The organism is Peloplasma aerotolerans (assembly GCF_030012175.1).
GTDB classification, from domain to species: domain Bacteria; phylum Bacillota_I; class Bacilli_A; order Acholeplasmatales; family Acholeplasmataceae; genus Peloplasma; species Peloplasma aerotolerans.
Genome location: NZ_JASCXW010000015.1, coordinates 1 through 46867 on the forward strand (window position 1 = coordinate 1; position 46867 = coordinate 46867).

Genomic DNA, 46867 nt, shown 5'->3' on the forward strand with positions numbered 1-46867 from the left:
CAAGTGTAAAGCGTGGCGTAAGTAACGAACAGGTTTGTGTATTAATTGGAATTGATGAAACCGATCAAATAATAACGAAGGTTATTGGTCAAGGTAATCCACTTGGAGAAGATATTTACCAAGCCTTACATTCCAAAATTATTACACAAAGTACACTCATTACGGATAGTAAATCCGCTTATAAAGAAGTCTCTACTATGTTAGACTGTGAACTACATCAGATACCTTCTGGAAAACATCGATTAGGTGATTATAATCTAGGAGTTATGAATCAATATCATAGCGAATTAAAATCATGGTTTAAACGGTTCAAAGGTGTTTCGACAAAACACCTTGAAGGGTATTTGATGTGGTTTCGATTCATGAAAAGTCTAAATTATATATTAGATTTTAATCAACAAGAAAGATTTATGCTTAGTTATGTCATATCAAGAGAGACATCGATTAGAAATAGAGACGTTTCTCAACTACCTTTTCCTGTGGATATCTTTAAACCATATCAACACTTATCTTGAACACAGCTTTTTAATAAAAAGATGATAATCAAAAAAGCAATTAAAAGACCAACAATAGTTAATAATATAGGTAACCATATCATAAAACCACACTCCTTTAATCATGATTATAGTCCTTTTGCTTTCATTGTCAAATTAAACGGTGTAAAATAGAATATAATCTAAATCTATAATGATTTTGATATATATCATATTTATACATGATATAATCATGATAAAGGTGAGTGATGATTTTGAAACAGATCAAGTATTCGCATCAATCAAAAGAAACTAGTTACTTAATAGAAAAAGATCCTACATTAAAAAGTCTCTTTGAGAGAAAAAAAGAAATCATTGTCACTATTGACGATGATTATTTTGTATCTTTAGTTGGCACAATTATCAGTCAACAATTATCATCAAAAGTAGCATCAGTAATTAATAAAAGAGTTTTAGATTACTTTGAAAATGATATGACTACACAAAAAATTATCGATACACCAGATGAAGTATTAAGACCTTTGGGATTGTCATTTCCTAAAATTAAATATTTAAAGTCGCTTGCTGAATGCATTACAAATCATACGGTTGACTTATCAAATCTAGAGAACCTATCGAATGAAGAAGTGATTGAAATGCTTACGAAAATCAAAGGTATAGGTGTTTGGAGTGCTCAAATGTTTTTAATCTTTTCGTTAGGCAGAGAAGATGTCTTTTCAGTTTTAGATTTAGGTTTAAGAAATGCAGTTAAAACATTATATGAAAATCCTGACTTAACAAACCAAGAGATTGAAATTATAAGTGAAAAATGGATACCTTATCGCTCGATTGTTTCACATTACTTGTGGCATGCATGGGATAATGAATCTTAATGAAAAAGGAGAATGAAAATGAAAATTAGATTAATTGGATTAGGGAAAATGGGAAGAAGTATTGCTTTAAACTTGAAAGATCACAACCATGAAGTGCTAGGCTATGACATCAAAGAGTCAGCGAGAGACAAATTTGCTGAACTTAAACTCGATGTTGTTCATGATTTACCAAGTTTACTCAAAAGGGATGAAAAAGAAAGAGCTGTTGTTTTACTGTTTGTCCCAAATGAAGCAGTTGACTCTGTCTTAGAAAAACTGATTCCTATACTTAATAAAGATGACATTGTCATTGATGGTGGTAATTCTAACTTCAATATTTCTATAAAAAGATATCATCTCCTTAAGGGAAAAGGTATTGATTTTGTTGATTTAGGTACAAGCGGTGGTATCAGTGGTGCGAGATATGGGGTTTGCTTAATGGCTGGTGGTAGTAAAGAAGTAGTAACTTATCTAGAACCTATGTTTAAAGATATATCTCAAGAAAATGGTTATGCTTATGTAGGTAAACCAGGTGCTGGTCATTTTGTAAAAATGGTACATATTGGTATCGAGTATGGTATGATGCAAGCAATTAGTGAAGGGTTCAGCTTACTCGAAGCTTCTCCATTTGAACTTGACTACGAAGAGATATCAAGAGCATGGAGCAATGGATCACTAATAGAATCAGCACTCATTAAACATGCACACAATGCTTTTGCTAAAGATAGTCATCTAAATGATCTAGAAGGTAAAATCGATGATACTGGTGAAGGTATGTGGATGATTGAAGAAGCATTAAAATACAAAGTATCATTACCAGTGATTACACAATCACTTTATGCAAGATATAAATCAAAAGATAATCGCTTATTTGGAGAAAAAGTGGTTGCAGCAATGAGAAAGGAATTCGGTGGTCATGCCGTCTATAGGAAAAAATGAAGAAACTGATTATAACAATTTTTGGTTCTACAGGTGACCTAACATCTAGAAAGTTATTACCTGCACTCTCAAAGCTTTTTGTTGAAAAGCAAATTCCTGAGGAAACATTAATTATAGCATTAGGCAGAAAAGAGTATGATACAGATAGCTATCTTAAGCAAATGAAGCATAATTCTGCATCAGATTTAGATTCAGACATCTTAAAGAAACTGGTTAAGTATCTAAAACTTGATATTACTGATTTAAAACAATACAAACCATTAGTAGATTTAATTCAAGAGCACAAAGATTCAAAAACAAGAGAATTATATTATTTAGCTATAGGACCTGAATTGTTTCCTATTGTTTCAACTAACATTAATGCATCGAGCTTAGTAGAAATGGGAAATAAAAACCAGTCTATTATATTTGAAAAACCTTTTGGACATGATCTGAAAAGTGCTAAAGAGATTAACGAAATGCTTTGGAGTTGTTTTGATGAAAAACAAATTTATCGTATTGATCACTATTTAGGAAAAGAAATGATTCAAAACATTATGATGGTACGATTTGCAAATCGGATATTTGAAGATATCTGGCATAATCGTACGATTAAAAATGTTAAGATTATTGCTAAAGAAACCGATGGTGTACTAGGTAGAGCAGGTTATTATGATACTTCAGGTGCATTAAAAGATATGGTCCAAAGCCATTTGCTGCAAATGCTGAGTTTGATTGCTATGGATGTGCCTTTATCTTATTTTAGTGAGGATGTAAAAAACGAAAAAGTTCAAGTCCTTAAACATTTAAGTTTTGATAAAGACTTGATGTTATGTGGACAATATGATGGCTATCTTGAAGAAGATAACATACCAAATGATTCAAAAACAGAGACATTTGTCTTTCTAAAAACATTTGTGAATACACCAAGATTTAAAGGTGTACCTTTTTACTTGATGACAGGTAAAAAATTAGATCAAAAAGAATCGGTTATTATTATCGAGTTTGAAGAGACAAATGAACAAAGGAAATGGGATTTACCACTTTCAACAAACAAACTTTATATTAAAATCGCTCCACTAGATGGTGTCGGTCTTATTTTAAATTCAAAAGTACCTGGGTTAAGAGATGATGTTGAAACAGTTGAATTAGAGTATTGTATCGCATGCAATGCAGTAGGCAACATGTCAGAAGCATATGAGAAACTACTTTTAGATATACACAACCACCACAAAACTTTATTTACAAGATGGGATGAAATTGAGTATGCATGGCATTTTATTGAACAAGTAGATAAAGATAAAAAAGATCCTATCAAATATAAGAATTTCGAAGCATTAGAAGAAGAAATACTTAACATGACAGGAGAGAAAATGAAATGAAAGTCTATGATGTTTCAATGACTATATCTAAAAACATACAAGTTTATAAAAATAAACCGGAGAAAAAACCTACATTTGAAGTTGTTTCTGACTTCGATTATGCTTCAAGTCATGAAACCAACATGACGTTTAATTTGCACACAGGAACGCATATGGATTTTCCACTACATATGATACCTTTCGGAGAAACATCTGATACTCTAGATTTAGCAAGATTGATTAGAGAAGTTAAAGTTTTTGATTTATCTCATTTAAAAGATTGCATCGATATCAAAGATGTTGAAAAACTTGACATTCAAAAAGATGATTTTGTACTGTTCAAAACCAAAAATAGTGAAGAAGAAAACTTTAATTTCAAATTTATATACTTAAATGACAAAGCAAGTAAATACCTAGCTGAAAGAAAAATTAAAGGTGTTGGAGTTGATGGTTTAGGTGTTGAAAGAGATCAACCCAATCATCCTACCCACAAAACATTATTTAAACATGATATTATCATCATAGAAGGATTAAGACTGAAAGAAGTTAATGAAGGTGTCTATATGATGTATGCACTTCCCATTAAAATTAAAGGTGTTGATGCATTACCATTAAGTGTTATATTAACCAAGGAGTAAAACATGATTAGATCAGCAACTTATAATGATTTAACACAAGTATGGCAGTTAAGATTAGAAACAGCTCAACTATTGAAAGATCGCAAGATTGATCAATGGCAATATGAAAACCCTTCATATGAAACCATAAAAAAAGATATCGAAAACAACGAATTCTTTGTTTATGAAGAACAAGGTGTTATTTTAGGTATGATATCTATTAAAAGTGGTATTGAACGCACCTATAATGTGATCTATGATGGAAAATGGGGTTATGATCTACCTTACTTAACTATTCATAGATTAGCAGTTAAAAGAAGTCTATTAGGCCAAACAGTTGCTAAAGAACTGATGCAATTTGCAGAAGAACTAGGCAAATCAAAAGGTATTTATTATATAAGAATTGATACACATGAAAAAAATAGATATGCTATTAGATTATTTGAATCCTTTGAATATATCAAAAGAGGATGGATTATGCTAGACGATAAAGAAGGTGACCTTAAAAGGTTAGCCTATGATAAGAAACTAAAGGAGGATATGCATGAAGATCTGGATAGATATGACAATGCTTAAAGATGAACATTTTGATTATTTCGTTGAAAAATATCCAAAAATAACTTTCGAAAGCAATATAGAAAATGCATACGATGCTGACGCAATCTTTTGTATGCCAGGAATTGCTATTAAAAATAAACTAGAATTATTTCCAAATTTGAAGTGGATTCAATTATTGACCGCAGGATATGATCCTGTAGATGTCGATTATATACACCAAAGAAACATAGTGTTAACCAATGCAAAGGATGTCTTTAGCATCCAAATTGCAGAGGATGTCATTTCCAAGATTTTGTATTTCAATAAAAACATAAAAGCTTATGCAAAACAAATGGAAAATGGACTTTGGAAACACCATAAAGTCGATTACGAAATCTCATTATCAACTATAGGGATTATTGGAACAGGCTCTATTGGTCTAGAAGTTGCTAAAAGATTAAAAGCATTTGAGACAAATGTTGTTGGTTATAAAAGAACAAGAGTAGACTTACCTTACTTTGATAAAATATATTATGGTAAAGAAGGACTACATCAAGTCTTAAAAGAAAGCGATTATGTAATCATCTCACTACCCCTTAATAAAAATACTTATCATCTCATCGGGAAAAAAGAACTAGAAATGATGAAACCAAGTGCATTACTAATCAATGTGGCAAGAGGTGATATCATTAATCAAGATGCTTTAGCAGAAGCACTAAGCAAAAAAACGATTAGAGGAGCTGGGTTAGATGTAACCTCTCCGGAACCCTTACCAAGTAATCATCTTCTATGGAAATTAGACAATGTCTTCATTACACCTCACAATTCTAGTTCGGGACCTTACATGATTCATAGATTAATTGATGAGGTCGATGATACTTTAAAGAGATATATAAACGAGCAAGAACTAGATAATACGATTTAGCACGTAGTGCCTATGATATATCATAGGCTTTTTAAATTATGTTAAAAAACCGTTTACATTTTAAAAATGTTGACATAATCTTAATATATGATAGAATAAATGCAGGTATATTCTTTGAATTTCAAATCATTTGAAATGCAAAGCGAAAGGGGTGCTGCTTCAAGCAATGGAATGGTAGTTTATTTCGTTGATTTAGAGGGGATTATTTTTTGAAACATACTCGATAAATAAACTGTCATTTGAGTTTTAAACATCTTAAATACTATCTAGTCTAATCAAGACGATTTGAACACACCTTACAGATAGATTTTCGGTGAAGAAATGATTTAAAAAAACAAATGAAAAGTGAAATGGTACATATATATGACAATTAAAGAAATACAAAACATCATCAAAGATTTCGAGAGTTCATCTTTGATGTCTCTTGAACTGGAAATGGATAATTTTAAATTAAGACTCTCGAAAAATAAGGACAACCATATTGTTGTCAATGGAGAATCAAAAGAAGAGGACAATGGAAAACAAACTAACAGTCAACAAGCTCAGTTAAAACAAAACAATCAAAACGTTATTCAATCACCACTCGTAGGAACCTTTTATGCATCTGCTACACCTAACGGAAAACCTTTCGTTGAAGTTGGTCAGCAAGTTAAAAAAGGTCAAGTCGTGTGTATTATAGAAGCGATGAAAATTATGAACGAAATAACATCCCCTTTTGACGGTGTCATTAAGGAAGTTTTTGTGCATAATGGTGAAGTCGTTGGATATAATCATACACTGATGCGTGTCGGTGACAAAAATGAAAAATAAAATATTAATCGCGAATCGTGGCGAAATTGCGGTTCGTGTGATTCGTGCAGCAAAAGAACTTGGAATTGAAACGGTTGCCGTGTATTCAACAGCCGATGAAACAAGTTTGCATGTTAAGTTAGCAGATGAAGCAATCTGTATCGGTGGAAATCAAAGTAAGCAAAGCTATTTAAATATGAATAGCGTGTTAAGTGCTGCAATTTCTACAGGGTGTAATGCAATTCATCCGGGATATGGATTTTTATCTGAAAACAGTGAGTTTGTTGAAATGGTTGAAAGATGTAATATTATATTTATTGGTCCTAAGTCAAAGACAATAGGTCTTATTGGTGATAAAGCATCAGCAAGAAAAATCGCTAAAGAAAATGGTGTGCCCATTGTAGAAGGTAGCGATGGAGTGGTTGAAGATGTCCATGAAGGACTAAAAATAGCTAAAAAAATAGGATACCCTGTTATGATCAAAGCTTCAAGTGGTGGCGGAGGTCGTGGCATTAGTATTGTGCGCTCAGACGAGGAGTTTATGGGTGCTTTTGAGCGTACCTCTATGGAAGCGGAGACAAGTTTTGGAGATAAAGCTTTATATATCGAGAAATTTATTGAATCTCCAAGACATATAGAAGTTCAAATCATGGCAGATACGAAAGGCAATGTTGTCCATTTATTTGAACGAGATTGTTCAATGCAACGCCGAAATCAAAAAATGATCGAAGAAGCACCATCTCCTGTTTTAAATGATATCTTAAGAAGAAAAATTGGTGCAGCATCAATCAAACTCGCAAAAGCAATTGATTATGTAAATGCAGGGACGATGGAGTATATCGTGGATTCTAAAGGGAATTTTTATTTTATTGAAATGAACACAAGAATTCAAGTAGAACATCCCGTCACTGAAGCGATAACTGGTATTGACTTAGTTAAAGAGCAAATCAAAGTTGCTTACGGAAAAGAGTTGTCATTTAAACAAAGAGACATTAAGATCAATGGCCATGCTATTGAATGTAGAATCAATGCGGAAAATGCCATGAAAGGATTTATTCCTACACCAGGTAAAATCAACAATATTTTATTTCCTGGTGGCTTAGGTATTCGTATTGATACCCATATTTATCCTGGGTATGAAGTACCTCCTTTTTATGATTCTATGATTGCAAAACTTATTGTCCATGCCCCAACGAGAAGAGAAGCGATTAAAAAAATGCGTGTTGCACTCGAACAATTTGTTGTAGAAGGAATCGCAACGAATATTGAATATCAATATTTAATTATGCACAATCCTGACTTTATCAAAGGTCAGTATGATACTGGGTTTATAGCTCGCTTCAATGTATTAGTGGAGGCAGAGAATCGTGAATGATTTTTTAAATGATCGTAAAACTAAATTAGAGGATTTTAAAAAAAATATCCGCAAGAAGCAAACAAATTATGAGCCAATCGATATTCCTGATGGCTTGTTTGTTAAATGCGAGCATTGTGGTGCAGCTATTTATGAAAAATCATTAGAGGCAAATCATTCGATTTGTCCTTATTGTGAATTTCATTTTAGAATGGGTGCATTTAAAAGACTTGATTTAACAGTTGATCAAGGAAGCTTTCAAGAAATTGATCAAATGATTATGTCTTCGAATCCCCTAGATATGCCTGATTATCCTGATAAGATAAAAAAAGGCAAGAAATTATCTAAAATGAATGAAGCATTTCTTAGTGGAACAGCAACCATCGTTGGTCTACCTTGTGCAATCGGTATATTGGATAGCAATTTCATGATGGGAAGTATGGGAAGTGCTGTTGGTGAAAAAGTAACTAGATTAATAGAGTATGCTATGAAACAAAAATTGCCACTCATCATTTTCTCAGCTTCAGGTGGAGCACGTATGCAAGAAGGTATTTTATCATTAATGCAAATGGCAAAAACAAGTGCTGCACTTCACTATTTTGATCAAAGAAAACTACTATATATCAGTGTTTTAACAAACCCAACAACTGGTGGTGTAGCTGCAAGTTTCGCTTCATTAGGCGATATCAATATTGCTGAAAAGTCATCACTTATTGGCTTTGCGGGAGCAAGAGTTATTAAACAAACGATTAGGCAAGATTTACCAGATGGTTTTCAAACTGATCAATTCCAACTTGACCGTGGTCAAGTCGATATGGTAGTTCACCGTAAAGATATGAGGAAAACCTTGTATAAATTACTACAACTTCATCTAGAAAGAGGTGAAAAGCATGAGTGAAACGAATACAGCTTGGCAGAAAGTCAAACTCGCTAGACACCCTAAACGACCTACCAGTCAATATTTAATTAAGGAATTATTTACTGATTTTATTGAATTACATGGTGATCGAGGATTTGGTGATGATTATGCAATTATTGGTGGTATTGGAACGATTAACAGTATTCCAGTAACAATTATTGCTGAAGAAAAAGGCGTTACGACTGAGGAAAAAATCAGGCATAATTTTGGAATGCCACACCCTGAAGGCTATCGCAAAGCGATACGTTTAATGAAACAAGCAGAAAAATTTAATCGACCGATTATTTGTATCATTGATACACCAGGTGCTTATCCAGGTATCGGTGCAGAAGAACGTGGTCAAGCACAAGCGATTGCTTATAACCTAAAAACGATGATGGGTCTAAAGACCCCAATTATTGTAGTTGTATTAAGTGAAGGTGGATCCGGTGGGGCACTAGCCATTGGTGTTGGTGATCAAGTTTTAATGTTTGAAAATAGTATTTACGCTATTTTATCACCAGAAGGATACGCATCCATTATTTATAAAGACAGTTCGAAAGCAGATCATGCTGCTAGTATTATGAAATTAACCGCACAAGACCTTTTAGGTTTTGGTGTTATTGATACCATTGTTCCTGAAAATGAGGGACTACATATTGATCCTGATTTTGGAATAAAAGCACTAAAAAAAGAATTAACAAAATCTATTACAAAACTATCCAAACTTTCTACATCTAAATTATTAGATCAAAGATATCAAAAATATAGAAAGATGGGTGTGTTTGTCGAACAAGGAGAAGACAATGAAAGCAAACCAACCAATGGTTAAAGTTATTTCAAGTGGAAAGTATGCACCTTCTACATTGATAACTAACGAAGACCTAGAAAGATTAGTTGATACATCAGATGAATGGATTGTTACCCGTACAGGAATAAAAACTAGACATCGTGCAGTAGACGAAACAACCAGTGATATGGCATACAAAGCTGCTATGGAAGCGATTAATCGTGTAAATTATGATAAAGATAAAATTGATTTGATTATTATGGCAACCATTACTGGTGACCAAATGACACCAGCAACAGCAAATTTCGTACAAGCTAAGTTAGGATTAAATCATGAAGTGATGAGTTTTGATATTAATGCTGCATGTACAGGTTTTGTTTATGCACTAGAAACTGCTGCATCCTTATTACAAACAGGAAGATTTAGAGCTGCATTAGTTATTGGCGGCGAACAGTTAACCAAAATTGTTGACTACACAGATCGTAACACATGTGTCTTATTTGGTGATGGTGCTGGAGCAATGATTTTAGAACCCTCAACGCATGAAAGAAATCAAGCATTTTTCTTTAATGCAGCAAGAGGAGATACAAATAATACTTTAACTGTAGTTAATCATATCAAAATGGATGGTAAGCGTGTCTATTTATTCGCTATTGATGCTATGGAGCAAGCAATACGTAAAGTTTTAGAATCCTCTGGTTTAGCGATTGAAGATATTGATGTGATTATTCCACATCAAGCAAACGAACGAATTATTCAATCTGTTTCTAAATCAATGGGTATTCCAATGGATAAATTTATGTTAAACTTAAGTGAATACGGTAATACTTCAGCCGCAAGTATTCCGATTACAATCGCTGAATATTATGATCAAAATGAAGTAAAAAATAAAAAAATATTGTTGGTTGCATTCGGTGGCGGATTTACATGGGGTAGTGCAATACTACAATTGTAAGGATTGAATCATGAAAAAATTAGCTTTAGTATTCGTAGGTCAAGGTAGTCAATATTTAAATATGGGTCTTGATTATGTTGATATGTTTCCAGAATTGAAAGAAAAAGAAGGGATTGCATCAAAACTTTTAGGTTATGATGTAAGAAACATGCTATCTTCTACTGATGGAAAAATCAATGATACAAGATATACTCAACCTTTAATGATGTTAGCAACCATTTTTGCTTATGAAGCTTTTTTAAAACTCAATGTAGAAGTTGATGCAGTTGCGGGGTTTAGCCTAGGCGAACATGGTGCATATTATGCTGCTCAAGTATTCAATTTTGAGCAAATCATGAAAATAGTTGATTATCGAGCTCAACATATGCAGACATGTGCCATAAATCATCCAGGTAAAATGGCTGCAATCATTGGATTAAATAAAGAATTAGTTGATCAAGCATGTCGCGAAGCAGCAGATCAAGGTATTGTTGTAAGTGCAAATTACAATTCACCTGTTCAAGTTGTTATTAGTGGCGAAGAAAAAGCAGTAATAAAGGCAATGGAAATTGCAAAATCATTAGGAGCTAAACGTGCTTTAGAACTTAATGTCAGTGGTGCTTTCCATTCACCATTAATGAAACAAGCAGCAGATCAAGTTTATGAATTTATTAAAAAAGAAAGTTATCAAGAACCCACTGTCCCACTTTATATGAACACAACAGCAAAACCTCTCGAATCATCAAAGCTTTTTGATGAGATGAGAAAGCAAATTCAATCACCTGTTTATTTTGAACAAATGATTAACCAGATGATTGAAGATGGTATAACCCATTTTGTAGAAATAGGACCAGGAACAGTTTTAAGTGGACTCATCAAAAAAATTAATATGAATGTAGAAGTAACTCATCTAGATCAGGCGAGTGAATTAGATTCATTGAAAGGATGGTTAAGCGACCATGAATTTAGAAAATAAAGTTGCAATCGTTACTGGAGGAGCTGCTGGAATCGGTAGATTCATTTCCTTAGAACTCGCTAGACGAGGCGCAAAAGTCGTTTTAAATTACAATAGAAGTGAACAAAAGGCAAACGAACTCGTTGAAGAAATCAAAGCATTCGGTGGACAAGCGTATGCTGTACAAGCAGACATCTCAAACTATGAAGATGCTGAAAGACTAGTCAAAGAAGCTATTAGCAAGTTTGGGACTTTAAACATTGTGATTAACAATGCAGGTATCACTGATGATGCATTAATCTTAAGAATGAGTGAAGATCAATTTGATCGAGTTATCAATACGAACCTAAAAGGTGTATGGAATGTATCAAAACATGCAGCAAAACCATTGCTCAAATCTGGTTATGGAAGAATCATTAACATATCAAGTGTTTCTGGTGTTTTAGGAAACGCTGGACAATCTAATTATAGTTCTGCGAAAGCAGGTGTCATTGGTTTAACCAAAGCACTAGCAAGAGAATTCGCATCTCGTGGTGTCACTGTCAACGCGGTTGCCCCAGGATTTATCGAAACAGAAATGACCAAAAAATTATCTCAAGAAATCTCAGATGCGTGGAGCAATCAAATTCCACTAAAACGTTTTGGTCAATCCGAGGAAGTTGCATATGCAGTATGTTTCCTAGCAAGTGAAGAAGCAAGTTATATAACTGGCCACACCTTAGAGGTTGATGGCGGATTAGTGATGTAGGTGAAAATATGAAAAAAAGAGTTGTTGTAACAGGAATGGGACTCGTAAGTCCTGTAGGAAACACGGTTGAAGAATCATTTAAAAATTTAGTTGAAGGAAAAAATGGTATTGACTTCATCACACTTTATGATGTTGAAACATGGAAAGTTAAAATTGCAGGAGAAGTCAAAAACTTAAATTTCGAAGATTTTCTTGATAAAAAAGAAATTAGAAGAAATGATCGTGTGATGAATCTTGCATTAGTCGCTACACATGAAGCTTTTGAACAATCAAAACTTGATATTAGTCAACTCAATCCCTTTAGAGTCGGGACTTTCATTGGTAGTGGTATTGGTGGACTAACGACGATTTTTGAAGAAACAAAAGTAAGCGTAACCCGTGGACAAGATCGAATATCTCCATTTTTCATACCTAACTCAATCATCAATCTTATTGGTGCGAAAATAGGTATCAAATATCAAGCAAAAGGACCTAATATGCCTCAAGTCACTGCTTGTTCAGCAGCAACCAACTCCATTGGTGAAGCATTTAGATACATTAGAGATGGTTATATAGATGTCGCAATCACTGGTGGTTCTGAAGCACCTATAAATGAACTTGGATTAGGTGGATTTTCAAGTTTAAAAGCTTTGAATTTCTCAAACGATCCAAATGCTGCATCAGTTCCATTTGACACCAGAAGAACAGGTTTCGTCATTGCAGAAGGCGCAGGCACATTAATCTTAGAAGAATATGAACATGCAAAGAAAAGAAATGCTCCTATTTTAGCTGAAATGGTTGGATATGGGACGACATCTGACGCATTCCATATGACAGCACCAGATGAAAATGCTGAAGGTATTGAAATGTGTTTAAGACTTGCTATGGAAGATGCTCATATAAAGCCTGAAGAACTTGGTTATATTAATGCGCATGGTACATCAACTGTTTTAAATGATAAATATGAAACATTAGGCTTTAAAAAAGCGATGGGTGATGCTGCTTATCAAGTGAGTATTAGCTCAACGAAGTCTATGACAGGACATGCTTTAGGTGCTGCAGGTGCGATTGAAACGATTGCTGCTATTATGGCACTTCGAACTAACACAATACCACCAACCATTAATTTAAACTCTCCAGATCCTGAGTGTGACCTAGATTACACACCACATAAAGCTGTCAATAGAGAATTAAATTATGTGATGAATGTCAACATAGGTTTTGGTGGACAAAATGCAGCTATTATTTTTAAGAAGGTGAACTCATGAAATTAAATCAAGAAGAAATCAAACAAATTATTCCACATCGTCATCCATTCTTGTTTTTAGATGAGATTATTGAACTTGAAAGTTTGAAATACGGTGTTGGTGTCAAATATGTCAAAGAAGATGATTACTTTTTTGAGGGGCATTTTCCAGGAAAACCAGTTATGCCTGGTGTTTTAATTATTGAATCTTTAGCACAAGTCGGTGCAGTTATCTTATTATCAAGTTCAGAATATAAAAATAAAATTGCCTATTTTACAGGCATTCAAAAAGCGAAATTTAGAAAAAGCGTCGTTCCAGGAGACAAATTAGTCTTAAAGTGTGAATTAACGAAAATTCGTAAATCATTTGGTTTTGGTTTAGCAAGAGCTTATGTCAATGACCAATTGGTGTGCGAAGCGGAAATATCTTTTGCCATAGGAGAGTTATGATATCTTATACATTGCTAGAATTTGATACATTAACATCCACGAGTGATTTTCTTAAGGAAAATTACTCTTATTTTCCACATATGACATTTATCAAAGCTAGTTATCAATCTCAAGGAAGAGGTCAATATGATAGAACTTGGGATTCCAATCCTAAAGAGAATCTACTATTTTCTATACTATTAAAAGATATTGGTGTTTCAAAAGCTTATGAAATTAAATTATGGATAATGGAAACACTCGTTCAACACATTCAAAACCATGGCATTAACGTCTATTTTAAAGAACCCAACGACTTATATGTAGGTGATCAAAAGATTTGTGGTATCTTAATTGAAACCAAATCTTCTGAAAATATATTTGATTATGTAGTTATTGGAATTGGTTTAAATATCAATCAAACTGAGTTTGAAAACTTTAGTGCAACTTCAATTAAAAATGAACTTCATAAATCAATTGACATTAAGAAACACTTTAATCAGTTATTAAGTTTACTGATTAGTCAATATGAAAAGTATATAAAATTGAAGTAAAAATATTAGAAAAAGAATGTTATAATACTTATAGAAAACATAAAAGCGAGGGATTCATATGTCGAAAAAATATCAGACGATGATTTGGATTTTCCTAATTTACATCGTTGCGTTTGCTATAGGGGGACTAACATTTTTTTATTTAATAGATCTCCTAAATCCAGCATCATATATACCTGTATTACTTATAGGTAATGTTGTTGCTACATTAGTTGTGTGGTTATTTACTTTACTGTTAAAAAATGCGAGTGTTTATGATCCATATTGGAGTGTGGCGCCTCCTGTTATCTTAGTCTTTGTCATTATTTATTTGAATATAACAATTAATTTAAGTAACTTTTTACTCATCGTTGGTATGATGATTTGGAGTGTTCGTCTTACCTATAATTGGGCAAGAAATTGGACTGGTTTTGGTGAACAAGACTGGCGTTATACAATGTTATATCAAAAATCACCAAAACTCTTTTTCTTTACCAACTTATTTGGGATTCAATTGATGCCGACAATGATTGTATTTATTCAATTAATCGGAGCTGTTTACTTTTTAATTCAAACACCTGCTATTAATCCAATCATTGCACTTGGTGCATTAATGATGGTTGCTGCAGCTTTAATACAGTATGTAGCAGACCAACAAATGAAAAACTTTAAAGAACGTCATCAAATCGAGAAAAGATGTATTGAAGAAGGGTTATGGAAATATTCAAGGCATCCTAATTATTTTGGAGAAGTTATGGTATGGTGGGGACTATACATCATGTATTTTGGAAGCACTTTGAAACTAGATTTAATCATACTTGCTCCTCTAGCGATGACAGCTCTGTTCTTATTTATTAGTATCCCTATGATGGAAAAGAAAATATTGAAAACACGTCCTGAATATGCATCATATCAAGAACGTGTTTCCATGCTTATTCCATTTTTAAGAAAAGAAAACGAAGAACAACCTGTACAAGAAAACTCTTGACAATCATTATTATATCTTTATAATATAACACAGGGAATGAACGTCTCCCTTAGCAATGCTAAAACCGCGCAAGCTAATGACTTCTACAACATTTTTGTTGTTGGAGTCTTTTATTTAAGGAGAAGGTCTATATGTTACTCAGTGCAGCATTAATTATTATGACAAGCTTATTATTAACTCAAATCTTTATCAAACTTAAATTACCTGGACTTATTGGAATGTTGGTTTCAGGTATTATTTTAGGACCATATGTATTGAACCTTATTGATCCTAGTATTTTAAGTCTATCAACAGATTTAAGACAAATTGCTTTAATTGTTATCTTAGTACGTGCAGGATTATCACTAGACCTAAAAGATTTAAATGAAGTTGGTAGACCAGCATTGCTACTATCTTTTATTCCTGCAACGATTGAAATGATTGCGATTATTATATTTGCACCGATATTTTTTCAGATTTCATATATTGAAGCAGCCATTTTAGGAGCAATCGTTGCTGCAGTATCACCTGCAATTGTTGTACCAAGAGTGCTAAAGTTAATGAAAACAGGATATGGTAAAGATAAGAAGATACCACAATTAATTTTAGCTAGTGCATCGATTGATGATGTTTATGTTATTATTCTATTTACATCTTTCATACATGCATATACAACTTCAACATTTAATTTATTGACCATCTTACTCATACCAATAGCAATTATTTTGGGTGTTTTATTAGGAATAATCATAGGAAGTATACTCGTATGGATCTTTAAAAAGTTCCATATTAGAGATACGCTTAAAGTGCTTATTATCTTTTCGGCAGCATTCTTACTCATTGTTTTAGAACATATATTATCAAATTATGTTCCTGTTTCAGGATTACTAGCAGTTATAGTGTTAGGTGGAACTATACTAAAACAATATGATTTACTCGCTCAAAGATTAGTGATTAAATTTGAAAAAATATGGGTTATTGCTGAAATTATGTTATTCGTTTTAGTTGGTGCTGCAGTTGATATTCGCGTCTTATCAAGTGTTGGGTTATTTGCTTTCATCCTCATTATGATTGCTATAATCTTTAGAATGCTTGGCGTCATCATTGCATTAATTAAATCGAATTTAAACAACAAGGAAAAATTATTTGTAGGATTTGCTTATTCACCAAAAGCTACAGTTCAAGCAGCAATCGGTGCGATTCCTTTAGCACTTGGTATACCAAGTGGTCATTTAATCTTAAGTATTGCTGTTTTAGCAATCTTAATCACTGCCCCATTTGGAGCGATTATGATGGATAGTTCCTACCTAAAATTACTTAAAAATAGCTAAATAACTATAAAAGAAGTATTAATAAGAGTAAAATATATGTATATATATCATAAGTTATTAGTGATTTATCTAAAAAAAATGTTAAAATGATATATGATTGAAAAATTAAATGTTTGATCTTCTATGTACTATGTACAAAACCAGCTCGAAGGAGATATCAAAATGAAGAGAAATAAATTTATTGTCATCGGTTCAGGTCGCTTAGGATCCAATATTGCAACCAAAATGTCTGAATTAGGTGAAGATGTTATCATCATTGATGCCACTGACGATTCCTTTAGAAAACTACAAGAATCTTTTTCAGGTTATCAAGTTGTCGGCGATGCAACTGATTTATCCGTTTTAGAGAATTCCTATATTAAACATGCAAAAACCGTCGTGATAACTACCGATAGTGATAATACAAATATCTATTTAGCTCATATTTGTTATTACGTCTACAATGTTCCTCATATTTTTGTACGTTTATCAGATACAGATAAAGGACGACTTCTAGAAGGCACATATATAAAAGCAATCTATCCTTTCACACTATCTTTAAACGAGTTTATCAACTTAAGTCATGAGGAGGATGAAAAATGAAAATCGTGATCACAGGCGGAAAACATGAAGCCGACTTTATTGTCAAGATGTTAAAAGAAGAACACCATCAACTCATTGTCATTAATCAAGATCGTGAGTTTGCTGAATATATTAGTTCTAACAATGATATCCCTGTGTTTCCAGGAGATCCAACAAAAGCATATTGTTTATCCGATGCTGAAGCAGATAATGCTGATGTGTTACTTGCTTTATCAGATAATGATACAGATAATTATATTACTTGTATTACTGCTAAAAGGTTATTTAATATTAAAAAAACAGTTTCTAAAGTTAGAAATCCTAAAAACGTTGAGTTATTCAAAAAACTGGGTATCGATAGTGTTATATCATCTACTTATTTACTAGCACAAACCATTTTAAATGAATCTTCAGTAGAAAACATTATTAAAACTTTATCCATAGAAGATGAAAAAATAGTTATGTTAGAACTAGGTGTAGAAGAAGATTTTGCACTCGTTAATAAGAGAGTTATGGATATTCAATTTCCTAGAAATATTAATATTGGATGTATTTTTAGAGACCCTCATGTCATTATTCCTAAAGGGGATACAGTTGTTAGGTCTGGAGATAAATTAATCATCATTTCAACACCATCTGAACAAGATGAAATTATCGAATTTATTCAAAAGAGAAGATAATCATATGGAAAAGAAAATCATCTCAGGATATCCATTAATCATTAATTATTTAGGTATATTTGCGATATTAGTAGGTATTATCAATATGATACCGCTTGTTTTGATTGCGTTTAGAACTAGTGAAATCGCCAATGCACACCTATTTCTAATACCAGGTATAGCTAGTATGCTAATTGGGTTTATCATTGTCCTTCTTTTTAAAGGTAGAGAAAAAGGCAAGTTGGAAAGACACCAAGATGCAATACTAGTTGTTTCAATATGGATTATGGCAATATTAATATCTTCTATCCCATTTCTACTGACAGGAAATTACACATTCACACAAAGTGTATTTGAAGCAACCAGTGGTTATTCAACAACTGGTTTAACCGTTACTGATGTTGAAAGTGCACCTGACTCGTTATTACTGTTTAGAAGTTTACTACAGTTTTTTGGTGGTATTGGGTTGGTCTTAGTCCTGACATCTGCAGTATCGGACAAATTTGGAATGAGATTATATAGTGCAGAAGGGCACAGCGATAAGCTAATGCCTAACTTAATACGCTCAGCACGCATGATTTTATCAATCTATATTGGATATATCATCATAGGATCAATCTTCTATATTATATTTGGTATGGAGCCTTTTGATGCAATTAACCATTCAATATCTGCTGTTGCTACTGGTGGTTTCTCGACAAAAGCATTAAGTATTGGTCATTATAATAGTCTCGCTATTGAAATAACAACAATCGTATTAATGATTTTGGGTGGAACAAATTTCTTCGTTCACCTGATGTTGCTACGAGGAAAACTTAAAAATGTCATTGCTCATGTCGAAATCAAGCTTTTAGGGATTATGATTCTAATTACACTACCGTTATTTACAATCAATTTATTGAGTGTTTATAATGGAGACCTTGGTCAATCACTGAGAGTTGGTATCTTTCAATTTTTCTCTGCTGTAACTGGTACTGGCTATCAAACAGTAGATACATTTGTTGGTCCTAATGTCCCCGTTTTATTTTTCTTTGGTCTTATTATTTTCATGGTATTAGGTGCAGGTATGGGTTCAACAGCAGGTGGGATGAAACAATATCGAGTCGCACTAGCATTTAAAAGTTTATACTGGAACATGAAAGAACAACTTTCACATAAAAAAACAATTAGAACTCATTTCATCAACAAAATTGGGACAAGAACAATTGTTGAAAAAGAAGATATTATCCAAAACCACTCGTTCATAATGATTTATATGATTGTATTGCTTATAGGGACGATTATATATACAGGATATGGACACTCATTATCCCTTTCATTATTTGAATTTTCATCAGCGTTAGGAACTGTAGGTCTATCTGTAGGTTTAACGAGTATAAGTACACCACCATTGCTTTTATGGACATCAATATTTGGAATGTTTTTAGGTAGACTTGAGTTTTATGTTATCTTTATTGCAATAACAAAAGTAACAATGGATATCAAACGAGGAAAACAACCGTTTAAAAGAGCTGAAGCATAAAAAGCAGCTCTTTTTTTTATCATAATTTCTATGGTATTATGATAAAATACTATTGCAATGCATCACATCGTTCTATTTTGCATCTTGTGGAAAAACACTTTTTTTATATACAAGGAAATACTATACTGAAGATAGGAGGAACTCCTGGATGTTAAAAATCATTTGGAATAAAGATGATTTCGAAAGAGTAAAATCGAAATTAGATCAAGAATATCATCTTTATATGACTCAAGATCCAAATGAAGTACCGGTAGGTAAAGTTGGTTTAATATTGTCTGAAAAAAATTTGCATAAATTAAGACCTATACTAGAAATTATAGCGCTTGAAAAAACACAAGTTTTATTACAGACCGTATCTGGATGGCTACAAATACATGTTCAAGAGATCATCTATCTAGAAGCTTTTGGTGATGAGATCTTTATGCACACAACAACCATGTCAAGTCAAGTCATCAAACAACCATTATATCAACTTGAAGAGATTTTAAAACCATATCATTTTGCACGTATTGGAAAATCATTTATTGTCAATGTATCTAAAATAAGATATATTCGAACAGCAATTAACGCAAAATTGGATTTAGAATTAATTAACGGTACTCACCTCGAGGTTTCACGTTCCTTCGTCAAAGATTTTAAGAATGCATTAGGCATTCAAAAAAGGGAGGATTAGTATGACCTTGTTCGGATGGATAGTTTTACTTTCTTTATCTGTTCTTGGTATCTATTTTGCAATACAATTGATTTCCGATATTTTTTGGAATCTTAAATTATACAAATATCACAACCATATCGGTGTCAAGACACCAAAAGTACCAAGAATCTATTGGATCAAGAGATCTTATGGATTGATTTTGACTTCATTATTTGTTATTACGACATTATTTTCAGGTGCATTTGCGCCACCAAATATGCTTGGTGAGCGAAGATTAGTGAATGCAATACCTGTTAATAGTCAATCAAAAATACAAGCTTTGTTAAGTCAAAATCAAAATAGTTGGTTTAGTGATTTCTTCAGAATGGCTGAAAATGATTTTGCAGTTGATGCTCCAGAAGCTATTGGAGATCAAGGTGCAGCAGAAAGAGATTACATAGGAACAAATGTTCAAGTAGATGGTGTTGATGAAGGTGATATTGTTAAAACTGATGGGTATGACATCTATTACGCAACACGTTATCAAAATCGAGTTCGCGTGTTTAACATTGCACTCAATGGCGATATATTACCTCAAGCAGATATTGATTTAGGTGATTTATATGCAGAGTCTATTTATATCACAGAAACACAACTCATTGTTATTGGTTATATATATTCATTTATGCCATCTTATTATCCTGAAGCGATGGATTACATTGGTTGGCCATATGCATCTTATACAGGATCAGTTCAAATTTATAACAGAGAAACATTGGATATTGAGTATACATTAGAGACTGATGCTAATTTCTATCAACATCGCTTAATCGATCAATCACTGTTTTTAGTGTCTAACAAACAGTTGTATAATACAGATGACTATCGTCCTATGTTTAAAGAAACTAAGAATGATACAACAGAAACAACTAGACTTAGTTATTCAGATATTTATTATTTTGAAGACATTCCAATCAGTTCTATGACTGTTGTTACAGGGATTAAGCTAGACACATATGAAGTGAATTCACAAGCATTTTTAGGCAGTGTTAGCCAAATATATGCAACCAAAGATACTTTGTATACAGCTTATAATTACTATGGATATGAATTTAATGAGTACAAAGGATATGTTCAAATCATAAAATATAACCTTGATAGTGAAACCGGGACTGTGACTTATGTAGGACAAAAACAGTTGAGTGGATTTATTCATGACCAATATTGGATGGACGAGCATCAAGGATACTTTAGAGTGGTCACGAGTGCATGGAATCCAATTAAAAACGAACTTCACATTTTAGAAGAAGATCCAAACACAGATGAACTCAAGATTGTTGGATCAATTACAAATGGTTTAGGTAAAGTTAACGAAACCGTCAAATCGGTTCGCTTTAATGAAGATTTAGCTTATGTTGTGACATTTGAACAAACGGACCCACTCTATACGATTGACTTATCAAACCCTGAAAATCCAGTGATTTTATCAGCAATAGAAGAACCTGGATATAGTACATATTTACACGTTTGGGGTCAAAATGATCGCTTAATAGGATTTGGGTTTTCTGCTGATGAAACAGGAAGAGTTACAGGTTTAAAAATCAGTGCTTATGATACAGCATTAACTGAACCACTTGATACCTATCAATTAAATGATCAAGATGATGATGGTATATATAGTTATAGTTATTCAGAAGCATCATATAATCCAAAAGCAATGCTTGTATCTCCAGAAAAGAACATTATAGCATTCCCTGTAATGTCATGGAGATACTACACCCTTGAAACTGATCAAGGATGGTCATTTAGTTACTTAAGTCATTATTTAATATTTTATATTAATTTTGATGCTGAAGACCCGAATGATGTTATTTCTGATCCAATCGTAGTAAGTCATGAGGAAACGGGTTATTATAATAGTATTGATCGTGGTGTCTATATTGACAATATGATTTATACATTATCATTTAATCAAATTGTGAGTTTTGATTTAAGTACAATGTCGATTCGTGAAAGTATCATCTTTGATACATACTTTGACGATAAAGAATAAACGTTATACCATAGAGTTATGAAGAAGCCGGCAACGGCTTTTTCTATGTCTTATGTGCTATAATAAGTATGACATCTATCAGAAAGGTTTATCTATGAAAAAGCTATTATTTATTGTATTGATTACCTTTATTTTAATCGTTTTAGGAGCTTGTGACTTAGTATTAGTCCCAAATAACCCACAAAACACATTAGACGATGATTTTTTATCTCCTGATGCCTTTAATGTCGAGTCTTTTGATCGTCTTTTTAATGATGAAGTTGCGAAGTCAATCACAATTAAGATTACGTCTAGTGCGTGGCATGAACTCGATCAATCGATGAAGGATTATCATAAACAATTTGGAACATACCGTGCAGGTCTTTATGTAAGAGCAGATATGATATTTGATGATGGTTCTGATGAATTACTGGAAGTTAAAGATATTGGGTTAAGAACAAGAGGTAATTTATCAAGAGTTAGAATTCAAGATGATTCAGGAAATCTCAATCCTTCTCATTTTAAAATATCATTTGATGAAGACTTTGGATTAGAATCATTAAGAGCTAATGGCAACAGAAGTGTTTTTGAGTTAGAAGAAATTGATTTAAAATATAATAAAAATTTAGATGATACTTATTTAACTGAAAAGTATTCTCTTGATTTATTTGATAAATTCGGTGTTTATGCACAAAAAACTACGTTGACTAAACTATATATTCAAATTGGTGATACAACACATTTTTATGGATTATATACCGCATTTGAACCCATTGATAAGAAGTTTTTGGAGCGTCGACTTGATGTTATAGAGACCAAAGGGAATTTATACAAATCCTTGTGGCAACAATTCGGTCCTGCATCACTTCAAAACAATTATCCTTCTTTAGCTATTGGTATTCGTGATCTTGATACGAACTACCGTCCAACTTATGATTTGAAAACGAATAAGAGAGTTCATGATACATCTGATTTAGTTGATTTCATTACACAAATCAATATACTAAATCATCAAGCATTTCAAACCTATATAGAAACTCATGTTGATGTTGATCGCCTCATTAGGTTGTTAGCAGTAGGTGTTCTGCTCGGAAATCCTGATGATTATCGTGCGATGGGCAATAATTACTATTTATACAATCAATCAAATTCAAATGTTTGGACAATGATACCATACGATTATGATCATGGGCTTGCTCAAGGATGGGATGGATCACCAATTTTTTCCAATTGGACCGTTGGTGCAGATATTTATACATGGGGAAATTTGAATGCTCATATGTTAAGCATTGAAAACTATCCTCATCCATTAGTTGATAAAATTTTAAATATTGAACCTTATCAAGTGTTATATGAAACTTATTTAAGTGAATTAATCAATCCTGAAAATGAACTTTTTAGTTTCGATGCATTTGATCAGTTATACCAACAACAAAAAGCTTTATATGATCAAGATTTAGATCATGCAATGGTCAATCTTCGATTTGATCTAAGAAATATTGAATGGTATATCAACGCTAAAATAGCTGATATTTCGAATCAATTAAGCTATTATCATCAAAATCCTAATCAAAGAGGAAACTAGAGGCTTTTAGCCTTTTTTTTGTATGATAAACGTGTTAAAATAAAGTCAAATTGGGAGGTTCATATGAAACATATAAAAATAGCTTATATTGGTGGAGGCTCAAAAGAATGGGCTAAAGTTTTTATGAATGATTTGGCACAAGCAGAAGGTATCACTGGAGAAATAGCATTATATGATATCGATATTGATGCAGCAAAAAGAAACCAAAAGATCGGTAATAGAATCAACTCACATGAAAAAGCGATTAGTAAATGGGATTATCAAGTATATGAGAAGATTGATGGAGCTCTAAAAAATGCTGATTTTGTAGCGATTTCAATTCTTCCAGGTACTTTTGATGAAATGATGAGCGACGTTCATACACCTGAAGCGTATGGCATTTACCAAAGTGTTGGAGATACCGCAGGTCCAGGTGGCGTTATTAGAAGTATGAGAACCGTCCCTATTTTCGAATTTTTCGCTAAAAAAATAAAGGAACATTGTCCAAAAGCTTGGGTATTAAATTTTACCAATCCTATGACAATATGCGTTAAAACATTATATGATATTTTTCCAGAAATTAAAGCTTTCGGATGTTGCCATGAAGTGTTTCACACTCAAGATTTCTTGTGTAGTGTGCTAGAGGAAGAAAAAGGCATTAAGGTTCATAGAAATCAAATATATACAGATGTAACAGGCATTAATCATTTTACATGGATTACAGAAGCGAAGTATCAAGATATCGATCTTATAGGTTTGCTTCCATCATTTCTGGATAAATACTATGAAACTGGTTTCAATGAAAATGGAAGTTCTGATTTATATTTAGAGTCTCCTTTTGCACAAGCAAACCGCGTTAAGATGGATTTATATAAACAATATGGAATACTAGCTGCTGCTGGAGATCGTCATTTAGTCGAATTTTTAAATCACAATTGGTATTTAAGAGATAAAGAAATGATTGATTACTGGAAGTTTGCTTTAACGACTGTTGATTTTAGAATTGAACTAAGAGAAGAAAGAATCAAAAAACTTGAATTAGAAGCTGAAGGGAAAAAAGATATTGATCTTTATACTTCTGATGAAGAGGCTATTGATTTGATGAAAGCTATATTAGGCTTTAATCAAAAAGTGTCGAATGTGAATACCATTAATTTAGGACAAGTTAAAGACTTACCCTTAGGTTCGATTGTTGAAACAAATGCATTATTCACAAACGATCAAGTCATTCCTTTAATGGCGAAGCCCCTGCCTAAAACAGTTAAGAACTTAGTCCTCAGAAATGCAAATAACATCGAATCCTTATATGAGGGAATTAAAAATAGAGATTTAAATCATATTTTCGAATCTTTTATAAATCAACCATTGTTAGATGGTTTAACCATTGTTCAAGCAAGAGCACTATTTAAAGAAATGATCGAAAATACAAAAGAATATCTTAATCAATATTTCAATATTGATGGATTTTTAAATAACTAAAATAAATGTCTTGATTATTAAAAAGTTAGTGATATAATAAGTCAGGTGATTAATATGTGGGAAACAATATGGGGGTTTTTAACAGCAGTTCCATTATGGGAACTTGTGTTGATTTTATTCTCTAAAATAATTGAAGTAACAATAAGTACAATGCGAATCATTTTAATTAGTAAAGGCTATCGTAAACCAGGAACTATCCTTTCATTTTTTGAAATCATTTTATGGGTATTCATAGCATCTAGAGTGATTATGGGAATTGCAGAATATCCGATGAAGGGTATTGTTTATAGTGTAGGTTTTGCAGTAGGTGTCTATATTGGATCGCTACTTGAAAGTAGAGTTGCAGTAGGTAAAATATTGATTCATGTTATAAGTGATGATGATGTCGCTAAAAAAATCATGAAAGTTCTAAGAGATAAAGGACATGGTGTCACAAGCGTTGATGCACATGGTAAAGATAGTGATCGTACAGTACTGATGGTATTTGCGAATCGCAAGAATAAGCAAACCATTATTGACTTAATCGAAGCAACAAGCACAAAGGCACTCATTGTTGCTAATGAAGTATCCATACTGCAAGGTGGATATGTAAGCCCATGGCGGCGAATCGCAAAATAGATTTTAGCATTGTAATAAAGCACAAAAATACGTATAATATAAATGGTTGGAGTTATAGCTCAGCGGGAGAGCACTACCTTGACGTGGTAGGGGTCCTGGGTTCGATCCCCAGTAACTTCACCATTTTTTTATAAGACAACCTTTGTGGTTGTTTTTTTATTTTAATCAAATGAGTGAATTATCAATAAAAATTAACAAAATTAATATGAAAATTAAGAATATTAATTAAAAGACAAATAAATGGTTGACAAATCAAAAATAAAATATTATAATTTGAATATATGTTATCATTTGTATAAACTTCATAAAGGTTAGGTAAAAAATGAAATCACTATTATATGAACACAAAACAAAGTTTATCCTCTATGTCATCGCTTGTTTCATGCCTGTTGTTTCACAGTTAATGCAAATCGGTGTTATAGCACTCATTTTTGAAACTGTAGAAAGACAATCTATGGAATTTTTTAGATTGGTTATCTTTATAGCAGCAGGATTCTTAATTTTCAATGCAGGAACATTTATATTTTCAAGAATGCTTAGAATCTCTTATATGAAAGATGTTTTGTTATCTTTAAGAATTCGCGCATTTGATAAGATAATTGCTATGGAGTATAAACAATTTAATCAACAGTCCAGAGATGTCTACATATCACATTTAATTAACGACATTAACACTTTTGAAAATTCGTTTTTCTTATCACTCATTAACTTTATTTTTAGATGTGGACTATACATTTGTGTATTAGTCATTCTCTTTTTCTTAAATTGGATTATTGGTGTTGTTGTTTTTGCGGTATCTATATTCGTTTTACTATTTTCATTATTGTTTCAAAAGAAGACAGTACAACTTCAAAAAGATGTATCTGATCAAAATGAAGCATTTACAGTCGATGTTGCAAACACATTAAATGGCTTAGAAATACTGAAATTAAACAATATTGAACAAACATTCCTCAAGAAGAATGAAGAGCAAATCTTAAAACTTGAGGGAAAAAAGAAGAAGTTCAATGTTTTTACATCTTTGCAGATATATACAAATGTAACGATTGGTTACTTACTATTTATGGGTTTACTGATTTACTTAATGTATCAAACAAGAGAAGGTCTGGGATATGGTGAACTTGTTTTGACAATTCAACTATCGTCAAGTGCAATTTTTCCTTTAGTCAATATGATGCCACTGATCAATGTCTTAAAATCTTCAAAAGCAATTTATGAAAAAATAACAGTTCCTGAAGAAACAGTCATAACGAATCATGCTCCTAATACATTTAAGTTTAATGATGAAATCGTATTAAATGAAGTTGCCTTCTCATATGATGATCGTCAATTGTTGAAACCAACAAATCTCACATTGAAAAAAGGTCAAAAATATTTAATGAAAGGACCAAGTGGTTCAGGAAAATCAACTTTTATAAAACTTGTTTCACAAATCATTGATGATTATGAAGGACAAATTACTGTTGATGGTATCGATTTAAAAACAATTTCAGGGCAATCATTTTCTCAACATGTATCTTATATTTACCAAGATGTATTTCTCTTTGAAGCAACACTTAAAGATAACATTGCTTTATTTAAAGATGTTGATGATCAAAAAGTTATTGAGGCCTGCCATCAAGCAGGATTAAAAGAGTTTTTAGACGCATTACCTCTTGGTATACATACACCAATATCTGAAAACGGCAAAAACTTATCTGGTGGAGAAAGACAAAGAATTTCGATTGCTAGAGCTTTACTTAAAAAAGCAGACATCTTATTCGTTGATGAAGCTACATCAGCCTTAAACGATGAATTAGGTAGACGAATCGAGCAAACATTGCTAGATCTTAATGTTACATTAATTGCGATTAGTCATAAAACATTTGAAGGTATTACATCATCTTACGATTGGGTTTTAGAAATTAAAGATGGATTTGTGGTTCCATATAAAGCATCAGTCTATTTCAATGGGGTGACAACATGAAAAAACGTTTCCGTTATTTTATTATTCTATATCGTGTTTTTATCATTATGCTTTTGGTTGCATTTATCAGCTTCAAATTATCATTTGCGATATTTGATACGGTTAACGCATCAACATCAGCCAATTGGGAAGCATTTTGGGAAAGTGCAAAATGGATGATGATTTATGCATTTGCATTAATGCCAGCAAACTTGATGTTTTCTTATATTAAAGCTGATACAACAAAACGCATTGTGACGCGTATGAAAACGGATTACTTAAGTGCTGTGTTCGAAAAAAATATTAGTGAGTTCCAAAAAGACAATAATCAGCAATATGTTTCAGCTATGACCAATGACTTTAATTTAATAGAAAAAGATTATGTTGAACAAATTATCAATATTATCGAAGCGATAGTTAACTTCTTAACCGCGATATTGATTATTACTTTAATTAGTCCAATCATTCTATTAATTGGCTTAGGTATCGTAGTATTTAATGTCATTATCTCAGCCTTATCATCAAGACCTATCAAAAAACATAATAAAGAGCGTAGCGAAATGATGGGAGAATATGGTGGCTTCATCAAAGAGATTTTATCAGCGTTTCATATTATTAAGACAAATGATCTTGAATCAAGAATCGTCGAAAACTATCGAGATAGAAGTGAAAAAGTTCAACACAAAAAATACATTATTGATAAAATTATGAGTTATATCTATGCAATTCAAAATGCAAATTTCTCATTAATATTCTTAGTTCTAATGTTTGTCGTTAGCTACTTAACCATTCAAGGTGTCATCTTGTTTGCTGGTGTTGTCGTTGTTGCTCAAAATGTTGATAATATCATCGGTCCAGTTTCTCAAATATCAGAAGCAGTGCCTAGAATATTATCGGTTAAATCAATATTTACTAGAATTGACCAAACATTGAAAAACCAATATGTTCATGAAGAAACATTGAGTTTTGATCAATTGAACACAAGTATTCAATTAAATCATGTATCATTTGCTTACAATGAAGAAAATGAGATACTAAAAGATGTTAATCTTAATTTTGAAAAAGGTAAGAAGTACTTAGTCATTGGTCCAAGCGGTGGTGGAAAATCAACCCTCTTGAGATTGTTAAGAAAATATTTTGAACCTAATGAAGGGCAAATTCTTATCGATGATCAAAACTTGAATGATATCAAAAAAATAGATTACTTCTCAAAAATCGCAAATATCGAACAACAAATTTTCTTGTTTGAAGATACACTTAGAAATAATTTAACTTTATATAAAGATTATAGTGATGAAGAAATATATGATGCTATTAAGCGCGCAGGTCTAGAACACTTTGTTAAACAACACCCTGATGGATTAAATCGACTGATCCTTGATAATGGTAAAAACATATCAGGTGGAGAAAAAAGCAGGGTTGCGATTGCTAGAGGTTTACTCAATCATGCAGAAATCATTTTGCTTGATGAAGCCTTCGCATCACTTGATCCTAAAAGTGCAATTGCTATTGAGGCAAGCTTATTAGCACTAAAAAACGTGACAGTCATTAATGTTAGTCATGTTATCTTAGAAGAAAACAAATCATCATATGACGATATCGTGATGGTGAAAAACAAGAAAGCAGTTTTAATGAGCACATAATAATAACCTTAGGAGATAAACACAGAGGATATCTGTGTTTTTCTTTTTGACTTTTTTTAAAAAGAAATTACAATGAAAGTGAAAATATGTTATAATTTTTTATTGGAGACATAAGATGACAAAAGATGAAAAAAAGCGCAATTTAATATTAAAGGATCCAAACATTTATAAAGGATTATTTATATTAGCGATTCCATTGATGCTGAATAACTTTATAAAGACAATTCATGATGTTATAGATATGTACTTTGTTAGTGAGATACCAGGATTTTCTGCAGATGCTGTTAGTTCTATATCACTAACTTTTCCTGTTGTCTTTACCTTTATATCGCTAGGAATTGGGTTAAGTGCAGCAGGTACTGCATTAATTAGTCAACATGTTGGGTCTGGACAAATGGAACAAGCTAAAAAATATGCTACCAACTTAGTGATATTATCATTAATTGCAGGTATCATATTAAATGTTTTTTCCTACATTGGAGCACCACTCATTATGAGATTAATGGGTACTGAAGGTTTCGTTTTCGAAAATAGCGTTAAATATTTGCAAATACGTTCCTTTGAGTTGCCTGTCGTTTTTCTATTCTTTGCATTCACCTCGATTAGGCAATCTAGTGGTGATACAGTTACACCTGTTATCTATGGTGTTATAACCATGATAGTCAATATCATTTTGTCACCGATACTTATATCAACACTCGGTTTTGGTGTTGCTGGTGCTGCTTACGCAACTTTATTTGCTAATGTCGTCATTATGCCATTAGGTTTACTACAACTATTTAGATCAAAGAGCGGTGTAACCATCGCTTGGAAATATTTAAAATTAGATGCATTTGTATCATCAAAAATAATTAATACAGCAGTCCCTGCTGCATTAGGTCAAGCATTTACTGCAATTGGATTTGCGGTGATGAACGGAATTATTGTATCTTATGGAGTACAAACTGTTGCAGCATTTAGTGTTGGTAATCGCTTAAGCAGTTTGATTTTACATCCTATTATGGCTATTGGTGGGGTATTAGCTGCATATTTAGGTCAAAATATTGGGAATCAAAATATAGAAAGAGCAAAAGAATCATTTAAAAAAGCGATGATTCTATCCGTTGGTTTAATGGTAGTAGGTAGTGCATTGATACTTAATTTTAGAGAATTTTTTGCAAGTTTCTTTATTAAAGATGACCCAGTAGCTTTAGCGTTAACCGCTGAGTATATGTTTTTCCTACTCATTGGATTGCCATTAATGGCTGTTTTTCAAACCTTTATGGGAACTTTTAATGGTACTGGAAATACGAAATTCACTTTTATTCTTACCATTACAAGATTATGGATTCTAAGAGTACCATTAGTCTTTTTCTTCAAGTACTTTACAGATTTAGGTAGCAGCGGTATTTGGTATGCGATGTTAGCGAGTAATTTAATTATTGCATTTGTAGGACTATTCTTATACTCAAAAGTTGATTTCAAGCCTAAAGTGTCAATAGAAAGAACGGCTTAAATAATTCATGTTATACTAAAGATAGACGTGAGGTATTCATTATGAAGAAGATTTTAGCTAAAAAATCTGTATCTAAAATGATTAAAAGCATTATTGTCATGGTTTTGTCAATGACCGTTATATTGCAGGTTCTTATGTATTACAATTTTAGATTTGAAAATATGCCACCAATTATTAGGGTCGTATTGGCCATCTTTATTGTCTTATCGATATTTTCAATGATTCAAATTGTTATCCTTTCATTTGTCCCTACGATTATTATGGAATATGATGATACTGGATTATATATCCACAAAATTAACCAAAAGACAACTTATGTTAAATTTGCGGATATTACGAATGTTAAAGCAACCATCAATATATGGGCGAAACCTTTCTTAGTTTATACTGCAGTCGTTATTGACACAGATCAAAAAGAGTATGTTGTTAGGCATCTAGATAAGATGGATGATGTCAAAGATATCATTCATCATCTCGCATTTGAAGTCAATGAAGAAATAACTTAATCAACCGAAAATAAACATATGAAGTTAGCCTAATTGGGTAACTTCATATTTTTGATTAAACTAGCTTATAACCTTTTTTCATCTTTATTTTTATGCTATAATAATAGGGTTAAACAATAAGACGAAAATGGAAGAGTATCAATGAAAAAAGACAGAGAAGAAATGCTTGGGAAATATGATGTCAAAAAGCTATTAATCAAACTATCCGTACCTGCTGTATTAGGTATGGTTGTTAATGCTTTATATAATTTTGTCGATACGCTTTTTGTCGCTCAAGGAGCTGGAGAAATAGCGATTGGTGGACTTGCATTAGCATTTCCAATACAGATGATTGCGATTGCATTTAGTTTAATGATTGGCATTGGTGGTGCATCTGTATTTTCTAGAGCATTTGGTAGAAGAGATTACAAAAAAATGGACCATGCAGTTAACTCTGCACTTCGGGTTGGATTTGTTGGTGCTTTAGCTATTGCTGTTTTAGGTACGATATATATTGATGAACTCCTTATATTCTTTGGTGCAACATCATCAAACATAGGATTTGCCAAAGATTATTTATCTATTGTTTTAATCGGCCTTGTTTTCACATCGTTAAATATGATTTTAAATAACTTAACAAGAGCAGAAGGTAGACCGAATATCGCAATGGTTTCAATGATGATTGGTACCGGATTAAATATTATATTAGATCCAATATTTATTTTCAATTTTGGATTTGGACTAGGTGTACAAGGTGCTGCGATTGCAACCGTTATTTCGCAAATTGCAGCTTTTGGTTATATATTCACGCAAGCTTTAACTAAAAAATCATCTTTAAATATTAATTTTAAAGGTGGACTCCTTGTTGATTTTCAAACAGTTAAGGAAACGATAGCTGTAGGGTTTCCAACATTTTTAAGAAATTCCTTGGGGGCATTTTTAGCGATTGTTATTTATCGCTTGATTAATCAATATGCAGAAGGGGATCCAGCGATTTATATTTCTATCTATGGTGTAATCAATCGAGTCGTTATGTTTATTTTCTTACCAGGATTTGGAGTTGTTCAAGGGCTTGTTCCTATCGTTGGTTTTAATTATGGTGCGCAAAACTTTGATCGACTTAAATTGGCAATTAAATTAGCAACCAAATTTATTGCTTTGTATTTCGTTGGTGGATTTATTTTCATTCAATTGTTCTCGAAATATATATTCACTATTTTTAGTGAAGATCATAATCTGCTATTCATCAATTATGGTTCTCAAGCTTTTAGAATAATGTCATTTGGATTCTTACTTGTTGGATTTCAAATCGTTGTGAGTTCTATATTCCAAGCTTTAGGCTATCCACTCCGTGCAATGCTTATCGCACTTTCTAGACAAATTTTATTTTTTATACCTATTGCGTATCTTTTAACACGTTATATGGGAATTGATGGAATTTGGATTGCTTTTGCAACAGCGGATATTTTATCTGGTCTAATCAGTATTATCTTATTGGTTTATGCAATTAAAGGCATTGGTAAAATTGAAATGCAATCTTATAAACCAACAAACGAAATCATTCAAGAAGTCATTTAATACTAAATTAAAGGATTTAACCTACAAGATTCAATGTGGTTAAGTCCTTTTTAATAAACACATGATTTTACAGTAATTTAGAGCATGTAAGCGTTGACACATCTTTATATCTTATGATATAATAATATATATACGGACGCAGTCTATATATACGGACGATAAGTCAGAGATAAGCAAAAAAAATTAAGTTTTATTGTTTTTCTATGTCAATAACAAAACCAATGATGACCAATACAGTCAAGGAGGATTTAAGATGTCTTTTTTACATGAGTTTATTTTATCTTTGCCAAACACAACCGATGCTGAAAAATTAGGTGTATATGAAAATTCTATTAACCAATTTGAAGAGTCATGGGTTTTTATGATCAAGGGGGAAACATCTGACTTTCTGATTGTAGCTGGACCAGCTTCGAAAAAATTTGAGGGTGACGAATTTTTAGTTGATTCAATAACTTGCATAAAAGCAAATTTAACACATAAAAACGGGAATGTTTTAAGAGAGATGTTTCCATTTACAAAACCAATACCTGTTTTACAGTCGCAAAGAAGTTTTGGTGTTGGAGATCGCTTAGGTCTAGCTGGACCTGGTCATATTAAAGTTTTTAAAGAATATGATGCGTATCCAATATTAGCCCAACAATCGATTAGAGAATTAACACTTACAAATAGAACATACGAAGATGTCTTGGATAGTGCATCTTTTTATGCATTTAGAGAAGGTTATAAAGATGGATTTGGAGCGGATGGAGATCATTTAAAAAAACCATCAGAAGTTGAGTATGCACTTTCATTAGGTTATACGATGATTACTCTAGATTGTAGTGATTATATTCGTAATGATGTCCAAGAGATGTCAAAAGAACAAGTTGATGAAGAAACTAAGTTAACAGAGGTTCTAAAAAAACGTTATTTAAATCAAACATTTGATGTAGAAGGTATGAAGATTCATTTTACTGAAGAAGAGTTAAAAAGAAACGTTTTGGTTTATGGTGAAGCTATCGAGTTTGCTACGGCTATTTACAAAAAATACTTTATCGAACAAAAAGCTAATGCAAATTTTGAAATATCAATTGATGAAACTGCAACACCTACATCACCAACCCAACATTACTTTGTAGCAAATGAACTAACATTGAATGAAGTTAAATTAGACACGATGGCACCTCGTTTTTGTGGTGAGTTCCAAAAAGGTGTAGATTATATTGGTGATATTACACAGTTTGAAGAAGAATTGAAGATTCATGCAGCAATCGCTAGAAAATATGGATATAAGTTAAGTATTCACTCTGGATCAGATAAGTTTTCAATTTTTGCTTTAATTGGAAAACATACGAGAGGTAACTTTCATGTTAAGACAGCTGGAACGAATTGGCTAGAAGCCATGAGAGCTGTTGCTGCATGTGATGCAAAACTTTATCGTGAAATTCACAAATATGCATTATCAATGTTTGATGAAGCACAGAAGTTCTACCATGTAACAACCGATTTGACTAAAATCCCTAATATTGATGAATTAATAGATGAAGAACTCGTTGATTTATTTAAACAAAATGATGCAAGACAACTGATTCATATCACTTATGGCTTTATTTTAAGTGCTAAAGATAATCAAGGTGAATATTTATTTAAAACAAAATTATACAATTTATGGCACAAAGAGGCTGATGTTTATGCTGAAATGTTGTATCAACATATTGGAAAACATCTCAAATTGTTATATAGTGGAATTGAAAAATAAAAAAGGTAGGTATGAATTATGAAATTTAGAGAACAATATAAATATGCAATGATCGTTCCATCAAGCATGGGTGTAAGACTAACACCAGTCGATAGACAACCAGTACATACAAGTGAAATGTTTCATTTAAGAGCAACCAGTGCTGAAACTAATGTTTTAAGTATTTCTTCAGGATTAGGTTTACCTGTTAAAGTTTTAACAACTTTCGTAAAGGGGAGTCCAATTGCGCAACTTATTAAAAACGAATTGAAAAGAAGACATATCGATTACGAAGGTGTAGAGGTTATTCAAGATACCCCTTGGGGATATCGTCACCAATTCAACATCGCAGATAGTGGATATGGTATGCGTGGACCTCGTGTTCAAAACGATCGTGCTGGAGAAGTTGGTAAAACACTAAATCTTAAAGATTTTGATCTAGATCGTATCTTTAAAGATGAAGGTGTACAATTATTACATTTATCTGGTTTAATCGCTGCTTTATCTCCTGAAACAGGATTGTTTTGTCTTGAACTTGCTAGAATAGCAAAAAAACATGGAACAAAGATCTCGTTTGACTTAAATCATCGTGCTTCTTTTTGGAAAGATAGAGAAGAAGAACTATCAGCAATTTTTAAAGAAATTGCTAGTGTTACTGATATACTAATAGGGAACGAGGAAGATTTTCAATTAGCACTTGGAATCCATGGTCCTGAAGCTGGTGGTAAAAACATTGGCGATAAAATAGACAGTTTCAAACAACTGATTATGAATGTTAAAAAAGAGTTTCCAAATGCAACAACTTACGCAACAACATTGCGTCAAGTTGAAAGTGCTAATGAACATTATTGGGGAGCAATCCTTTTAGATGGATCAACATGGACAGTCATTGAACCAAGAAACATTCCTGTATTAGATCGTATTGGTGGTGGAGATGGTTTTGTTGGTGGACTTTTATATGGGTTCTTAAAAGGTTGGTCATCAGAAAAATGTGCTCAATTTGGTTGGGCAACAGGTGCACTTGCTACAACATTATTAGATGACTTTGCACTACCCGCAGATGAAGAACAAGTATGGAGTATTTGGGAAGGTAATGCAAGAGTTAAACGATAAAATCTTGGAGGGATATAATGAAAAAAGCTGATATAGGTATGATTGGACTTGCTGTTATGGGTGAAAACCTTGCCATGAATATGGAATCTAAAGGATTTAGAGTTGCAGCATTTGATATTGATGAAAAAAGAGTCTCTGATTTTGAAAAAGGACGCGCAAAAGGTAAAAATATTATACCTACTTATAAACTAGAGGATTTTGTTGATGCTCTAGAAAAACCACGGAAAATCATGATGATGATTCGTGCAGGCTCTCCAGTTGATAGTGTTATTGATCAATTGATTCCTTTATTAGATCAAAACGATATTATTATTGATGGTGGGAACTCGAATTATCAAGATTCAATAAGAAGAACAAAATATGTTGAAGACAAAGGTTTACTTTTTATAGGATCAGGTGTTTCTGGTGGAGAAGAAGGTGCTTTGATTGGTCCTTCAATTATGCCAGGTGGTTCTAAAAAAGCTTGGAAACATATTGAACCAATTTTTAAAGCAATTGCTGCCGATGTTGATGGTGACAAGTGCTGTACATGGATTGGTGATGATGGTGCTGGGCATTTTGTAAAAATGGTTCATAATGGTATTGAGTATGGGGATATTCAATTAATAACTGAAGCATACCATTTAATGAAAGATTTATTAAATTTAAGTGCAGATGAAATGCATGAAGTTTTTGTTAACTGGAATCAAACAGAATTAGACAGTTATTTAATTGAAATCACTGGTGATATCTTGAAAGTTAAAGATGAAGATGGACTTCCATTGGTTGACAAAATATTGGATACTGCTGGACAAAAAGGTACTGGAAAATGGACTGCAGTTACTGCTTTAGAAGAAGGTGTGCCATTGACACTGATTACGGAAGCAGTTCACTCTAGATTTATCTCATCTTTAAAAGAAGAAAGAGTTAAAGCTAGTAAGCAATTTCCAAAGAAACCAAGAAACTTCTTAGGTGATAAACAACAGTTTATCGAAGAAATTAGAAAAGCACTTTATGCAGCTAAAATCGTTTCATATACTCAAGGCTATGATCTTATGAGAATAGTTGCACAAACATATAAGTGGGACCTCAATTATGGTGATATCGCCTTAATATGGCGTGGTGGATGCATTATCCGTTCTGCATTCTTAAACAAAATAAAAGATGCTTATCAAAATAATCCTAAACTAGAAAATATGTTGATGGATCAATATTTTGCAGAAACAATTAAAGATTTAACTGATAGTTGGAGAAAAGTGATTGCTACTGCAGTCTTAAATGGTATACCCACCCCAGCAATGGCATCAGCACTTAATTATTTTGATAGTTATACAACAGAAAACTTACCAGCTAATTTATTACAAGCACAAAGAGATTATTTTGGTGCACACACATATGAAAGAAAAGATAAACCACGTGGTGAATTTTTTCATACAAACTGGACAGGTCGTGGTGGAGATACATCATCAACAACTTACAATAATTAACCAATAGGGAGGATATAAAATGAAATTACCGTTTAAACCAAACATCAAAGATAAAGTCGTTGTCATTACTGGTGGTGCAGGTGTTTTAGGAAGTGATTTCGCTAAAGCAATTGCAGCATGTGGAGCAAAAGTAGCAATCCTAGACTTATCTTTAGAAAGAGCACAAGAAGTAGCTCTTGAAATAAAAAGAGTAGGATTCGAAGCGATTGGTGTAAAAGCTAATGTTTTAGAAAAAGATAGTTTAGTTGAAGCTAGAGAAACTGTATTAAAAGTATATGGAACATGTGATATATTAATTAATGGTGCCGGAGGTAATCATCCAAAGGCAACAACTACTGATGAGTTTTTCAATAAAGAAACATTTGGTAAAGAAGATAACAAAAGTTTCTTTGACCTAGATTTAAATAGTTTTAATTTTGTTTTTGGTTTAAACTTTACAGGTACTTTACTCCCAACACAAATATTTGCAGTTGATATGGTAGATAAACCAGGTTCTGTTATTTTAAATGTTAGTTCAATGAATGCTTTTACACCATTAACTAAAATTCCTGCTTACAGTGCAGCAAAAGCTGCAGTATCTAATTTTACTCAATGGTTAGCAGTACATTTCGCAAAAAGCAATATTAGAGTCAACGCGATTGCTCCAGGTTTCTTTTCTACTGAACAAAACAAAGCATTGTTATGGAATGAAGATGGAACACAAACTGCAAGATCGCACAAAATATTAAACAATACACCAATGGGACGTTATGGTGAGCCTGAAGAGCTTATAGGCACATTGTTATGGCTAATTGATAATGATAGTTCAGGATTTGTAACTGGCGTTGTCATCCCTGTTGATGGAGGATTTTCAGCGTATTCAGGCGTATAAGAGGTGAATTCAATGACTGAGATATTTATTAAAGAAACAAGCAACAATGGATTGAGTGATCAACAAATTAAAGATGCTGTTAAAAAATCAATAGCTGGAAAATCTTTAAAAAAGGTATTACTTGTTCCACCTGATTTTACAAGATTTTATTCTAATGCTGGCTTGATCACGAACACTTATTACCACTTATTAAAAGATTATGCACAAGTTGATATTTTACCAGCACTTGGAACACATGAAGCTATGACTAAAGAAGAATGTGAAGAAATGTATGGTGACATACCTTTTGAAAAATTCATTTATCATAATTGGCGTGAAGATGTTATAAATATTGGTGAAGTTCCAAAAGAGTACTTACTTGAAGTATCAGAAGGTTTATGGGATCAGCCGATTCAAGTGGAAATAAATAAACTTATTATGGATGAAAGTTATGATTTAGTTATTTCCATTGGACAAATCGTTCCTCATGAAGTTGTCGGTATTGCAAATCATTCAAAAAACTTATTTGTCGGATGTGGTGGAAAAAACATTATCAGTCAATCGCATATGCTAGGCGCCGTTTATGGTATGGAACGTATGATGGGTAAAGATCATACACCAGTTAGAAAAGTACTAGATTACAGTTTAAAACACTTTCTAAACAAAAGACCTGTCTTATTTGCTTTAACAGTAACAACAGCACCAGAAGGAAAAACAAAAACACACGGTCTCTTTATAAGTGAATCTAGAAAAGGATTTGAACTTGCAATTGAGTTAGTTCAAGAAAAGAATCTCAACTTTTTAGATAAAGGTATTAAAAAATGTGTAGTATACTTAGAACCCAAAGAGTTTAGAAGTACTTGGTTGGGGAATAAAGCAGTTTACCGCACACGTATGGCAATTGAAGATGGTGGAGAACTCATTGTTTTAGCACCAGGCATTACAAAATTTGGTGAAGACTTACATAACGATCATTTGATTCGTAAATATGGTTATCAAGGACGACTAAAAGTCTTAGAGCTTTTTAAAACAAATGAAGAACTGCAACAAAACATGAGTATTGCAGCTCATTTAATTCATGGTTCATCAGATGGCAGATTTTCTGTCACTTATGCAGTTAAAAAAATAAGTAAAGAAGAAATAGAAAGTGTACACTTTCAAGCAGCAGATTATGATGTAATGATTAAAAAATATCCACCTGATCAATTAAAAGCTGGTTGGAATACATTACCTGATGGAGAGGAAATCTTTTATGTTCCTAATCCAGCATTAGGTTTATGGATTGATAAAAATCGATTTTAACAAGAATTTAAGCATTCACACGTAACTTTTTGTTGCATGAGAATGCTTCTTTCATTAAAATAATAGATATAGAAAATAAAAAAGACTAGAGGACAAAATAATGAATTCAAATAATGAACAGTTTCAAAAAATCAAAAACAATCCAATTAAAAAAATGGTATTGGCAAGTTTATTTATGGCCCTTGGTATCATCTTGCCTTTCTTTACAGCAGGACCTGAACTAGGCAGTATATTTTTACCAATGCATATTCCAATTTTATTATGTGGACTCATATGCGGACCTAAATATGGTTTAACTGTTGGTTTAATCACACCAATCTTTAGAAGTGTTTTGTTTGGATTACCTCCGATGTTTCCAATTGCATTAACAATGACTTTTGAGCTTGCAGCATATGGTTTCTTTATCGGTTTATTCTATTTGATGTTTCCTAAAAAAATCGGTTATGTTTATGCATCATTAGCGATTGCCATGTTATTAGGTAGATTTGTTTATGGAGCAGCTGCAGCAATATTTTATCCTATGGCAGGATTTAATTTTTCATTTGAAATTTTTATTACAGCAGCATTTGTCACTGGATTACCTGGTATATTAATTCAAATAACGTTCATTCCTATCTTTTTCCATTACTTGATGAGAGCAAATATACTACCTGATTTCGAACAAAGATAATGGAAAAATACTATTTTGGTAAAATAATAAGATTGAAAAAGAATTATGTTTTGGTTGCCTTATCAAATGATGAGAAGAATCTCATAACAAAAGAAAGTCTTAGTTATCTAGTTAATAAATCACTAATTTCAGAGAAAGATAAGATGTTTAAAGATCTAGTAGAATCAAACAAAAAAAAATACAATGGATCTTTAAGTTCAGATTATGCAATTATTCATAAAAAGATGATAAGCATGCTTTTTGTGATGTCAGAAATAGATACAGCAATCAATCAAAAGGAAAAAGTAAATATTGCTATTGATGGTCATGCATCATCTGGTAAAACAACATTATCATATATGCTTAAAGAAGTCTATGACTGTAATATATTTCATATTGATGATTTCTTTAAAAAGCCAGAAATCAATCAAAATGAACCTTTTTCAATTTATGGAAGTAATATCGATTTTCAGAAAATAAAAGAAAATATTTTTAATCAAATAGAAAAAGAAGAAGATATCATGTATGAAGAACTAGATTTGTCGACGCATCAACATAAAAAACCTATCTTGATTCCATATAAAAAATTGAATATCATTGAAGGTTCATTTAGTATGCATCCTAGACTTATTCATTATTATGATTTAAAAATATTCGTTAAACTTAGATATCTATCGCAATTAAGACGTATTAGAAAAAGAAATGGATTCATTAAACTTTTTGAGTTTAAGACAAAGTGGATTCCTAATGAGAATAAGTATTTTAAAGATTTGGATATAATCAACCAAGCTGATTTATCTATTTCATTAAAAGTCAAATAAAAAAAAGACACTGCCAGTGTCTTTCTTTATGATAGAATGTTATGGAGAAACTACTTTTGAACCGGTAGATTCAGCTAACTCTTTTGCATACCCAATGGCTTCAGCCTTTGTATCGAAATATTTAATAGTTTTTGTGGAACCATCCTTTTTAACACCCCATTTTTCGAAATATTGAGATTTCTTACTCTTATTTTGTGACACATAATAATCAGGTTCTTGATTCTTCTCAACTTTTTCTTTAGGTACAGGTTCCTTTTTGGGCTCTTTACGAATGAGTTCTTCATCAATAGGTTCAAGTTCTTCATAATCTTTCCTAATGGCATCTTCAGCAACTGGTTGATGCTCATCGATGTTTACGAATTGCGTCGGTGCAATGGTTTCGTCAACAGGTTTTTTAGTAAGATTTTTTTCATCTTCCTTAAATTTTTTTCTTCCAAATAACTTTTTGAATAGATTCATCATTCATCCCTCTTTTCTATTTATAGTATTATTATACAAAAATTAGGCTTAAATTGAAAATAATATACGATTTCAGTTGAAAAACAACCTTAAAATGGCCGAATTATCGAAAAAAACTCATTCTTAGTAGTATCGATGATTTAGTTAGTACAACGATAAATTCAATAACAATATAAGGTTAATATCATTTAAATATTAGTATAATATCAAATTTCATGATAATATATTTGTGGCATAACATAATAAAAAGGTGTTGAACTTATGCAAACAACGATTTATCAAAAACAAGACTTAAAAAAATCAAAAGTAAAAAAACATATTGAAACTGTCTTCCATCAAGGAGGACTTGTTGTGTTTCCTACTGAGACGGTTTATGGTATTGGTGCGAATGCAACCAATAAAGATGCCGTCAATCGAATATTTCAAGCAAAGGGGAGACCATCTGATAATCCCTTAATCGTTCATTTGTCCCATCGTAATGATTTAACAGAGTATGTTAAAAATATACCTGATATTGCTTATACCTTAATCGATCAATTTTGGCCTGGACCATTAACACTAATTTTTGAAAAAAATGAAAAGATTCCTTATGAAGTTACAGGTGGATTAGATACAGTAGCAATACGCATTCCTGATCATGGGGTTGCTCTTGATGTTATTCATATTTCTAAATGTCCAGTTTGTGCACCAAGTGCTAATGTCAGTGGTAAACCTTCTTCTACTTTATTTGAACATGTTGTTCAAGACTTTGATGGAAAAGTAGATATTATCATCAATGGTGGTAAAACAAAAATTGGTTTAGAATCAACCGTTCTTGATATAACATTACCAATACCTACGATATTAAGACCTGGTTCAATTACACAAAAGATGATAGAAATAGCATTAAACACAGGGATTATTGATGGATCAGAAGTTGATATTAGCGATATTCCAAAATCTCCTGGAATGAAATATACACATTATAAACCCAAAGGTAGTATTTATCTCGTTGATGGAAAGATGGATCAGGTTATTGAATATATCAACTCAAAAATTGAGTTAACAGATGAAAGTAAAAGTGCAGTTATTTGTGTTGACGAATATATGAGTCAAATACAGGCAAGATATAAGATTAATTTAGGACATATGCATGATTTAAATGAAATTGCTTCAAACATCTTTATAGCGCTTAGACAGATGGATGCTCTTGATATTGAAACAATTTATATCCCTACGTTACCAGTAGACGATATCGGGCGTGCAATTATGAATCGATTATCTAAAGCAGCATCTTATCAAATTATTAAACTATAAATAACTTAAAGAAAAAGCACTTCGCAAAGTGCTTTTTTTCTACATTCTAAAGAATACAAAGAGTGAAACAAATACCATATATAAGATAAATAAATAATTCGCATTCTCAAATGAAATTGTAAACTCCCTAATTTGCTGTAATGGTCTATAATCTTTAACAATAATATAACGATAAACAACTAATCCAATCATCACAAATATCGCATAATCAATCCATTGTCTAATATCAAATATCTTGACATACGATAAATCAACATTAAAGACGAACTGACCAATTTCTTTATAAAAAATACCAATAGCAATACAAGATACTCCAAGTAACGACATACCTAGTTGTTGCTTCAAGTCATTTCTCTTTAAAACACGAACCTTTGGACCAAATAAGATTTGCGAGAACTTAATAAATGAAGCAATCGTTCCTATATTAACCAAAGTAAATAAAAACATTTTAAACATATCGTCTTTAAAATCATACTTCACCATTGTCTTTGAGACAAACCCATTAAATAGTGGAGCTCCACTAATAGAAAGCATTCCGATAATTAATAAAATACCAGTCCAGGGCATTGATTTCATCACACCTCTAATCTCATAGACCTTCTTGGTTTGATAACCGTAGATAACGATACCAGCCCCTAAGAATAGTAGTGATTTGAACAAAGCATGATTTAAAATATGCATGATGCCGCCTAAATAGGATAACTGAACGGCTGATGATATACCCATAATCATAATTCCAATTTGTGATACAGTATGATAAGCTAAAATTTGTTTTAAGTCTTTTTGAGTTAAGGCAAACATCACACCAACTAAAGCAGTGATCACACCAATGTAGAAGAAGATATCGCTTAATCCATAATTTGCTGAGTTGAACATATGGAAATTAACTCTAATAAAAATATATAAAGCTCCTTTAACGACAAGACCTGATAATAGTGCAGATATACTAGTTTGAGCTACTGCATGTGCTTTTGGTAACCAAGTAAATAAAGGGAAGAATGCAGCTTTAATTCCAATACCACAAATCATCATAATATAGGCTAATTTAACTAAGTCATGTTGACTGTGCAATTGAATGTTATGAACTAAATACTGAATATTGATTGTCCCATAAACATAATAAATAAAGATAATACCAAATAAGAAGAACATCGCACCTATAGTATTTAATAGTAAGTAATAAATGGCTGCTCTAAATGAAGGTCCAGTTTTTTTATAAGCGATTAAAATTGTAATAATAACCGTCATTAATTCTAAGAAAACAAATAAGTTAAATAGATCATTGGTTTGAATCAATCCTAAGAAAATACCTTGTAAAAACATTAAGAAAAATAAAAACTTATTTTCTCTATAATTTGTCTTATGTGTATACATGAGTAAGACAAGCCACATAAACAAGGTTAGACCCACAAAAGTTAAGGATAATGTATCATTATAAAAACTGATTGCAAAAAGTTCGTTCCATCCACCAAAGATTAGCAGCGATAAATCTGGATTTGTAGGCAGTAAATATAAGTATATACCAAACAATACAATCATAGCAAATTGAGCAACAAACAAGATCCAGGTTACCAATTTATGATTAAAGAGATAAACAATGATTGCTGCAACAATTGGAATGAAAACGAACAAGACAGGGATTAAATGCATTATTTATCCCCCTTTAAAACAGTTTTCCACTCAATGGTTCCATAATGATGGAATATTTTTATGCAAAGCATCAAAGCCATTGATGTTATTGTAGAGCCAATAACGATTGTTGTAATCATTAAAGCTTGTGGAAGTGGATCTACGACATCTAATCCAATGGCAGTTAATATTGGAATTACGCCACCTTCATAAACACCAAAATTAAGGAATAACAAAATAAGACCTGCTTCAATAATGGTTACACAAAAAACAGATTTAATAATATTTCTACTTGTTGCTAGTCCATAGACGCCAACGAGAATAACAATGAATGATAAAATTGGATTCATTAACGTCCCTCCTTAAGAAATGCAGTAAAAATAGCAATTAAACCTAATGATACTTTTGCACCAATAATAATGTTAAGCAAGATTAAATAGATAGATTTTTGGCTCATCGTACCATCTAGTGGTACAAAGTTTGTAAAAACTTCATTTCTTGTAATTAAGCTTGAAAATGCAATAATCAAAAGAGATATAAACAAAAATTTCTCAATGGTTAAGATCTTATTAACATCGATTGTTTTTGTTATATCGATATAATAAAGAATTAAAATCGCAGTCGCAACGATTGCACCCCCTTGGAACCCTCCACCAGGAGATAAATGTCCATTGATAATTACATACATCCCAAACATAAGCATGATTGGATAGAGTAAACGACTGAATGTAATAAACAGTTCAGGTGTTTTTTGTTTGTCCAACATAAAATTAGCATTTTTTTCACCAATGTTATGCTGCGAAATCCACATTACACCAGAAACTGCAATTAATAGAATTCCAGCTTCAAATATACTATCAAAAAGACGATAGTCAAGATATATCGCAGATACAAGGTTTCTACTACCCGTATCATAAAAACCATTTTCTCTAAAAAAGACTTTACCTGCTGAATTATAGATAACATCTAAATCTTGAACAGAAATGATAAATAAATATAAGATGAAACCTAGTAAAAACACTAGACTTACCTTTTTTAACCGACTTAAAGTATTAATCAATGCTTTCACCTTCTTCCAAGGTGATAACTTCAATAAAAGCGTGTCCGCTCGTTTTTTCAGTTAGGTGTTTCATTAAAACACTACTAGATTTCCCTTTTAAAACAAAACTTTGCTTAGTTTCATCATAAGAGATAATTAAATCAACGTTTAATTCACTTGTCAAATCTTCATCAGTACCTTTGATATCCGAACAAATATTAAGTCTTAAGTCATAAGTTTGTACGAAATCAGACATGACTTCGTATAAAGCTTCATTGATATCATCTAAGTCATGTCTGTCATGATCAACTCGGTCAAGTACAATAAATTCTCTTTGTCTAGAAATTGAAATCACGTAAATCAAAGGAATAATCGCACTACCGATTGCAACTTCAGCTATTGCAACATCAGGTGCCTGATTAATTGCATAAAGCGTAGCTGCAACTAATGAAAATGCAGAAATCAAAATAATAATTGTAAAATTCTCTTTATGAAGTACGATTGCAAGGGCAATAATAATTAAAAGGATTTGAAGGATAAATGGAACATACTCATTCATTTTTTTCCACCATCCATTTCATGGATAGGAACACCAATTAAGTATGCTGAACGGATATTGACATGAGAACTAATTGGGTTCGTAATCATTAAGAAAATAATAAGCACAAACAAACGTATGCCATAAGCATATTGGGCAGCAGCAAACATTAATGCAAACAACATCAAAAAGCTAGCAACCGTATCAATTGTTGCTGCTGTTAAAATTCTCGTATAAACATTCTTAAGTTTAAATATGGCGATCATACCAAAGATTAAGAATAACCAGGATAAAATGAGAATGAAATAAGTGACATAGTTCATTTTTCACGTCCCCCAGTCATAATAAACTTGGATAATAAGGTCATGGTTAAGAAACCAATAATACCATATGAGATTGCAATATCAAGAAGAACTACACGTTCCATATAGATTGCGTATACTGCGATGAATAAAATGACTTTAGCTGAAATCAGATTGAGCATCAAAATGCGATCCCATAATGTTTTACCTCTAACCAATTGAACAAAGGATAAAATCATTGCAAGAACTAATAATAGTAATGTGATGAGTAAAAATGTTTGAAGCGTTGTCATGATTTGTCCCCCTTGATTTTAAGTAGTTTTTCAAATTTTTGTCTAATGGGTCTTTCAAGATCCTCATGACTTGTTCCTGGCTTTGCTAAAACCATAACAAAAATTGTATGATCAACAATATCCACTGTAATCGTACCAGGTGTTAAAGTAATTGAATTGGCAACGATAGCAACTTGAACAGGATCTTCAAGGTCAAGTACAATTTTAAAAATAACAGGCTCATATTGTTTAGAAATCAAGTTAACAATATAGATAAAACTCGCTTTAAATATTTCTATAAATAAAACGACAAAGTAAAATAACAATCTATGTATCTTAATGCCTTTATACCTAAATCCATGCTCATCATGTAGAATTTCATAAGCAAAAATAGACACAAAGAAAGAGATTATGATACCGAAGAGTATTGTCGTTATCTCAAAATTGAAATTGAGTATAAACCAAAATACAAGCATCACAATAAAAAATTTTATTCTTGGTATGATGTTTTTCATATGACTGACTCCTGTGAAAATTATAAATTTA

The 46867-nt window shown here is 32.2% G+C and carries 48 protein-coding genes, 1 tRNA gene and 1 riboswitch; of the genes, 41 read left to right on the top strand and 8 right to left on the bottom strand.

The window, feature by feature from the left end:
* From QJ521_RS05380 to QJ521_RS05575, 40 genes are all read left to right on the top strand, one after another.
* The coding region (locus QJ521_RS05380) for an IS1595 family transposase (RefSeq protein ID WP_282839412.1) at nt 1-515 on the top strand (515 nt) is incomplete at its 5' end.
* A 233-nt stretch (nt 516-748) separates the two neighbouring features.
* On the top strand, nt 749-1366 hold the full coding sequence (locus QJ521_RS05385; RefSeq protein WP_282839413.1) for a DNA-3-methyladenine glycosylase family protein: 618 nt from the start codon (nt 749-751) through the stop codon (nt 1364-1366).
* 18 nt (nt 1367-1384) lie between these two features.
* Nucleotides 1385-2284 (top strand): phosphogluconate dehydrogenase (NAD(+)-dependent, decarboxylating), encoded by a 900-nt coding sequence (gnd, locus tag QJ521_RS05390; RefSeq protein WP_282839414.1) that lies wholly within the window; start codon nt 1385-1387, stop codon nt 2282-2284.
* Complete coding sequence (gene zwf, locus QJ521_RS05395; RefSeq protein ID WP_282839415.1) at nt 2281-3645, top strand: glucose-6-phosphate dehydrogenase; 1365 nt, start codon at nt 2281-2283, stop codon at nt 3643-3645. Before gnd (QJ521_RS05390) ends, zwf begins: the two co-directional genes overlap by 4 nt.
* Nucleotides 3642-4262, top strand: coding sequence for a cyclase family protein (locus tag QJ521_RS05400; RefSeq protein ID WP_282839416.1), 621 nt, complete (start codon nt 3642-3644; stop codon nt 4260-4262). Before zwf ends, QJ521_RS05400 begins: the two co-directional genes overlap by 4 nt.
* A gap of 3 nt (nt 4263-4265) precedes the next feature.
* On the top strand, nt 4266-4817 hold the full coding sequence (locus QJ521_RS05405; RefSeq protein ID WP_282839417.1) for a GNAT family N-acetyltransferase: 552 nt from the start codon (nt 4266-4268) through the stop codon (nt 4815-4817).
* Entirely contained in the window at nt 4786-5703 is a 918-nt protein-coding gene (locus QJ521_RS05410) for a D-2-hydroxyacid dehydrogenase (protein ID WP_282839418.1), read from the top strand. The genes QJ521_RS05405 and QJ521_RS05410 overlap by 32 nt, the downstream gene beginning before the upstream one ends.
* Before the next feature lie 363 nt (nt 5704-6066).
* A complete protein-coding gene (gene accB, locus QJ521_RS05415) occupies nt 6067-6513 on the top strand; it encodes an acetyl-CoA carboxylase biotin carboxyl carrier protein (RefSeq protein WP_282839419.1) in 447 nt (148 codons plus the stop codon).
* Complete coding sequence (gene accC, locus QJ521_RS05420; RefSeq protein ID WP_282839420.1) at nt 6503-7867, top strand: acetyl-CoA carboxylase biotin carboxylase subunit; 1365 nt, start codon at nt 6503-6505, stop codon at nt 7865-7867. The genes accB and accC overlap by 11 nt, the downstream gene beginning before the upstream one ends.
* The gene (gene accD / locus QJ521_RS05425; protein WP_430757350.1) at nt 7857-8744 is read left to right on the top strand and encodes an acetyl-CoA carboxylase, carboxyltransferase subunit beta; all 888 of its coding nucleotides are present in this window, start codon (nt 7857-7859) and stop codon (nt 8742-8744) included. Before accC ends, accD begins: the two co-directional genes overlap by 11 nt.
* A complete protein-coding gene (locus QJ521_RS05430; protein WP_282839422.1) occupies nt 8737-9576 on the top strand; it encodes an acetyl-CoA carboxylase carboxyltransferase subunit alpha in 840 nt (279 codons plus the stop codon). Before accD ends, QJ521_RS05430 begins: the two co-directional genes overlap by 8 nt.
* Nucleotides 9551-10489 (top strand): beta-ketoacyl-ACP synthase III, encoded by a 939-nt coding sequence (locus QJ521_RS05435; RefSeq protein WP_282839423.1) that lies wholly within the window; start codon nt 9551-9553, stop codon nt 10487-10489. Before QJ521_RS05430 ends, QJ521_RS05435 begins: the two co-directional genes overlap by 26 nt.
* Before the next feature lie 10 nt (nt 10490-10499).
* The gene (fabD, locus tag QJ521_RS05440; protein WP_282839424.1) at nt 10500-11444 is read left to right on the top strand and encodes an ACP S-malonyltransferase; all 945 of its coding nucleotides are present in this window, start codon (nt 10500-10502) and stop codon (nt 11442-11444) included.
* On the top strand, nt 11428-12171 hold the full coding sequence (gene fabG / locus QJ521_RS05445) for a 3-oxoacyl-[acyl-carrier-protein] reductase (RefSeq protein ID WP_282839425.1): 744 nt from the start codon (nt 11428-11430) through the stop codon (nt 12169-12171). The genes fabD and fabG overlap by 17 nt, the downstream gene beginning before the upstream one ends.
* Nucleotides 12172-12179: 8 nt before the next feature.
* Entirely contained in the window at nt 12180-13418 is a 1239-nt protein-coding gene (fabF, locus tag QJ521_RS05450; RefSeq protein ID WP_282839426.1) for a beta-ketoacyl-ACP synthase II, read from the top strand.
* On the top strand, nt 13415-13846 hold the full coding sequence (gene fabZ / locus QJ521_RS05455) for a 3-hydroxyacyl-ACP dehydratase FabZ (protein ID WP_282839427.1): 432 nt from the start codon (nt 13415-13417) through the stop codon (nt 13844-13846). The genes fabF and fabZ overlap by 4 nt, the downstream gene beginning before the upstream one ends.
* Nucleotides 13843-14376, top strand: a complete 534-nt coding sequence (locus tag QJ521_RS05460) for a biotin--[acetyl-CoA-carboxylase] ligase (protein WP_282839428.1) — start codon at nt 13843-13845, stop codon at nt 14374-14376. The genes fabZ and QJ521_RS05460 overlap by 4 nt, the downstream gene beginning before the upstream one ends.
* Before the next feature lie 58 nt (nt 14377-14434).
* Nucleotides 14435-15343, top strand: coding sequence for a DUF1295 domain-containing protein (locus QJ521_RS05465; RefSeq protein WP_282839429.1), 909 nt, complete (start codon nt 14435-14437; stop codon nt 15341-15343).
* A gap of 23 nt (nt 15344-15366) precedes the next feature.
* Nucleotides 15367-15436: riboswitch (Fluoride riboswitch) on the top strand.
* A gap of 38 nt (nt 15437-15474) precedes the next feature.
* The gene (locus QJ521_RS05470; protein WP_282839430.1) at nt 15475-16653 is read left to right on the top strand and encodes a cation:proton antiporter; all 1179 of its coding nucleotides are present in this window, start codon (nt 15475-15477) and stop codon (nt 16651-16653) included.
* 162 nt (nt 16654-16815) lie between these two features.
* Nucleotides 16816-17235, top strand: coding sequence for a potassium channel family protein (locus QJ521_RS05475; RefSeq protein WP_282839431.1), 420 nt, complete (start codon nt 16816-16818; stop codon nt 17233-17235).
* Nucleotides 17232-17894 (top strand): potassium channel family protein, encoded by a 663-nt coding sequence (locus tag QJ521_RS05480; RefSeq protein WP_282839432.1) that lies wholly within the window; start codon nt 17232-17234, stop codon nt 17892-17894. The genes QJ521_RS05475 and QJ521_RS05480 overlap by 4 nt, the downstream gene beginning before the upstream one ends.
* 4 nt (nt 17895-17898) lie before the next feature.
* Nucleotides 17899-19395: a TrkH family potassium uptake protein gene (locus QJ521_RS05485; protein WP_282839433.1), complete on the top strand. Its 1497-nt coding sequence runs from the start codon at nt 17899-17901 to the stop codon at nt 19393-19395.
* Nucleotides 19396-19543: 148 nt separating this feature from the next.
* Nucleotides 19544-20068, top strand: a complete 525-nt coding sequence (locus tag QJ521_RS05490) for a LytTR family DNA-binding domain-containing protein (protein WP_282839434.1) — start codon at nt 19544-19546, stop codon at nt 20066-20068.
* 1 nt (nt 20069) lies between these two features.
* Nucleotides 20070-22082, top strand: coding sequence for a beta-propeller domain-containing protein (locus tag QJ521_RS05495; protein WP_282839435.1), 2013 nt, complete (start codon nt 20070-20072; stop codon nt 22080-22082).
* A gap of 94 nt (nt 22083-22176) precedes the next feature.
* Nucleotides 22177-23646, top strand: coding sequence for a CotH kinase family protein (locus QJ521_RS05500; protein ID WP_282839436.1), 1470 nt, complete (start codon nt 22177-22179; stop codon nt 23644-23646).
* Nucleotides 23647-23709: 63 nt separating this feature from the next.
* Nucleotides 23710-25104: a family 4 glycosyl hydrolase gene (locus tag QJ521_RS05505; RefSeq protein WP_282839437.1), complete on the top strand. Its 1395-nt coding sequence runs from the start codon at nt 23710-23712 to the stop codon at nt 25102-25104.
* A gap of 54 nt (nt 25105-25158) precedes the next feature.
* Nucleotides 25159-25722 (top strand): DUF2179 domain-containing protein, encoded by a 564-nt coding sequence (locus QJ521_RS05510; protein WP_282839438.1) that lies wholly within the window; start codon nt 25159-25161, stop codon nt 25720-25722.
* A 48-nt stretch (nt 25723-25770) separates the two neighbouring features.
* A tRNA-Val gene (locus QJ521_RS05515) sits at nt 25771-25845 on the top strand.
* A gap of 199 nt (nt 25846-26044) precedes the next feature.
* Nucleotides 26045-27688 carry an ABC transporter ATP-binding protein gene (locus tag QJ521_RS05520; protein ID WP_282839439.1) on the top strand — a complete coding sequence of 548 codons (1644 nt, stop codon included), beginning with the start codon at nt 26045-26047 and terminating at the stop codon, nt 27686-27688.
* Nucleotides 27685-29310 (top strand): ABC transporter ATP-binding protein, encoded by a 1626-nt coding sequence (locus QJ521_RS05525; protein ID WP_282839440.1) that lies wholly within the window; start codon nt 27685-27687, stop codon nt 29308-29310. Before QJ521_RS05520 ends, QJ521_RS05525 begins: the two co-directional genes overlap by 4 nt.
* A 115-nt stretch (nt 29311-29425) precedes the next feature.
* On the top strand, nt 29426-30805 hold the full coding sequence (locus tag QJ521_RS05530; protein WP_282839441.1) for an MATE family efflux transporter: 1380 nt from the start codon (nt 29426-29428) through the stop codon (nt 30803-30805).
* Between the two features lie 41 nt (nt 30806-30846).
* Entirely contained in the window at nt 30847-31311 is a 465-nt protein-coding gene (locus QJ521_RS05535) for a hypothetical protein (RefSeq protein WP_282839442.1), read from the top strand.
* A gap of 141 nt (nt 31312-31452) precedes the next feature.
* A complete protein-coding gene (locus tag QJ521_RS05540; RefSeq protein WP_282839443.1) occupies nt 31453-32868 on the top strand; it encodes an MATE family efflux transporter in 1416 nt (471 codons plus the stop codon).
* Between the two features lie 253 nt (nt 32869-33121).
* Nucleotides 33122-34606 (top strand): tagaturonate epimerase family protein, encoded by a 1485-nt coding sequence (locus tag QJ521_RS05545; RefSeq protein WP_282839444.1) that lies wholly within the window; start codon nt 33122-33124, stop codon nt 34604-34606.
* An 18-nt stretch (nt 34607-34624) separates the two neighbouring features.
* Nucleotides 34625-35698, top strand: a complete 1074-nt coding sequence (locus QJ521_RS05550) for a sugar kinase (protein WP_282839445.1) — start codon at nt 34625-34627, stop codon at nt 35696-35698.
* A 17-nt stretch (nt 35699-35715) separates the two neighbouring features.
* The gene (gene gnd / locus QJ521_RS05555) at nt 35716-37164 is read left to right on the top strand and encodes a decarboxylating NADP(+)-dependent phosphogluconate dehydrogenase (RefSeq protein ID WP_282839446.1); all 1449 of its coding nucleotides are present in this window, start codon (nt 35716-35718) and stop codon (nt 37162-37164) included.
* Nucleotides 37165-37183: 19 nt separating this feature from the next.
* The gene (locus QJ521_RS05560) at nt 37184-38035 is read left to right on the top strand and encodes an SDR family oxidoreductase (protein WP_282839447.1); all 852 of its coding nucleotides are present in this window, start codon (nt 37184-37186) and stop codon (nt 38033-38035) included.
* A 12-nt stretch (nt 38036-38047) separates the two neighbouring features.
* Nucleotides 38048-39316: a nickel-dependent putative hexonate epimerase gene (locus tag QJ521_RS05565; RefSeq protein ID WP_282839448.1), complete on the top strand. Its 1269-nt coding sequence runs from the start codon at nt 38048-38050 to the stop codon at nt 39314-39316.
* Between the two features lie 100 nt (nt 39317-39416).
* Nucleotides 39417-39986, top strand: coding sequence for an ECF transporter S component (locus QJ521_RS05570; RefSeq protein ID WP_282839449.1), 570 nt, complete (start codon nt 39417-39419; stop codon nt 39984-39986).
* A gap of 32 nt (nt 39987-40018) precedes the next feature.
* On the top strand, nt 40019-40786 hold the full coding sequence (locus QJ521_RS05575) for a nucleoside/nucleotide kinase family protein (protein WP_282839450.1): 768 nt from the start codon (nt 40019-40021) through the stop codon (nt 40784-40786).
* Nucleotides 40787-40825: 39 nt separating this feature from the next.
* Here QJ521_RS05575 and QJ521_RS05580 read toward each other — a convergent pair whose 3' ends face one another.
* Entirely contained in the window at nt 40826-41245 is a 420-nt protein-coding gene (locus QJ521_RS05580; RefSeq protein ID WP_282839451.1) for a DUF2188 domain-containing protein, read from the bottom strand.
* Between the two features lie 261 nt (nt 41246-41506).
* Between QJ521_RS05580 and QJ521_RS05585 the strand changes: the two genes are divergently transcribed.
* Nucleotides 41507-42541, top strand: a complete 1035-nt coding sequence (locus tag QJ521_RS05585; protein WP_282839452.1) for an L-threonylcarbamoyladenylate synthase — start codon at nt 41507-41509, stop codon at nt 42539-42541.
* 39 nt (nt 42542-42580) lie between these two features.
* On the opposite strand, the gene QJ521_RS05590 is transcribed toward QJ521_RS05585, so the two are convergent.
* From QJ521_RS05590 to QJ521_RS05620, 7 genes are all read right to left on the bottom strand, one after another.
* Complete coding sequence (locus QJ521_RS05590; RefSeq protein ID WP_282839453.1) at nt 42581-44191, bottom strand: complex I subunit 5 family protein; 1611 nt, start codon at nt 44189-44191, stop codon at nt 42581-42583.
* Nucleotides 44191-44520, bottom strand: a complete 330-nt coding sequence (locus QJ521_RS05595; protein ID WP_282839454.1) for a sodium:proton antiporter — start codon at nt 44518-44520, stop codon at nt 44191-44193. Before QJ521_RS05595 ends, QJ521_RS05590 begins: the two co-directional genes overlap by 1 nt.
* Entirely contained in the window at nt 44520-45230 is a 711-nt protein-coding gene (locus tag QJ521_RS05600) for an MnhB domain-containing protein (RefSeq protein ID WP_282839455.1), read from the bottom strand. Before QJ521_RS05600 ends, QJ521_RS05595 begins: the two co-directional genes overlap by 1 nt.
* Nucleotides 45223-45768 (bottom strand): Na(+)/H(+) antiporter subunit B, encoded by a 546-nt coding sequence (locus tag QJ521_RS05605; RefSeq protein ID WP_282839457.1) that lies wholly within the window; start codon nt 45766-45768, stop codon nt 45223-45225. The genes QJ521_RS05600 and QJ521_RS05605 overlap by 8 nt, the downstream gene beginning before the upstream one ends.
* The gene (locus tag QJ521_RS05610; RefSeq protein ID WP_282839458.1) at nt 45765-46070 is read right to left on the bottom strand and encodes a cation:proton antiporter; all 306 of its coding nucleotides are present in this window, start codon (nt 46068-46070) and stop codon (nt 45765-45767) included. The genes QJ521_RS05605 and QJ521_RS05610 overlap by 4 nt, the downstream gene beginning before the upstream one ends.
* On the bottom strand, nt 46067-46342 hold the full coding sequence (locus tag QJ521_RS05615; protein WP_282839459.1) for an MrpF/PhaF family protein: 276 nt from the start codon (nt 46340-46342) through the stop codon (nt 46067-46069). The genes QJ521_RS05610 and QJ521_RS05615 overlap by 4 nt, the downstream gene beginning before the upstream one ends.
* Nucleotides 46339-46867 (bottom strand): Na+/H+ antiporter subunit E (locus tag QJ521_RS05620; protein WP_282839460.1); only part of this gene is annotated, 529 nt, incomplete at its 5' end. The genes QJ521_RS05615 and QJ521_RS05620, both read right to left, overlap by 4 nt.

Excerpts from the sequence above, each read along its gene's own strand:
- QJ521_RS05435 (WP_282839423.1), top strand. The coding sequence starts at position 9,551 with ATGAAAGCAAACCAACCAATGGTTAAAGTTATTTCAAGTGGAAAGTAT.
- QJ521_RS05615 (WP_282839459.1), bottom strand. The coding sequence starts at position 46,342 with ATGACAACGCTTCAAACATTTTTACTCATCACATTACTATTATTAGTT.
- QJ521_RS05590 (WP_282839453.1), bottom strand. The coding sequence starts at position 44,191 with ATGCATTTAATCCCTGTCTTGTTCGTTTTCATTCCAATTGTTGCAGCA.
- QJ521_RS05475 (WP_282839431.1), top strand. The coding sequence starts at position 16,816 with ATGAAGAGAAATAAATTTATTGTCATCGGTTCAGGTCGCTTAGGATCC.
- QJ521_RS05525 (WP_282839440.1), top strand. The coding sequence starts at position 27,685 with ATGAAAAAACGTTTCCGTTATTTTATTATTCTATATCGTGTTTTTATC.
- fabD (WP_282839424.1), top strand. The coding sequence starts at position 10,500 with ATGAAAAAATTAGCTTTAGTATTCGTAGGTCAAGGTAGTCAATATTTA.
- QJ521_RS05545 (WP_282839444.1), top strand. The coding sequence starts at position 33,122 with ATGTCTTTTTTACATGAGTTTATTTTATCTTTGCCAAACACAACCGAT.
- fabG (WP_282839425.1), top strand. The coding sequence starts at position 11,428 with ATGAATTTAGAAAATAAAGTTGCAATCGTTACTGGAGGAGCTGCTGGA.
- QJ521_RS05505 (WP_282839437.1), top strand. The coding sequence starts at position 23,710 with ATGAAACATATAAAAATAGCTTATATTGGTGGAGGCTCAAAAGAATGG.
- QJ521_RS05470 (WP_282839430.1), top strand. The coding sequence starts at position 15,475 with ATGTTACTCAGTGCAGCATTAATTATTATGACAAGCTTATTATTAACT.
- QJ521_RS05570 (WP_282839449.1), top strand. The coding sequence starts at position 39,417 with ATGAATTCAAATAATGAACAGTTTCAAAAAATCAAAAACAATCCAATT.
- QJ521_RS05480 (WP_282839432.1), top strand. The coding sequence starts at position 17,232 with ATGAAAATCGTGATCACAGGCGGAAAACATGAAGCCGACTTTATTGTC.
- QJ521_RS05495 (WP_282839435.1), top strand. The coding sequence starts at position 20,070 with ATGACCTTGTTCGGATGGATAGTTTTACTTTCTTTATCTGTTCTTGGT.
- QJ521_RS05605 (WP_282839457.1), bottom strand. The coding sequence starts at position 45,768 with ATGAATGAGTATGTTCCATTTATCCTTCAAATCCTTTTAATTATTATT.
- QJ521_RS05490 (WP_282839434.1), top strand. The coding sequence starts at position 19,544 with ATGTTAAAAATCATTTGGAATAAAGATGATTTCGAAAGAGTAAAATCG.
- QJ521_RS05500 (WP_282839436.1), top strand. The coding sequence starts at position 22,177 with ATGAAAAAGCTATTATTTATTGTATTGATTACCTTTATTTTAATCGTT.
- accC (WP_282839420.1), top strand. The coding sequence starts at position 6,503 with ATGAAAAATAAAATATTAATCGCGAATCGTGGCGAAATTGCGGTTCGT.
- gnd (WP_282839414.1), top strand. The coding sequence starts at position 1,385 with ATGAAAATTAGATTAATTGGATTAGGGAAAATGGGAAGAAGTATTGCT.
- zwf (WP_282839415.1), top strand. The coding sequence starts at position 2,281 with ATGAAGAAACTGATTATAACAATTTTTGGTTCTACAGGTGACCTAACA.
- QJ521_RS05530 (WP_282839441.1), top strand. The coding sequence starts at position 29,426 with ATGACAAAAGATGAAAAAAAGCGCAATTTAATATTAAAGGATCCAAAC.
- QJ521_RS05510 (WP_282839438.1), top strand. The coding sequence starts at position 25,159 with ATGTGGGAAACAATATGGGGGTTTTTAACAGCAGTTCCATTATGGGAA.
- QJ521_RS05400 (WP_282839416.1), top strand. The coding sequence starts at position 3,642 with ATGAAAGTCTATGATGTTTCAATGACTATATCTAAAAACATACAAGTT.
- QJ521_RS05580 (WP_282839451.1), bottom strand. The coding sequence starts at position 41,245 with ATGAATCTATTCAAAAAGTTATTTGGAAGAAAAAAATTTAAGGAAGAT.
- QJ521_RS05520 (WP_282839439.1), top strand. The coding sequence starts at position 26,045 with ATGAAATCACTATTATATGAACACAAAACAAAGTTTATCCTCTATGTC.
- QJ521_RS05460 (WP_282839428.1), top strand. The coding sequence starts at position 13,843 with ATGATATCTTATACATTGCTAGAATTTGATACATTAACATCCACGAGT.
- QJ521_RS05535 (WP_282839442.1), top strand. The coding sequence starts at position 30,847 with ATGAAGAAGATTTTAGCTAAAAAATCTGTATCTAAAATGATTAAAAGC.
- QJ521_RS05585 (WP_282839452.1), top strand. The coding sequence starts at position 41,507 with ATGCAAACAACGATTTATCAAAAACAAGACTTAAAAAAATCAAAAGTA.
- QJ521_RS05430 (WP_282839422.1), top strand. The coding sequence starts at position 8,737 with ATGAGTGAAACGAATACAGCTTGGCAGAAAGTCAAACTCGCTAGACAC.
- fabZ (WP_282839427.1), top strand. The coding sequence starts at position 13,415 with ATGAAATTAAATCAAGAAGAAATCAAACAAATTATTCCACATCGTCAT.
- QJ521_RS05595 (WP_282839454.1), bottom strand. The coding sequence starts at position 44,520 with ATGAATCCAATTTTATCATTCATTGTTATTCTCGTTGGCGTCTATGGA.
- QJ521_RS05550 (WP_282839445.1), top strand. The coding sequence starts at position 34,625 with ATGAAATTTAGAGAACAATATAAATATGCAATGATCGTTCCATCAAGC.
- QJ521_RS05610 (WP_282839458.1), bottom strand. The coding sequence starts at position 46,070 with ATGAACTATGTCACTTATTTCATTCTCATTTTATCCTGGTTATTCTTA.
- accB (WP_282839419.1), top strand. The coding sequence starts at position 6,067 with ATGACAATTAAAGAAATACAAAACATCATCAAAGATTTCGAGAGTTCA.
- QJ521_RS05485 (WP_282839433.1), top strand. The coding sequence starts at position 17,899 with ATGGAAAAGAAAATCATCTCAGGATATCCATTAATCATTAATTATTTA.
- QJ521_RS05410 (WP_282839418.1), top strand. The coding sequence starts at position 4,786 with ATGAAGATCTGGATAGATATGACAATGCTTAAAGATGAACATTTTGAT.
- QJ521_RS05560 (WP_282839447.1), top strand. The coding sequence starts at position 37,184 with ATGAAATTACCGTTTAAACCAAACATCAAAGATAAAGTCGTTGTCATT.
- QJ521_RS05565 (WP_282839448.1), top strand. The coding sequence starts at position 38,048 with ATGACTGAGATATTTATTAAAGAAACAAGCAACAATGGATTGAGTGAT.
- QJ521_RS05465 (WP_282839429.1), top strand. The coding sequence starts at position 14,435 with ATGTCGAAAAAATATCAGACGATGATTTGGATTTTCCTAATTTACATC.
- QJ521_RS05405 (WP_282839417.1), top strand. The coding sequence starts at position 4,266 with ATGATTAGATCAGCAACTTATAATGATTTAACACAAGTATGGCAGTTA.
- fabF (WP_282839426.1), top strand. The coding sequence starts at position 12,180 with ATGAAAAAAAGAGTTGTTGTAACAGGAATGGGACTCGTAAGTCCTGTA.
- QJ521_RS05540 (WP_282839443.1), top strand. The coding sequence starts at position 31,453 with ATGAAAAAAGACAGAGAAGAAATGCTTGGGAAATATGATGTCAAAAAG.
- gnd (WP_282839446.1), top strand. The coding sequence starts at position 35,716 with ATGAAAAAAGCTGATATAGGTATGATTGGACTTGCTGTTATGGGTGAA.